General features: G+C 71.3%; 49 protein-coding genes (1 of these 49 running past the window's edge). 18 read left to right on the top strand and 31 right to left on the bottom strand.

Going from position 1 to position 57,671, the window contains the following annotated elements; all coding sequences use genetic code 11:
- Positions 1-120: 120 nt before the first annotated feature.
- Positions 121-576 (bottom strand): nitroreductase family deazaflavin-dependent oxidoreductase, encoded by a 456-nt coding sequence (locus I2501_RS29225; RefSeq protein WP_236047489.1) that lies wholly within the window; start codon positions 574-576, stop codon positions 121-123.
- Between the two features lie 11 nt (positions 577-587).
- Entirely contained in the window at positions 588-1,796 is a 1,209-nt protein-coding gene (locus I2501_RS29230; protein WP_196197298.1) for an acyl-CoA dehydrogenase family protein, read from the bottom strand.
- Between the two features lie 127 nt (positions 1,797-1,923).
- On the opposite strand from I2501_RS29230, the gene I2501_RS29235 reads away from it, so the two are divergent.
- Positions 1,924-3,168, top strand: coding sequence for a thiolase C-terminal domain-containing protein (locus tag I2501_RS29235; protein WP_196197299.1), 1,245 nt, complete (start codon positions 1,924-1,926; stop codon positions 3,166-3,168).
- A 48-nt stretch (positions 3,169-3,216) separates the two neighbouring features.
- Here the strand turns inward: I2501_RS29235 and I2501_RS29240 are convergent, their stop codons facing one another.
- The 4 genes from I2501_RS29240 to I2501_RS29255 form a co-directional block, all read right to left on the bottom strand.
- Positions 3,217-4,173 (bottom strand): beta-ketoacyl-ACP synthase III, encoded by a 957-nt coding sequence (locus tag I2501_RS29240; RefSeq protein ID WP_196197300.1) that lies wholly within the window; start codon positions 4,171-4,173, stop codon positions 3,217-3,219.
- A 106-nt stretch (positions 4,174-4,279) separates the two neighbouring features.
- Complete coding sequence (locus I2501_RS29245) at positions 4,280-5,188, bottom strand: L,D-transpeptidase family protein (protein ID WP_236047491.1); 909 nt, start codon at positions 5,186-5,188, stop codon at positions 4,280-4,282.
- Positions 5,189-5,485: 297 nt separating this feature from the next.
- Positions 5,486-5,917, bottom strand: a complete 432-nt coding sequence (locus I2501_RS29250) for a Zn-ribbon domain-containing OB-fold protein (protein ID WP_196197301.1) — start codon at positions 5,915-5,917, stop codon at positions 5,486-5,488.
- A gap of 33 nt (positions 5,918-5,950) precedes the next feature.
- Complete coding sequence (locus tag I2501_RS29255) at positions 5,951-6,406, bottom strand: DoxX family membrane protein (protein ID WP_196197478.1); 456 nt, start codon at positions 6,404-6,406, stop codon at positions 5,951-5,953.
- A 158-nt stretch (positions 6,407-6,564) separates the two neighbouring features.
- On the opposite strand from I2501_RS29255, the gene I2501_RS29260 reads away from it, so the two are divergent.
- The 3 genes from I2501_RS29260 (at position 6,565) to I2501_RS29270 (ending at position 10,256) form a co-directional block, all read left to right on the top strand.
- Positions 6,565-8,733, top strand: coding sequence for an acetate--CoA ligase family protein (locus tag I2501_RS29260; protein WP_196197302.1), 2,169 nt, complete (start codon positions 6,565-6,567; stop codon positions 8,731-8,733).
- A gap of 20 nt (positions 8,734-8,753) precedes the next feature.
- A complete protein-coding gene (locus I2501_RS29265; RefSeq protein ID WP_196197479.1) occupies positions 8,754-9,560 on the top strand; it encodes an enoyl-CoA hydratase/isomerase family protein in 807 nt (268 codons plus the stop codon).
- Between the two features lie 78 nt (positions 9,561-9,638).
- Positions 9,639-10,256: a flavin reductase family protein gene (locus tag I2501_RS29270; protein ID WP_196197303.1), complete on the top strand. Its 618-nt coding sequence runs from the start codon at positions 9,639-9,641 to the stop codon at positions 10,254-10,256.
- Between the two features lie 206 nt (positions 10,257-10,462).
- Here I2501_RS29270 and I2501_RS29275 read toward each other — a convergent pair whose 3' ends face one another.
- Genes I2501_RS29275 through I2501_RS29290 form a run of 4 tightly spaced genes read right to left on the bottom strand, consistent with a single transcriptional unit; the run spans position 10,463 to position 15,212 of the window.
- Positions 10,463-11,530 (bottom strand): Zn-dependent alcohol dehydrogenase, encoded by a 1,068-nt coding sequence (locus I2501_RS29275; RefSeq protein ID WP_196197304.1) that lies wholly within the window; start codon positions 11,528-11,530, stop codon positions 10,463-10,465.
- A 34-nt stretch (positions 11,531-11,564) separates the two neighbouring features.
- A complete protein-coding gene (locus tag I2501_RS29280; protein ID WP_196197305.1) occupies positions 11,565-13,076 on the bottom strand; it encodes an aldehyde dehydrogenase family protein in 1,512 nt (503 codons plus the stop codon).
- A gap of 37 nt (positions 13,077-13,113) precedes the next feature.
- Complete coding sequence (locus I2501_RS29285; RefSeq protein WP_196197306.1) at positions 13,114-14,283, bottom strand: acyl-CoA dehydrogenase family protein; 1,170 nt, start codon at positions 14,281-14,283, stop codon at positions 13,114-13,116.
- Positions 14,284-14,303: 20 nt separating this feature from the next.
- Entirely contained in the window at positions 14,304-15,212 is a 909-nt protein-coding gene (locus tag I2501_RS29290) for an SDR family oxidoreductase (protein ID WP_196197307.1), read from the bottom strand.
- Between the two features lie 104 nt (positions 15,213-15,316).
- Here I2501_RS29290 and I2501_RS29295 point away from each other — a divergent pair, with 104 nt between their 5' ends.
- The gene (locus I2501_RS29295; protein WP_196197308.1) at positions 15,317-16,252 is read left to right on the top strand and encodes a cyclase family protein; all 936 of its coding nucleotides are present in this window, start codon (positions 15,317-15,319) and stop codon (positions 16,250-16,252) included.
- Positions 16,253-16,612: 360 nt separating this feature from the next.
- Here the strand turns inward: I2501_RS29295 and I2501_RS29300 are convergent, their stop codons facing one another.
- The 5 genes from I2501_RS29300 to I2501_RS29320 form a co-directional block, all read right to left on the bottom strand.
- Positions 16,613-17,659: a GDSL-type esterase/lipase family protein gene (locus tag I2501_RS29300; protein WP_196197309.1), complete on the bottom strand. Its 1,047-nt coding sequence runs from the start codon at positions 17,657-17,659 to the stop codon at positions 16,613-16,615.
- An 88-nt stretch (positions 17,660-17,747) separates the two neighbouring features.
- Positions 17,748-18,224, bottom strand: a complete 477-nt coding sequence (locus tag I2501_RS29305; protein WP_328806721.1) for an ATP-binding protein — start codon at positions 18,222-18,224, stop codon at positions 17,748-17,750.
- A 268-nt stretch (positions 18,225-18,492) separates the two neighbouring features.
- Positions 18,493-19,422, bottom strand: a complete 930-nt coding sequence (locus I2501_RS29310; protein ID WP_196197310.1) for an acyl-CoA dehydrogenase — start codon at positions 19,420-19,422, stop codon at positions 18,493-18,495.
- A 2-nt stretch (positions 19,423-19,424) separates the two neighbouring features.
- On the bottom strand, positions 19,425-20,573 hold the full coding sequence (locus tag I2501_RS29315; protein ID WP_196197311.1) for an acyl-CoA dehydrogenase family protein: 1,149 nt from the start codon (positions 20,571-20,573) through the stop codon (positions 19,425-19,427).
- A 151-nt stretch (positions 20,574-20,724) separates the two neighbouring features.
- Positions 20,725-21,954 carry an amidohydrolase family protein gene (locus tag I2501_RS29320; RefSeq protein ID WP_196197312.1) on the bottom strand — a complete coding sequence of 410 codons (1,230 nt, stop codon included), beginning with the start codon at positions 21,952-21,954 and terminating at the stop codon, positions 20,725-20,727.
- A 91-nt stretch (positions 21,955-22,045) separates the two neighbouring features.
- Here I2501_RS29320 and I2501_RS29325 point away from each other — a divergent pair, with 91 nt between their 5' ends.
- The 3 genes from I2501_RS29325 (at position 22,046) to I2501_RS29335 (ending at position 25,584) form a co-directional block, all read left to right on the top strand.
- Entirely contained in the window at positions 22,046-22,747 is a 702-nt protein-coding gene (locus I2501_RS29325; protein ID WP_196197313.1) for an isochorismatase family protein, read from the top strand.
- On the top strand, positions 22,744-24,333 hold the full coding sequence (locus I2501_RS29330) for a class I adenylate-forming enzyme family protein (RefSeq protein WP_328806722.1): 1,590 nt from the start codon (positions 22,744-22,746) through the stop codon (positions 24,331-24,333). The genes I2501_RS29325 and I2501_RS29330 overlap by 4 nt, the downstream gene beginning before the upstream one ends.
- A gap of 156 nt (positions 24,334-24,489) precedes the next feature.
- Positions 24,490-25,584, top strand: coding sequence for an alpha/beta hydrolase (locus tag I2501_RS29335; protein ID WP_196197314.1), 1,095 nt, complete (start codon positions 24,490-24,492; stop codon positions 25,582-25,584).
- 78 nt (positions 25,585-25,662) lie between these two features.
- Here I2501_RS29335 and I2501_RS29340 read toward each other — a convergent pair whose 3' ends face one another.
- Both I2501_RS29340 and I2501_RS29345 read right to left on the bottom strand, forming a co-directional pair.
- Entirely contained in the window at positions 25,663-27,810 is a 2,148-nt protein-coding gene (locus I2501_RS29340; RefSeq protein ID WP_196197315.1) for a bifunctional glycosyltransferase/CDP-glycerol:glycerophosphate glycerophosphotransferase, read from the bottom strand.
- A 121-nt stretch (positions 27,811-27,931) separates the two neighbouring features.
- Positions 27,932-28,288 (bottom strand): STAS domain-containing protein, encoded by a 357-nt coding sequence (locus I2501_RS29345; protein WP_196197316.1) that lies wholly within the window; start codon positions 28,286-28,288, stop codon positions 27,932-27,934.
- A gap of 271 nt (positions 28,289-28,559) precedes the next feature.
- Here I2501_RS29345 and I2501_RS29350 point away from each other — a divergent pair, with 271 nt between their 5' ends.
- The 3 genes from I2501_RS29350 to I2501_RS29360 all read left to right on the top strand — a co-directional run bounded on the left by I2501_RS29350 (position 28,560) and on the right by I2501_RS29360 (position 30,981).
- Entirely contained in the window at positions 28,560-29,216 is a 657-nt protein-coding gene (locus I2501_RS29350) for a sigma-70 family RNA polymerase sigma factor (protein WP_196197317.1), read from the top strand.
- Complete coding sequence (locus I2501_RS29355) at positions 29,213-30,346, top strand: zf-HC2 domain-containing protein (protein ID WP_196197318.1); 1,134 nt, start codon at positions 29,213-29,215, stop codon at positions 30,344-30,346. The genes I2501_RS29350 and I2501_RS29355 overlap by 4 nt, the downstream gene beginning before the upstream one ends.
- A 161-nt stretch (positions 30,347-30,507) precedes the next feature.
- On the top strand, positions 30,508-30,981 hold the full coding sequence (locus tag I2501_RS29360) for a carboxymuconolactone decarboxylase family protein (RefSeq protein WP_196197319.1): 474 nt from the start codon (positions 30,508-30,510) through the stop codon (positions 30,979-30,981).
- Between the two features lie 53 nt (positions 30,982-31,034).
- On the opposite strand, the gene purU is transcribed toward I2501_RS29360, so the two are convergent.
- The gene (purU, locus tag I2501_RS29365) at positions 31,035-31,904 is read right to left on the bottom strand and encodes a formyltetrahydrofolate deformylase (RefSeq protein WP_328806723.1); all 870 of its coding nucleotides are present in this window, start codon (positions 31,902-31,904) and stop codon (positions 31,035-31,037) included.
- Between the two features lie 73 nt (positions 31,905-31,977).
- A complete protein-coding gene (locus I2501_RS29370) occupies positions 31,978-32,427 on the bottom strand; it encodes an SCO4402 family protein (protein ID WP_196197321.1) in 450 nt (149 codons plus the stop codon).
- Positions 32,428-32,750: 323 nt separating this feature from the next.
- On the opposite strand from I2501_RS29370, the gene I2501_RS29375 reads away from it, so the two are divergent.
- Positions 32,751-33,932: an ABC transporter substrate-binding protein gene (locus I2501_RS29375; protein ID WP_196197322.1), complete on the top strand. Its 1,182-nt coding sequence runs from the start codon at positions 32,751-32,753 to the stop codon at positions 33,930-33,932.
- 21 nt (positions 33,933-33,953) lie between these two features.
- Here I2501_RS29375 and I2501_RS29380 read toward each other — a convergent pair whose 3' ends face one another.
- Positions 33,954-35,045: a hypothetical protein gene (locus tag I2501_RS29380; protein WP_196197323.1), complete on the bottom strand. Its 1,092-nt coding sequence runs from the start codon at positions 35,043-35,045 to the stop codon at positions 33,954-33,956.
- 128 nt (positions 35,046-35,173) lie between these two features.
- Positions 35,174-36,553, bottom strand: a complete 1,380-nt coding sequence (locus tag I2501_RS29385; RefSeq protein WP_196197324.1) for a transcriptional regulator — start codon at positions 36,551-36,553, stop codon at positions 35,174-35,176.
- A 336-nt stretch (positions 36,554-36,889) separates the two neighbouring features.
- On the opposite strand from I2501_RS29385, the gene I2501_RS29390 reads away from it, so the two are divergent.
- Entirely contained in the window at positions 36,890-37,603 is a 714-nt protein-coding gene (locus I2501_RS29390; protein WP_408022799.1) for a bifunctional DNA primase/polymerase, read from the top strand.
- 405 nt (positions 37,604-38,008) lie between these two features.
- Here I2501_RS29390 and I2501_RS29395 read toward each other — a convergent pair whose 3' ends face one another.
- The gene (locus I2501_RS29395) at positions 38,009-38,695 is read right to left on the bottom strand and encodes a metal-dependent transcriptional regulator (protein WP_196197326.1); all 687 of its coding nucleotides are present in this window, start codon (positions 38,693-38,695) and stop codon (positions 38,009-38,011) included.
- Between the two features lie 199 nt (positions 38,696-38,894).
- Between I2501_RS29395 and I2501_RS29400 the strand changes: the two genes are divergently transcribed.
- Positions 38,895-39,644, top strand: coding sequence for a sugar isomerase domain-containing protein (locus I2501_RS29400; RefSeq protein ID WP_196197327.1), 750 nt, complete (start codon positions 38,895-38,897; stop codon positions 39,642-39,644).
- Between the two features lie 25 nt (positions 39,645-39,669).
- On the opposite strand, the gene I2501_RS29405 is transcribed toward I2501_RS29400, so the two are convergent.
- Positions 39,670-41,055, bottom strand: coding sequence for a PAS domain-containing protein (locus I2501_RS29405; protein ID WP_328806725.1), 1,386 nt, complete (start codon positions 41,053-41,055; stop codon positions 39,670-39,672).
- Positions 41,056-41,294: 239 nt separating this feature from the next.
- On the opposite strand from I2501_RS29405, the gene I2501_RS29410 reads away from it, so the two are divergent.
- Complete coding sequence (locus tag I2501_RS29410) at positions 41,295-42,212, top strand: DUF4231 domain-containing protein (RefSeq protein WP_196197329.1); 918 nt, start codon at positions 41,295-41,297, stop codon at positions 42,210-42,212.
- Positions 42,213-42,301: 89 nt separating this feature from the next.
- Positions 42,302-43,198, top strand: a complete 897-nt coding sequence (locus I2501_RS29415; protein WP_328806727.1) for an alpha/beta fold hydrolase — start codon at positions 42,302-42,304, stop codon at positions 43,196-43,198.
- Between the two features lie 80 nt (positions 43,199-43,278).
- Here the strand turns inward: I2501_RS29415 and fxsT are convergent, their stop codons facing one another.
- The 6 genes from fxsT to pdxH all read right to left on the bottom strand — a co-directional run bounded on the left by fxsT (position 43,279) and on the right by pdxH (position 53,177).
- Positions 43,279-47,262, bottom strand: a complete 3,984-nt coding sequence (fxsT, locus tag I2501_RS29420) for an FxSxx-COOH system tetratricopeptide repeat protein (RefSeq protein WP_196197330.1) — start codon at positions 47,260-47,262, stop codon at positions 43,279-43,281.
- Entirely contained in the window at positions 47,259-48,638 is a 1,380-nt protein-coding gene (locus tag I2501_RS29425; RefSeq protein WP_328806728.1) for a TIR-like protein FxsC, read from the bottom strand. Before I2501_RS29425 ends, fxsT begins: the two co-directional genes overlap by 4 nt.
- Positions 48,639-48,689: 51 nt before the next feature.
- On the bottom strand, positions 48,690-49,571 hold the full coding sequence (locus I2501_RS29430) for an AAC(3) family N-acetyltransferase (RefSeq protein ID WP_196197332.1): 882 nt from the start codon (positions 49,569-49,571) through the stop codon (positions 48,690-48,692).
- A complete protein-coding gene (locus I2501_RS29435) occupies positions 49,571-51,988 on the bottom strand; it encodes an FxsB family cyclophane-forming radical SAM/SPASM peptide maturase (protein ID WP_196197333.1) in 2,418 nt (805 codons plus the stop codon). The genes I2501_RS29430 and I2501_RS29435 overlap by 1 nt, the downstream gene beginning before the upstream one ends.
- Before the next feature lie 40 nt (positions 51,989-52,028).
- A complete protein-coding gene (sjiA, locus tag I2501_RS29440) occupies positions 52,029-52,223 on the bottom strand; it encodes an FXSXX-COOH family cyclophane-modified RiPP peptide SjiA (RefSeq protein ID WP_196197334.1) in 195 nt (64 codons plus the stop codon).
- A gap of 321 nt (positions 52,224-52,544) precedes the next feature.
- On the bottom strand, positions 52,545-53,177 hold the full coding sequence (pdxH, locus tag I2501_RS29445) for a pyridoxamine 5'-phosphate oxidase (protein WP_196197483.1): 633 nt from the start codon (positions 53,175-53,177) through the stop codon (positions 52,545-52,547).
- Positions 53,178-53,641: 464 nt separating this feature from the next.
- On the opposite strand from pdxH, the gene I2501_RS29450 reads away from it, so the two are divergent.
- Positions 53,642-54,742 carry a citrate synthase 2 gene (locus I2501_RS29450; RefSeq protein WP_196197335.1) on the top strand — a complete coding sequence of 367 codons (1,101 nt, stop codon included), beginning with the start codon at positions 53,642-53,644 and terminating at the stop codon, positions 54,740-54,742.
- A gap of 454 nt (positions 54,743-55,196) precedes the next feature.
- Positions 55,197-56,315 carry a phosphoserine transaminase gene (gene serC, locus I2501_RS29455; RefSeq protein ID WP_196197336.1) on the top strand — a complete coding sequence of 373 codons (1,119 nt, stop codon included), beginning with the start codon at positions 55,197-55,199 and terminating at the stop codon, positions 56,313-56,315.
- Between the two features lie 88 nt (positions 56,316-56,403).
- Here the strand turns inward: serC and I2501_RS29460 are convergent, their stop codons facing one another.
- On the bottom strand, positions 56,404-56,985 hold the full coding sequence (locus I2501_RS29460; protein WP_196197337.1) for a hypothetical protein: 582 nt from the start codon (positions 56,983-56,985) through the stop codon (positions 56,404-56,406).
- Positions 56,986-57,182: 197 nt separating this feature from the next.
- Positions 57,183-57,671: the end of a LacI family DNA-binding transcriptional regulator gene (locus I2501_RS29465; protein ID WP_196197338.1), read on the bottom strand. It continues 606 nt past the right edge of the window; only the last 489 of its 1,095 coding nucleotides appear in the window; its start codon lies off the right edge, out of view — the gene reads right to left on this strand; it ends in the stop codon at positions 57,183-57,185.

The raw sequence follows: 57,671 nt of genomic DNA on the forward strand, positions 1-57,671 counted from the left end.
GCGGGGAACTGCGCGAGTAACCACCCTGTGCGGATGGCCCTGCACGTTGAGGACCATCCGCATGCCGGTGGTTTGTCGCGCAGTTCCCCGCGCCCCTAGGTAGTGCAACGGACCCTCTGCTCAATCCCCTCTGGGTTCCAGCTGAAAAACCCGGATCTGCCGCTCCACCCGTGCTTGGTACTGCGCGTACGGCGGCCACATCCGCAGCAGCGCCGACCACGCCGCCTCCCGCTCGTCGCCCTCCAGCATGCGGGCGCGGACCGCGCTGGTGCGACCCCGGTGCTCGACAGTGGCCTCCGCGTCCGCCAGCAGGTTTCCCGTCCAGGCCGGGTGGGACGTGCGTCCGAAATTGCTGCCGACCACGAGGAACGTCCCGTCCTCGCGCGGCATGCACGCGAGTGGCGTGGTCCGCGGTTCGCCGCTCTTCCGGCCCGTCGTCGTCAGGAACAACGACGGGAGCATCCACTGACTCAGCATGAACTTGCCGCCGCTCAGCCGGTGCACCGCCTTGTCGAGGCGGGGGACGATGCTGGGGGCGATCTTCGCGAAGGTCGGTGTCGCCGAGACCTTCTGCATCAGGGTCTCCATCACCTCGGCTCGCCTCCCGCCAGGACGCCCGCCAGTTCCGCCGCCCGCGCGCGCAGCAGATGCGGTGGGCCGAAGAGCAGTTCGTCGGCTGCCGCGCGCTTGAAGTACAGGTGCGCGTCGTGTTCCCAGGTGATGGCGATGCCGCCGTGCAGCTGGATCGCCTCCGCCGCCGCGACCCGCTGCGCCGTCAGCGCGTGGGCGAGGGCGAGCAGCGCGGGGACGGGTTGGTCGGGGCCCGCCCACGCGGCGTAGAGCATCGCGCTGCGGGCGGTCTCGACCGCGACGTAGACGTCGGCCAGCCGATGCTTGACGGCCTGGAACGAGCCGATCGCGCGCCCGAACTGCTGCCTGACCTGCACGTATTCGACGGTCCTCGCCAGCGCCTGCGCCGCCGCGCCCACCGCCTCCGCAGCGACGGCGATCGCCGCCTCGCGGCCGAGCCGGGTCAGCGCGGGGCCCACGTCCACGGTCGGGTCGCCGAGTGGCTGTGCCGGCACGTCGCGGAGTTCGACGCGGCCGACGCTGCGGGTCTGGTCGATGCCCGCGCTGCGTTCGCGATGGACGCCGGGGGTGTCGGCCGGGACGACGAAGAGCACCGTCCGGCTGCGCGGGAAGCCGCCGGTGTGCGCCGCGACGACCAGCAGGTCCGCGCGGGCGCCGTCCAGCGCGTACTCGGCCTCGCCGTAGAGGGACCAGGAGCCGTCCTCGGCGGACGGCACGGGCTTGGCCTGGACGCCGCCCGCGCGTCCGCCGCCCGAGGGGACGTCCCCGGGCAGGGGCGCGGTGCGCGGGTCCGGCGCCAGGCCGAGGGCCAGCGCGGGGGTTCCGGGCAGGACCAGCGCGGCGGTCTGCGCGCCGGAGGCGAGCGCGGGCAGCAGCGCGTCGCGCTGCTCCTCCGTGCCGCAGGCGGTGATCGCTCCCGCCGCCAGCACCGAGCTGGCCAGCAGCGGCGAGGAGAGCAGCACCCGACCTGCCTCCTCGCAGGCGAGCGCCAGCTCGACCCGGCCCAGCCCGGTGCCGCCATGGCGCTCGGGCAGGGCCAGCCCGGCCAGGCCGAGTTGCTCGGCGAGGCGTTTCCACAGTTCCACGTCGTAGCCGAGGGACGACGCCGCCGCGACGCGGACCTCGTCCGGCCCGGCCTGCTTGGCGAGGGCGTCGCGCAGGGCGCGGGCTATCTCGTCCTGTTCCTGGGTGAGTGCGGGATCCATGCCGCCTCCTGGCCTCGGGGCAAGGGCTGAGCGTGCCGGAACGGATAACTGACGGATCGTCATCCTAGGAGCAGGCACCCGGGACGCACAGGGGCGCGGGCCAGAAATCTGATGTATCGTCAGATCTATGACTGCTGCTGCTCCCAGCGCTCCGCGGCCGGGTCGACTCGGCCATCCCGTCCCCGACGACGCGCCGCTCGGCGGCGGGCGACGCAGGCGGGTGGCGGTCGTCGGCGTCGCCCTGAGCGACTGCGGGCGGGTCGACGAGCTGACGCCCTATCAACTCCACGCGCAGGCGGCACGTCGGGCGTTGGCCGACTCCGGGTTGTCCAAGGACGTGATCGACGGGGTGGCCTCGGCGGGGCTCGGGATCCTCGCGCCGGTCGAGGTCTCCGAGTACCTCGGCTTGCGGCCCACCTGGACCGACTCCACCTCGGTCGGCGGCTCCACCTGGGAGGTCATGGCCGCGCACGCCGCCGACGCGATCGCGGCGGGGCACGCCAACGCGGTGCTGCTGGTCTACGGGTCCACGGCGCGCGCCGACCTCAAGGCACGGCGGCGGACGGCGGGGATCGCGCTCGGCGCGCGCGGCCCGCTGCAGTTCGAGGCGCCCTACGGGCACACGCTGATCGCCAAGTACGCGATGGCGGCCCGCCGCCACATGCACGAGTACGGCACCACGCTGGAGCAGTTGGCGGGCGTCGCCGTCCAGGCCCGCGCCAACGCGGCGGCCAACCCGGACGCGATGTACCGGGACCCGATCACCGTCGACGAGGTGCTGGCCGGGCCGATGATGGCCGACCCGTTCACCAAGCTGCACTGCTGCATCCGCTCGGACGGCGGCTGCGCGGTGCTGCTCGCCGCAGAGGACTACGTCCCGGACACGGTGCACGACCCGGTCTGGGTGCTGGGCACGGGCGAGTACCTGAGCCACAGCGCGATGTCGGAGTGGGAGGACTTCACCGTCTCCCCCACCGCGCACTCCGGCCGGCTCGCCTACGAGCGGGCCGGGGTGACGCCGGACGACATCGACCTGACCGAGCTCTACGACGCCTTCACCTACATGCCGTTGGTGGCACTCGAGGACCTCGGCTTCTGCGCCAAGGGCGAGGGCGGCGCCTTCGTCGACGCCAAGCCGGGCCGCCTGCTCCGCGACGGCGAGCTGCCCACCAACACCGACGGCGGCGGCCTCTCGGCCTGCCACCCTGGCATGCGCGGCCTCTTCCTGATCGTCGAGGCGGTCCGCCAACTCCGCCACGAGTACGCCACCACCGCCCCCGACCGCCAAGTCCCGAACCACCCACGACTCGCCCTGGTCAGCGGCACCGGCGGCTGGTTCTGCAGCTCGGGCACGCTGATCCTGGGGCGGTAGCGGCAGCAGCGCACGGGCCCACACCGCCGCCAGCACCGCGCTCCGCGCTCAGGGGCAGCGGATCACCTGGCCGGCGTAGGCCAGGCCGCCGCCGAAGCCGAAGAGGAGGACCGGGGCGCCGGAGGGGATCTCGCCGCGTTCGACGAGCTTGGAGAGGGCGAGCGGGACGGAGGCCGCCGAGGTGTTGCCGGATTCAACGACGTCGCGGGCGACGACCGCGTCCGGGGAGAGGCCGAGGCGGCTCGCGATGGCGTCGATGATGCGCAGGTTGGCCTGGTGCGGGACGAAGGCGGCGAGCTCGTCCGGGCGGACGCCCGCGCGTTCGCAGGCCTGGCGGGCGATCGGGGCGATCTGGGTGGTCGCCCAGCGGAAGACGGCCTGGCCCTGCTGGCTGATGGTCGGGTCCCAGCCGTCGATCCGGACCGCGTCGCCTCGGGTGGGGTCCGAGCCCCAGACGACCGGGCCGACGCCCGGGGCCGTTCCGGCGTCGGTGTCGGTCGCCTCAAGGACGGCCGCGCCCGCGCCGTCCGCGAAGATCACGCAGGTGCTGCGGTCGGTCCAGTCGACGGTGTCGGACATCTTCTCCGCGCCGATCACCAGCGCGCGGCGCGCGGCTCCGGCGCGGAGCGCGTGGTCGGCGGTGGCCAGGGCGTAGGAGAAGCCGGAGCAGACCGTGTTGACGTCGAACGCCGCCGGAGCGGGGATGCCGAGGCGGGCCGCGACCTGGGCGGCCGTGTTGGGGCTGCGGTCCTTGGCCGTGCAGGTGGCGACCACGACCAGGTCGACCGAGACGGCGTCGAAGCCGCTGGCGGCCAGCGCCTTGTCGGCGGCGCGGGTGGCCAGGTCGGCCACGGTCTCGTCGGGGGCGGCGATGTGGCGGGTGCGGATCCCGACGCGCGAGGTGATCCACTCGTCGTTGGTCTCCACCATGGCGGCGAGGTCGTCGTTGGTGAGCACCTTGGACGGCTGGTAGTGCCCCAGCGCGACGATGCGAGATCCGTTCATGCAACCACTCAAGCCGGTTACCGACGGGTCTCCGAAGAGGCTGCGAACAGGATCGACGTGTCGCAGCTGTAGATCCCGGACAAATTGCTTGGGATCGCTGGGCGCGCTACTGCGCCAGCGAGGCCGCGTCGCCCATCACGATGACCGGGTGCTTGCCCGGGTCCAGGTCCCGGAGCAGTATCGCCATGTCCGGCTTGGCGAGCGCGACGCAGCCGTGCGTGGGGCCGCCGTGGTCGACGTGGACCCAGATGCCGCCGCCGCGCGAGGCGCCCATCGGGCGCTCGGGGCTGAGCGGCGAGGTGCCGGGGACGTGGTTGTAGTTGATCGCGACCACGTAGTCGAACGCGTCGGCCAGCGACTCGCCCTCGAAGCCGGTGCCCGGGGACGTGAACGCCGTGGAGTGCAGGTAGGGCAGCTTGGTGCCGGGGTTCGCGTCCAGGCCGCCGGCGTCGGTCAGGCTGAAGACGCCGATCGGGCTGTGCAGGTCGCCCGCGTGGTGGTCGGTGGTCCAGCCGTCCAGGGCGTTGCGGGCGGGCCAGGTCGGGCCGGGGAGCCAGCTGCCGTCGGCGGCACGGGTGTAGAGCACCGCCGTGCCCGTGTTCTGGTTCCTGCCCTTGCCGGTGACCAGCAGGACCTGCTGCGCGTCGGCGGGGATCTGGCCGAGGAACCCCTGTCCGAGGCCCGGCAGTTGCCGCAGCTCGGACGCGGGCGCTGCGCGGTCGACGGAGCGGGAGGCGTCGCCCTGACCCGTCCGCGCGGGCACCGGCGCAGCGCTCGCTGCTGCCTGCGCGTCAGCGCTGTCCGTGTGGTGGGGGTGCATCAGACCGGCCACCGCCATCACCGCGACCGCCGCGACCGATCCCACGCCGAGGAAGCTCGTGCGCCGCAGCCGCTTGCGCCGGGCCTGGGCTCGGGCCGCCGCACGGGCCTGGGCGCGCGTGGGACGCGGAGCGTCCTCGGACGCCTGGGCGGCGGCCTGGTACGACGCGGAGCCGGTTCGTAGGTGGCTGGACATAGAGGGGATCCTCGCAGGTGATCGACGTGACGCGGACCGTGGAGCCGCCCTGCAGCCACCCTTCGGGTCGTCCGCCGGCGCCCTTGTGCCCCGGCATCACCCTCGCCACGCTACCCCCATCGAGTGATCACCCTCGGCAGCGGCATGCGGCGGTCGGCCCGTTTTTGACCCCGGATCAGCCGACCGCCCGTCCGTCCCCTCGACCGCTGACGCACCGTCCACCGGGCTGGATGGCGGACGGTGTCCGTCCGCACACACATCACCCGATGTGTCTAAGTTCACAGGTGGTACTCAGGTTCACGCCGGGCGGAAGACAGGCACCTTGGGACCCGGCTGACCGTCAGCGGCGAACGCCTCGAAGGCGACCAGAAGCGACATACCGACCTGAAGCCGCGTCGGTTCGCAGTCGACCAGCGTGGTCATCATCCGCGGACCCTCCGCCAGGTCGACCACCGCGGCGACATACGGAACCCGCTCGCGGAACGGCGGCAGGTCGTTGGCGTGGACGACGGACCAGGTGTAGAGCGTGGCCCGCCCGGAGGCGGGCTCCCAGCGGACGTCCTCGCTCCAGCAGTGCGGGCAGAACTCGCGCGGATAGTGGTGCGCCCGACCGCAGGCAGCGCAGCGGCGCAGCAGCAGTTGCCCCGGCGAGGCCGCGGCAGCGTCCCAGTACGGCTGCGTGAAGGCGTCGGGTTCCGGCAGGTCGGTGCGGTGGGGCGCGGTCGTCACGGTGTCAGCTCCCGGAGAACGATGAGTAGGGGGTCACGCGCCGAAGAGGTGCAGGACGCGGTCGAGCGACCAGCACTGCCAGCTCATCGCCAGCAGGCAGACCAGGGAGACCAGCGCCATCATCAGGTTCTGCCCCTGCTCGGCCCAGTCGTGGATCATCAGCACGAAGTAGAGGAGGTTGAGCAGCAGTCCGCAGGCCAGGGCGATCGGACTGAGCAGTCCGACGGTCAGCCCGAGGCCCAGCGCCAGCTCCGCGAAGACGACGACGTAGGCCATCGCCTTGGGCCTGGGCGCGACGATCCGGTCGAAGGACGAGCGGACGAACGGCCAACGGTGGCGCGAGGCGACGTCCTTGGCCCAGTCGATGCCGGTGGAGCGCTGCAGCCAGCCCTTCTTGTCCTTGTGCCGCCAGCTCTCCAGCCACCACAGCCCGAGGCCGATGCGGAGCACCGCGAACCACTGCCCGGCCGACAACCCGTACGTGTGCACCGTCTGCACCCGAAGTCACCCCTTGCGAGCTTCCGGCCAGGATTACTGACGCTCCGTCAGTTCTCTGGCCCCGGACTCTTCCTGCGACGCTCCCCCGACAGTAATCTGATGGTACGTCAGATTCTCTTGCCCGCCCACAGTCAGGATCGGAGGCAGCCATGCGGGACCCGGACATCGACACCGGCGCCGACACCGACGTGAGCGGCCGGCCCCTGCGCCCGCGAACGGTCGACCTGGACCGCTTCTTCCGCCCCACCTCCGTCGCCGTCATCGGCGCCTCGGACACACCGGGCCGCCCCAACACCGGGATCACCCGGCAGTTGCGCGCCTGGTCGGAGCGGGTCGGCGCACGGATGCACGCGGTCAACCCCGGCCGGGAGACGGTCGACGGACTGCCCTGCTACCCCGACCTCGCGTCCATCCCGTCCGAGCCCGGCGAGGACCCGATCGACCTGGCGGTGATCCTGCTGGCCGACCCGGCCGCGGTGGTGCCGCAGTTGGTCGAGGCCAAGGTGCGGTTCGCGGTCGCTTTCGCGTCCGGCTTCGCCGAGACCGGCGAGGAGGGCCGGGCGGCCCAGCGCCGCCTGGAACAGCTGATCGCGGACGCGCCCACGGGCCTTCGGCTGCTCGGCCCGAACACCAACCTCAACGCCTTCGAGCGGTTCCGCGACGACCTGAGCGGCCCGGCCATCGCGCTGATCACCCAGAGCGGCCACCAGGGCCGTCCCCTCTTCACCCTCCAGGAGCTCGGCATCCGACTGAGCCACTGGGCGCCGACCGGCAACGAGGCCGACCTCGAAGTCGCCGACTTCGTCCAGTGGTTCGCCGACCAGCCGGAGATCGGCGCGATCGCCGCCTACATCGAGGGCATCAAGGACGGCCGCGGCTTCCTGCTCGCCGCCGACCACGCGGCCCGGCGCGGCGTCCCGGTGGTCGCGGTCAAGGTCGGCCGCACCGACGAGGGCGCGCGGATGGCGCAGTCCCACACCGGCAAACTGACCGGCGCGGACGACGTGGTGGACGCGGCGTTCAAGCAGTACGGCGTGATCCGGGTGGACGGACTGGACGAACTCCAGGACACCGCAGCCCTGTTGGCGCGGGCCAAGCCGCCGACGGCACCGGGCGTCGTCGTCTACTCCATCTCCGGCGGCACCGGCGCGCACCTGGCGGACATGGCCTCGGCGGCCGGGCTCACCCTGCCGCAGCTCGGCCAGGCCAAGCAGGACGAACTGCACCAGTGGATCCCCGAGTACCTGAGCGTGGCCAACCCCGTCGACAACGGCGGCCACCCGGTGGGCGACTGGCGCGGCCGGAAGATCCTCGACGCGATCCTGGCCGACCCCGACGTGGGCGTGCTGATCTGCCCGATCACCGGCCCCTTCCCGCCGATGAGCGACAAGCTGGCGCAGGATTTGGTCGAGGTCGCCGAGACGACGGACAAGCTGGTCTGCGTCATCTGGGGCTCCCCGCTCGGGACCGAGGAGGCGTACCGGACCACGCTGCTGGGCTCGTCCCGGGTCGCGGTGTTCCGTACCTTCGGCAACTGCGTCAAGGCGGTTGCCGCCTACCTCAGGCACCACGAGTTCGTCAGCGACTACCACTCCCCCTTCGACGCCGCGCCGCGCGAGTCGTGCGCGGGCAAGGCGAAGGCGCAGCGGGTGCTGAAGCCGGGCGAGCAGCTCAGCGAGTTCGCCGCCAAGCAGCTGCTGCGCGCCTACGGCATCCGGGTGCCGCGCGAGCAGCTGGTCAACAGCGCGGCGGGCGCGGTGCGGGCGGCCGGGGTGGTCGGCTATCCGGTGGTGCTCAAGGGATCCGCGCCCGGGGTCGCCCACAAGACCGAGCTCGGGCTGGTCAAGGTCGGTCTCACCAGCGCCAGTCAGGTCCGCGACGCGTTCCGCGAGCTGACCGACAACGCGCGGGCGGCCGGGATACCCCGGCTGGACGGGGTGCTGGTCTGCCAGATGGTCGGCGCGGGCGTGGAGATGGTCGTCGGCATGGGCCGGGACGTCACCTTCGGCCCGACGGTGACGGTGGGCATGGGCGGCGTCTTCGTCGAGGTGCTGCGCGACACCGCCGTCCGGGTCCCACCCTTCGGCCCCGCCGACGTCCACGCGATGCTGCGTGAACTGCGCTGCTGGCCCCTGCTGGAGGGGGTGCGCGGACTGCCGCCGATGGACGTCGACGCGCTGGTGGACGTCGTGCTGCGGGTGCAGCGGATGGCGCTGGAGCTCGGCGACGACCTGGGCGAACTCGACATCAACCCGCTGGTGGTGCTGGAACGGGGCAAGGGAGCGGTGGCCTTGGACGCCTTGGCGGTGTGCCGGTGAGCGGGTTGCCGCTGAACGAGCTGCCGGTGAGCGAGCTGCTGGTGGAGTCGGCGGGCGCGGTGCGGCGGTTGACGCTGAACCGGCCCGACGCGCTGAACGCGATCACCGCGACGATGCGGGAGCGGCTGATCGCCGAGCTGGAGGCGGCGTCCGCCGATCCGGCGGTGCGGGTGGTCGTGCTGACCGGAGCCGGGCGGGCGTTCTGCTCCGGCGCGGACCTGAGCGGCGGCGCTGGCGGCGCGGGCGGCTCGACCGGTGAGCGGGTGGCCGGGGGCGTGGCGCGGATGCTGCGGCGCGGCGTGCAGCGGATGGTCGCCGCCGTGCTGGACTGCGAGAAGCCGGTGCTCTGCGCGCTCAACGGCGTGGCGGCGGGGGTGGGCGCGCAACTCGCGCTCGCCTGCGACCTGGTCGTCGCGGCGGAGAACGCGTCGCTGTTGCAGGTCTTCGCGCGGCGCGGGTTGGTACCGGACGGCGGCGCGGCGTATCTGCTGGCGCGGCTGGTCGGGCCGCAGCGGGCGAAGGAGCTGCTCTTCTTCGGGGACAAGGTGCGGGCGACGGAGGCCGAACGGCTTGGCCTGGTCAACCGGGTGGTGCCTGCGGAGGAGCTGGAGAAGACCGTGACCGAGTGGGCCGAGCGCTTGGCCGCCGGACCGACGCGGGCGTTCGCGCTGACCAAGGCGCTGGTCAACGCCTCGCTGGACGCCGACCGCGCGACGGCCTTCGCGGCGGAGGCGGTCGCGCAGGAGATCAACATGACGACGGCCGACGCCCAGGAGGGCGTGCGGGCGTTCGTCGAACGGCGGGACGCCCGGTTCGAGGGGCGTTGACCCCTCCTTTCCTGGTTCTCCTGAGGGAGCGACGCTCCGTCAGCTCTACTGGCAGTACCGGACACCCGGAGGATTCCCATGGGGCACGAAGGCATGGCGGTGGCGGCGGTCCGCTACCTGCGGGAGACCGGCGCGCCCCTGAGCGCCGGTCCGATGGCGACCCCGCTGCACGCGGTGGTCGAGGGCGAACCCGAGCTGGAGGCCGACGCCCGCGCGATGCGCGAGGCGCTCGGCCACTTCGCCACCGGCATCACCGTCATCACGGCAACGGCGGAGGACGGGTCACCGGTCGGCTTCGCCTGCCAGTCCTTCGCCTCGCTGTCGCTGGACCCGCCACTGGTCTGCTTCAACGTGGCACGCACGTCGTCGAGTTGGCCACGCATCGCGAAGGCGGGCGCGTTCTGCGTCAACGTGCTGGCGCATGACCAGCACGAGTTGTGCCGGTCCTTCGCGGTCAGCGCGTCGACGGGCGCGGACAAGTTCGCCGGCGTGGGGTGGGAGCGGTCCGCGGCGACGGGGTCGCCACGGCTGGACGGGGCGTTGGCGTGGGTCGACTGCACGGTGCATGCGGTGCACACCGGTGGCGACCATTTGATCGTGCTGGGCCGGGTGCGCGAGCTGGCGGCACCGCGGGGCGGGGAGGCCGGGCCGCTGGTGTTCTATCGCAGTGCGTTCCGGCTCCTTCAGGACGACTGACACGCTGTAGTTGCACTACTTAGGGGCGCGGGGAACTGCGCGACAATCCCCCTGGCCTTCGGCCGGGAGGTGCCCCCATCCGGCATGCGGATGGTCCTCAACGAGCAGGGCCATCCGCACAGGGTGGTTGCTCGCGCCCACGCGGCGGAGCCGCACATCAGCAGAGCCTCGCGCCCCTGGATAGTGCAACGTCCCATGTCAGCCGATCAGAACGTCAGCACCGCCCGCGCCACTCCGCCCGTGTGCGTCGCCTCTGCCGCCTCCTCGAACGACTCGACGGGGAACGTGCACGTCACCAACTCGTCGAGCAGCAGCCGGCCCGCGCCGTACAGCTGCGCGTAACGCGCGATGTCGCGCTGCGGTCGGGACGACCCGTAGCGGCAGCCCAGGATGGACTTGTCCAGGAACAGTTCCGCCGGGCGGAACTGCGCCTCGGCCTCGACGCCGGGCATGCCCAGCAGGACCGCCTGACCGTGGCGGTCGATCATGTCGATGGCCTGCCGGGTCAGCGCGGTCGGACCCACGCACTCGAAGGCGTGGTCGACGCCGTACGGGACCAGCGCGCGGACCGCCGCCACCGTGTCGTCCACCGCGCGCGCGTCGACGAAGTCCGTCGCGCCGAAGGTACGGGCGATGGACTCCTTCTCCGCCACCGCGTCGATCGCGATGATCCGTGAGGCGCCCGCGATCCGCGCGCCCTGGATGACGTTGAGGCCGATGCCGCCGCAGCCGATCACCGCGACGGTGTCGCCGATCTCCACCTTGGCGCGGTTCAGCACCGCGCCCACACCCGTGAGCACGCCGCAGCCGATCAGCGCCGCCGAGGTGAACGGGATGCCCCGGTCGATCGGCACCACCTGGACCGCCTTGACCACCGTCCGCTCCGCGAAGACGGACGTGGAGGCGAAGTTGTAGAGCGGCTGCCCGTCGCGGGTGAAGGGCTTGCCGGGCATGCCGATCGCCTTGCGGCACATGGTCGGCCGACCGCGTCCGCACTCGCGGCAGGTGCCGCAGCTGGCCAGGGTGGAGAGGGCGACGTGGTCGCCCGGCTGGACGTGGGCCACCCCCTCGCCGACGGACTCGACGGTGCCCGCGCCCTCGTGCCCGAGGACCACCGGGACGGGGAACGGGATGGTCCCGTCGATCACGGACAGGTCACTGTGGCACAGGCCCGCCGCCGCGATCCTCACCATGACCTCGCCCGGGCCCGGCTCACGCACCGTCAGGTCGTCCACCACCTGCGGGGCCTTGCCGTCGAAGATGACGCCTTTCATGGTGCCTTCCCTTCCTCCTGAACGGGTCCGCCGCTCAGGACTGCCAGACGACGGCCTGCTGCTCGCTGTAGGCGTGGAGGCCGTAGGAGCCTCCGTCGCGGCCGACCCCGCTCTGCTTGAAGCCGCCGAACGGCGTCTCCGGGTGGCGCTGCGCGGTGTTGATGCCGACGTTGCCGGTGCGCAGCCGGGCGGCCAGCGTGTAGGCGCGGGCGGCGTCGGCGGTGAAGATGTAGTCGTAGAGGCCGTACTCGGTGGAGTTGGCGATGGTGATCGCCTCCTCCTCGTCGTCGAACGGGATCACCACGACGACCGGGCCGAAGACCTCCTCGCGGGCGATGGTCATCTCCGGTGTCACGTCGGCCAGCAGGGTCGGCGCGACGAAGAAGCCGGTGCCCGGCAGGTCGGCCGCGTCGGCGGTGCGCTCCTTGCGGGTACCGCCGGTGACCAGGCGCGCGCCCTCGCCGATCGCGCCCGCGATGTAGCCCTCGACGCGGTCGCGGTGGACCGCCGAGACGACCGGGCCGACCACCGTCTTCGGGGACAGCGGGTCGCCGACCGGCAGCCGCGCGGCGAACTGCGCCAGCCCGGCCACCAGTTCGTCGTAGCGGGAGCGGTGGACCAGCGCGCGGGTGGGCGCGGTGCAGATCTGGCCGGAGTGGAAGGCCCAGGTCGAGCCGATGGCCATGACCGCCTTGCCGAGGTCGGCATCCTCCAGCAAGATGGCCGCGCCTTTGCCGCCCAGCTCCATCAGCAACCGCTTCATGGTCGCGCCGCCGTCGGTGGCGATCCGGCGGCCGACGGTGGTCGAGCCGGTGAAGCTGATCATGTCGACGTCGGGCGAGGCGACGAGCGCCGCGCCGGCGGCCGAGCCCGAGTCCGTGACCACGTTGAAGATCCCGGCGGGCGCGCCCGCGTCCAGGAAGATCTCGCCCAACTTGAGGCAGGCCAGCGGGTCCTGGGGCGCGGGCTTGGCGACGACGGTGTTGCCCATCGCCAGCGCGGGCGCGAGCTTCCCGGCCAGGTTGACGATCGGGAAGTTGTAGGAGGTGATGCAGCCGACCACGCCGACGGGACGCCGCGCGGCGGCGGCATTGGTCAGCCCGCCCGCGGCGAGCGGGGTCGCCGCTACGGGATGCGCGGGGAAGGAGTCGACGGTCGGCTCCAGCGCGCCGCGCGCGTAGCGGCGGAACCGGTCCGCGACGACCGGCAGTTGCATAGTCGAGGCGACGCGGATGGTCGCGCCGGTCTCGGCCTGGAGCAGGGGCACGAACTCCTCGGCGCGCTCCGTCACCAGGTCGGCGATCCGCTCCAGCAGGGCCGCGCGGGCGGCGGGCGAGGTGGCGGCCCAGTGCTTCTGCGCCCGCCGCGCGGCGGCGATCGCGGCGGCGACGTCCGAGGCGGACGCCTCGGGTGCGTGGCCGACCAGGGACTCGGTGCCGGGGTTGATGACCGGGTACGTCCCGTCGCCGCCCTCGCGCCAGGTGTTGTCGATGAAGAGCCGGTGCGTGTCGGGATGGTGCGCTTCCTGCTTGTGCGCAGTGGTCATGCGGAGCACGTCCTTACCGGAGTGGAGGGGAGCCGGGTCAGCCTCGGGGCAGTCCGAGGACGCGCTCGGCGATGATGTTCCGCTGGATCTGGTCGCTGCCGCCGTAGATGGTGTCGGCGCGGGAGAAGAGCAGCGTGTGCTGGGCGGACGTGAGCGGGTAGCCGTCGACTTGGTGGGCCCGGCCGCCCGCGAACGCGCCCGGCAGGCCCTGGACCTGGACGGCCAGCTCGCCGAGCCGCTGGTGCCAGTTGGCCCACACCAGCTTGGCGACCGCCGCCGTGGCCGGCTCGGCGGTACCGAGAGTCCGCAGCGCGTTGGCCCGCATCACCTGGAGGTCCGCCCACTGGCGGGTCAGCGCCTCACGCAGCACCGGATCCCTGTCGGCGCCGGTCAGCGCCGCGGCGCGGAGGACCGCGTCCAGCTCGCGGGCGTAGCCGATCTGACGGCCCAGCATGCCCGCGCCGCGCTCGAAGGAGAGCAGCGTCATGGCGATCCGCCAGCCGTCGCCGACCGCGCCGAGCACGTCGACGGCGCGAGCCTGATCGAAGAAGACCTCGCTGAACTCGCTGACACCGTTGAGCTGTCGGATCGGGCGGACCTCGATCCGCGCGCCGTTCGGACCGGGCTGGTCCATCGGGAGCAGCAGCAGGCTGAGCCCGGCGTGACGCTGCGAACCCGGCTCGGTCCGGGCCAGCACGAAGCACCAGTCCGCCCACTGCGACAGCGAGGTCCAGGTCTTCTGTCCGCTGACCAGCCAGTCCCCCGACCCGTCCTCGGCCGGGACGGCGGAGGTGCGGACACCCGCCAGGTCGGAGCCGGCGTCCGGTTCGCTGTAGCCCTGGCACCAGATCGTCCCGCCCGAGGCGATGCCCGGCAGGTAGCGCTCACGCTGCTCCGCCGTGCCGTGCGCCAGCAGCGTCGGAGCGAGCAGCTGCTCGCCCACGATGCCGAGCGGGTCCGGGGCCTGGGCCCGCGCGTACTCCTCGAACCAGACGACCTGCCGGGTCAGGCTGTCGTCGGGCCAGCCCAGGCCGATCCAGCCGCCCGCGCCCAGCTCCCGCTCCCAGGCCCGCCGCCGCTCGGCGTCCTCGGGGACCTTGGCCCCGCGCAGGTCGGAGAAGGCGCCGCCTGCGCCGAGCCGTGCTTCCAGCCACTCCCTCGCCCGTGCGCGGAACTCCTCGTCCGCGGCGTCGAATGCGAAATCCATCGCCACCCACCTGCCGTCCGTTACGCGTTGGGACGCTCGTCGGCGGCAGCGGCCTTGGCCATCGCCTCCAGCTGCGCGAGCATCGGCATCGGGTCGACGCCGACGGTGCCGGGGAGGAAGTCGGCGATCCGCTCCGGCGTCCAGCCGCCCTGCTCCGCGTACATGGCGCGGAGTTCGCGCGGCTGCGCCCAGACCGCGATCTTCGGGCCGGCCACCGTGTAGACCTGACCGGTGATTTCCTTTGCCTGTGCGGAGAGCAGGTAGACCACCAGGGCCGCCACGTCCTCCGGCTCGCCGATCTCCTTGAGCTCCATCGGGACGTTGGCCGACATCCTGGTGCGCGCCACCGGGGCCACGCAGTTGGCGGTCACGCCGTACTTGTGGAGCCCCAGCGCGGCGCTGCGGACCAGCGAGATGATGCCGCCCTTGGCCGCGCTGTAGTTGGCCTGGCTGACCGACCCCTGGTGGTTGCCGCTGGTGAAGCCGATCAGCGTGCCGCCGCCCTGCTTGCGCATCAGCGCGGACGCGGCACGGAAGACGGTGAAGGTGCCCTTGAGGTGGGTGGCGATGACCGGGTCCCACTCCTCCTCGGACATGTTGAAGAGCATCCGCTCGCGCAGGATCCCGGCCACGCAGACCACGCCGTCGAGCCGTCCGAACGCCTCGACGGCCGCTCGGACGACGCGTTCGCCGCCCGCCATGGTGGCGATGTCGTCGGCGACGGCTATCGCCTCGCCGCCCGCCGCCTCGATCTCCTTGACCACCTCGTCCGCCACCTCGCTGGTCGGCGCGGAGCCGTCGATGCCGACGCCGTAGTCGTTGACCACGACCTTCGCGCCCTCGGCGGCGCAGGCGAGCGCCACCGCACGCCCGATGCCGCGTCCGGCCCCGGTGACCGCAACCACCTTGTCGCGCAGGAACTCAGCCACGCCGTACCCCTCCTCAAGAATCTGACGGACCGTTAGATTCTAGGAGCGAGAAGAGACGAACGGGAAGAGACGATCGGCAAGACCGGAAAGAGGAGGCGAAGCGCATGCCCGCACCCAGCGACTTCGACGCGTTCCGTGACATCGCCAAGCGCATCTCCAACTGGGGACGCTGGGGCGCCGAGGACGAGATCGGCACGCTGAACCTGATCACGCCGGAGGTCGTCCGCGCGGCGGCTGCCTGCGTCCGCACCGGCAAGCGGTTCGAGCTGGCCCTGCCGCTGCAACAGCAGGGCGTGCAGAACGGGATGATCCCGGGCCGGGTCAACCCGCTGCACAGCATGGTCGCGCTCAACTTCGAGATGTTCGGCCCGGGCGCGATCGCCACCAGCGACGACGTGGCCACGCTCGGCCTGCAGGCGGGCACCCACTGGGACGGCCTGGGCCATGTCAGCCACGGCGGCCGGATCTACAACAACCGCCCCGCGGACTTCATCAACGCCCAGGAGGGCGCCACCCGTTCCGGCATCGAGAAGGCGACGCCGCTGGTCACCCGGGGCGTGCTGCTGGACGTCGCCCGGGTGCACGACGTCGGCCGGCTGCCCGGCGACCACGTGGTCACCCCCGAGGACCTGGACGCGGCGGAGGAGGCGGCCGGGACGCAGGTCCGGGCCGGGGACGTGGTGCTGATCCGTACCGGCCAGATCCAGCTCTACCTGGGCGGCGACCGCGACGCCTACGCCTTCCCCTCTCCCGGCCTCGGGCTGCGCTGCCCCGAGTGGTTCCACGACCGGGACGTGGTGGCGGTGGCCAACGACACGCTCACCTTCGAGATCTTCCCGCCCGAGATCGACGGCCTCTACCTGCCCGTCCACGCCCTGGATCTGGTGGAGATGGGCATGATGCAGGGCCAGAACTGGAACCTGGAGGAGCTGGCACGGGACTGCGCCGAGGACGGCGTCCACGAGTTCCTGCTCGCCGCGCCGCCGGAGCCGTTCACGGGCGGCGTGGGCGCGCCGGTGGCGCCGATCGCGGTGAAGTAGTCGGCTCGCCTCGGAGGTTGCCCGACAGCCCCGCAGAACCCTCGGGGGTGGCGCGGCGCCGTGCGCGGATTTCTTCACGCGGCACGGCGCCCCGCCACCTCTCCCCCGACCTGCGGCCGGGGGCGCCCCCGTCGACGCCTGGGCCCTGACCAGCGTCGACGCGATTCGCACTCGCCAAGGATGCGGGCAGCACAAAGGACCGGGCGCCCTTGACGTCCCCTCGCAACGAATCGCTGAATCCAAGCGTGATCAGGCGGACACGTCACGTCAATGGCTTGTCCGGAATTCGGATTGGTTGCGTACGGTTTGAGACTTCATCCGTTCGTTGCAGTAACCGGAGTCGGGCCTCCTGCAACACCGTCACCGGCCGGTCTCGGCCGCCGCATATCGGCGTCCCATCTCCTGCTGATGGGCGGCGTCCGGGTGCAGGCCGTCGGGCAGCACGCCGCGGGCGGCGTCCGCGGCGGAGCACAGTTCGCGGCCGTCCATCCAGGTCAGCGCGGTGTCACCGCGCTTGCGGAGCAGTTCGACGGAGCGCTGAAGCACCTCGCGCAGCTGAGCGAGCGTGAGATCGCCGAAGCGCTCCAGCATTCCGTCCGCGAGTTCGGTCTCTCGTTCGCCACCGAACACAGGTCCGACAACAGTGATCGGAACATCCGGTCGGCGGGAGCGAATTTCGGCCAACAGCCCGTGCACAGCGGGAGCGAAGGTTCGTTCGCGCAGGGCAGCCGTGTTGTAGACGTTGATACCGAGTTCCAACGTCATGAAATCTGCTGGGTGTTTTGCCAGCATTCGCCCGACCAGAGGGTCGAGCAGGCAGCCGCCACCGTAACCGAGATTGGTCAGGTTCCGGTCGAGCAACCGCGCCGCCGTGGCCGGCCAGGTCTGCGTCGGAGCGGCGGCGTAGCCGTGGGTGATGCTGCTGCCGTAGACGGTCCAGCGCGGACGCGGGTCGGGCGCGGGGTGCAGCGGCGCACCGTCGAGCGCACGCAGTCCGCGCAGGCGGACGGCGGGGGCGATGGGCAGCGCGATCTCGACGTCCTTCATCCCGGCGGGCAGCCCGCCGAAGACCGCCCCGGCGACGCCGAGCGCCGTCGACCGCACCAACTCGCCGTCCACGGACAGGTCGCACCAGGCCTCGAAGACCGGACCGCCCTGGAGTTGGACGGACTCCGCGTCCAGCAGCAGCCGGGTGGACGCGGTGCGCACCCGCAGCCGGATACCGCTCGGGCACATGGCGGGCAGCACCACCGCCGGGTGGTGCAGGTCGAGATCGGCGACGGGCAGCCGCCAGGGCAGCGTCCAGGACCGGTCAGCGGCCCACTCGACGTCGATGACGCCTTCGAGTGCGCGGGCGACCTCGGTCACGCCCCACGAAGTCGCAGCCCACGGGGTCGTAGCGTTCACCCCGTCCCCGTTCCCGCTCTACCTGTCGATCAACCGCGCCAAGGATCAACCGAGCCGCGCCGCCTGCTGGTTGCCAGAGCTCCGGTTGTCAGAGCTCCGCGGCGAGCAGCGCCTCGGTGTCGAACGCGAGACCGTCGGCCGGGCACGGGGCGTCCGGCGCCAGTTCGCACCAGACCCGTTTGCCGCTGCCGTCCGGGAACCAGCCCCAACGGGTCGTCAGGAAACTGACCAGCTCCAGCCCGCGTCCGTTGGTCGACTCGTCGGCGGCGGCGCGCGGTGCGGGCGGTACGTCGGACGCGTCGGTGACCTCGACGCGCACCGGTCGGTGCCCGGCGTCGCCGCCGACGGGGAAGACCAGCCGGAGCACCGCCGGGGAGCCGGTGTGCACCACCGCGTTGGTGACCAGTTCGGAGACGACCAGGACCAGGGTCTCCGCGATCGGGGCGTCCGGTGCGAAGCCGCAACCGGTGAGACGGCTGCGCGCCCAACGGCGGGCGCGGCCCACCTCCGCCGGGTCGGCCTGGACCGCCGTCTGGACCTGAAGCACCTGTGCCTGCACCTGCACTTGTCACACCACCCGTGCTTGCGGGATCAACCGGGCCGAGCGACCGCGCGAGCCGCCTACCGGCGCGTTTGCGTCCAAGCATGATCCCGCCCCATGCCGGGCAGCATGGTCTTCGGGCATATTCCAGTCGAGGAGCCGCCCGGAGGTGCATACTGCCCCGGCCGCTCCGCCACCCGGGACGAACAGCTTGCTGCGCACTCCCGTGAGCGTAATCGACGCGCGCCGCGACGCCCGGAAACTGGGGGGCGTCGCGGCAAAACCACCCTTCCTACAAGTGTTCAGCGGTGCCGCCGACAGGGCTGTCGGCCGGACCGTCCGCCAGACCCTCGGCCAGTCGGTCGAGGCACAAGTCGCGGTCGGCGCAGGCCTGTTCCCACGCCCAGGCCCGCTTGAGCAGCAGGTGCACCGAGGCTTCCCAGGTGAACCCCATACCGCCGTGGACCTGAAGACAGTCCCGCGCGCCGTGCACGGCGGCGTCGTCCGCGAGCAGCTTGGCTCCGCCGATCTCACCCGCGTCGCCGGAGACCGCCGCGGCGTAGACGGCGACCCGGGCCAACTCCGCGCGCGCCAGCATGTCGGCGCACAGGTGTTGTACGGCCTGGAACGCCCCGATCGGCTGTCCGAACTGCTCGCGCTGCTGCGCGTAGCGGACGGCGTCCGCGACCGTCCGGGCGGCGAGTCCCGCCTGGAGCGCGGCGGTCAGCACCGTCGCCTCGGCGGCGACGCGGCACGCGGTGGGCGGGTCGAGACGCTGTCGCGGGGCGGGGAGCGGTCCGGTGACGTGCCACAGCGGCGTCTGCGGGTCGACCGCGCGGGCCGGTTCGGCGTCCAGCGTCCCCGGTTCGAGGACGGTCACCCCGTCGTCGTTCAGGAGCAGCACGTGGTCGAGCGTCGGCAGGTGCGGGACGAGCAGCGGTCCGCGGGCCGGGACGCGGACCGCCTCGGCGCGGCCGGTCAGCCCGAGCGTGGCGGCCAACTCCGTGCCGACCAACGGCCCTGGGACGAGGGCGCGTCCGGCCTCCTCGAAGGCGAGGACCGCCTCCGGCAGCCCGAGCCCGACCCCGCCGTCCACCTCCGGCACGCGCAGCGTGAACAGCCCGACGTCGACCAGGTCGCCCCACTCCGGCGCGCCGTCCTTCAGCAGGTCGCGCAGGCCCGTCTGAAGCGCACGCTGGTCGTCGGTCAGCTGGAAGTGCATCGTCACCGTCCCTTCGGCAGGCCCAGAATGCGCTGGGCGACGATGTTGCGCTGGATCTGCGAGGTCCCGGCGGCGATGGTGTAGGAGAGGCCCTGCAACCGCTGCGCCGTCCACGGCCCGTCCACCAGCGCCTCCGCGCCGACGACGCGGGCGGCCAGGTCCTGGAGCCGCTGCCGCGCCTCGCTGAACCGCAGCTTGAACACACTCCCGCCCGCGCCCGGGACGCCGCGCGACGCCGCCTCGGACACGTTCCACTGCACCAGCCGCCACAGCGCGGTGAACTCCGCGGCGAGCGCGGCGAGCGAGCGGCGGAGTTCGACGTCGTCCCAGGCGCCGTTCTGCCGTGCGACGCGGGCGAGTTCGCGTACCTCCCGCTGGCAGGCGACGGCTTCGCTGGCGAAGGCCGTCCCGCGCTCGAAGCAGAGGGTGACCATGGTGACCCGCCAGCCGTCGTTCTCCTCCCCGACCCGGTTGGCGACCGGCACCCGCACCTCGTCCAGGAACAGCTCGGCGAACTCGGTCGTCCCGGCCAGCGTCCGCAACGGCCGGACGGTGACGCCCGGACTGTCCATCCGCATGGCCAGCCAGGTGATGCCGCGATGCTTGGGCGCGGCGGGGTCGGTGCGCACCAACAGCTCGCACCAGTCGGCGACTTCGGCGTGCGAGGTCCAGATCTTGCTGCCGGTGACGACGTAGTCGTCCCCGTCCCGGACGGCCCTGGTCCGGAGCGCGGCGAGGTCGCTGCCCGCGCCGGGTTCGCTGAACCCCTGGCACCAGATCTCGTCCCCGCGCAGGATCGGCGGCAGCAGCCGTTCGCGCTGCGCGGGGGTCCCCTCGGCGGCGATGGTCGGCCCGGCGTGCAGGAGGCCGACGAAGTTGGCCCCGACGTAGGGCGCGCCCGCGCGCTCAGTCTCTTCGAGGAAGATCAGGTGCTCGGACGGCGTCGCGCCACGGCCTCCGGCGTCCTCGGGCCAGTGGATACCGGCATAGCCTGCGTCGAAGAGTCGCCGCTGCCAGGCCGTGTCGTAGGCACGGCGGCCGGGCCAATCCGAGGGATCGGGTGGCGCGGGGAGTTCGGGGAGGGTCTTGCCGAGCCATTCGCGTAGGTGCCGACGGTAGTCGGCTTCGGCAGGGGTATCACTGAGCTGCACCTGTGCACTCTCCTTGTGCTGCAGCCACCAGGGGCGCGGGGAACTGCGCGAGAAACCACCGTGTGCGGATGGCCCTGCTCGATCGGCGCGCCAGGTGGGTGGGTGGGTTATCGCGTAGTTCCCCGCGCCCCTAGGTAGTGCAACGTCCCCGCTAGCGAAGGTTTCCGTTCGCGTCCAGGTGCTTGTCCAGGTCGAGCTGCAGCATGCGAATCGCGTTGCCGCGCAGCACCTTGTAGACGACCTCCGGCGCCAAGCCGGCCATGTGCTCCTCGGCGACAGCCTTCGTCTCCGGCCACGTCGAGTCCACGTGCGGGTAGTCCGTCTCGAAGGTCACGTTGTCCACGCCCACCGTGTCCAGCGAGGCGACCCCGTGCCGGTCACGGAAGAAGCAGGCGAAGATCTGCCGGTAGTAGTACGTCGACGGCGGCTCGGGGATCACGTCCCGGACCCCGCCCCACGCGCGGTGCTCGCGCCAGACGTCGTCCGCGCGCTCCAGCGCGTAGGGGATCCAGCCCATCTGGCCCTCGCTGTACGCGAGCTTCAGCCTCGGGAACTTCACCAGCACGCCGGAGAAGAGGAAGTCCGTCATCGACGCCATCGCATTGTTGAAGCTCAGCGTCGCCTGCACCGCCGGGGGCGCGTCCGGGGAGGCGGCCGGCATCTGCGAGGACGAGCCGATGTGCATGTTGACCACCGTGCCGGTCTCCTCGCAGGCGGCGAAGAACGGGTCCCAGTAGCCGGAGTGGATCGACGGCAGGCCCAGGTAGGTCGGGATCTCGCTGAAGGTCACCGCCCGCACGCCTCGTGCGGCGTTGCGCCGGATCTCGGCGACGGCCAACTCGACGTCCCAGAGCGGTATCAGGCACAGCGGGATCAGCCGACCGCCGCTGTCGCCGCACCACTCCTCGACCATCCAGTCGTTGTAGGCGCGCACGCAGGCCAGCGCGACCTCCTTGTCCTTCGCCTCGGCGAAGGTCTGACCGCAGAACCGCGGGAAGGTCGGGAAGCACAGGGAGGCCTCGACGTGGTTGCTCTCCATGTCCAGAAGGCGCGCCTTGGGATCCCAGCAGCCGCGACGCATCTCGTCACGGGTGATCCCGTCCAGCGTCATCTCGTCCCGCGAGAAGCCAACGGCGGCGATGTTGCGCTTGTACGGGAACTGGAGGTCCTCGTAGATCCACCAGTCGGTCGGCGGTCCGTCCGGGTCCATGCTGATCCGGTACTTGCCGCCCACGTACTCCAGTTGACCGATACCGGCACGGAGCGGCTGCGGGCCGCGGTCGCGGTACTTGGCCGGGAGCCACGTGTCGAAGAGATGCGCCGGCTCGATCACGTGGTCGTCGACGCTCACCACCATCGGAAGTTCGGCGGAGTTATCCATGCGAGGCACCCTCTCCACAACCCTTTACCTGACGGTCCGTCAGATTCAGACTAGTGACGGACAGCTGAAGCGGCAAGCGAGCGAGGACCGGATGGGTGTAGAGGGAAAGAAACGGCTGGACCGGCAACGTGACCTGCTCGACCGACTGCTCGACCCGGCGCGCACCGCCGTCATCACCTGCGAGTGTCAGCAGGGCGTGCTCGGCGAGGAGGCGGTCTTCCCCGCGCTGGCCGAGGCCGCGGCCAAGACCGGGCTGGTGGGGAACGTCCGACTGCTCTGCGAGGCCGCCCGCGCGGCCCGCGTGCCCGTCGTCCACTGCACCGCCGAGCGCCGCGCGGACGGGCTGGGCGCCAACACCAACGCCCGGCTCTTCGCCGCGGCCGCGCGCACGCCCTTCGACCCCGCCCTGCACGCCGGCATCGGCGCGGACCCGGAGCGCGACCTGGTCCTCCCCCGGCTGCACGGCCTCGGGCCGTTCCAGGACACAGGCCTCGCGTCCGCGCTGCGCAACCTCGGGGCCACGACCGTGGTCGTCACCGGCGTCTCGGTCAACGTCGCGCTGCTGGAGCTGACCCTGGGCGCGGTCGACGCCGGACTGCAGGTGGTGATCCCGACCGACGCCGTCGCCGGGACCCCGCCCGAGTACGCCGAGGCCGTGCTGGCCAACACCCTCGCCCTCGTCGCCACCCTCACCGACACCGCCACCGTGGCGGCCGTACTGGCCGCCAGAGCCGCCACAGCTGCCGGAGCCGCCGGAGCTGCCGGAGCTGCCGGACCAAGGAGAGACTCGTGACCCTCGCCGACGCCGGATCGCTGTGGGACCTGCTGGAACAACGCGTCGCGGCCACGCCGGACGCGCCGATGCTGATCCAGGCCGCCGACACCCCCGCAGGCGACGCCGACGCCGACACCGCAGGCGAGCCGGACCGGCAGCTGACGTACCGTCAGGTCCGCGACCGCGCCGAGCGGATCGCCGCGGGGCTGCGCGCCGAGTACGGGATCGAGGACGGCACGCCGGTCGCCTGGCAGTTGCCCACGCGGATCGAGACGGTGCTCGTCTCGCTCGCCCTCTCCCGGCTCGGCGCGGTGCAGACGCCGATCATCGCCATCTACCGGGGCGCGGAGGTCGGCCACATCCTCGGCGAGTCCCACGCGCGGCTCTACCTCGTCCCCGGCGTCTGGCGCGGCTTCGACTACGTGACGATGGCCGAGGAGCTGACCCGGGGCTGGCAGCGGCCACCGGCAGTCCGTGTCCTCTACGACGACGCCGACCTGCCCGACGGCGACCCGGTCACCCTGCCGCCCGCGCCGCGCGCGGACCTGGACGACGCGCACGCGCCGGTGCGGTGGGTCTACTACACCTCCGGCATCACCTCCGCGCCCAAGGGCGCCCGGCACACCGACCGGACGCTGATCGCGGGCGGCAGCGGCTTCGCGCGGGCGCTGGACATGGGCCCGGACGACGTCGGCTCGATCGCCTTCCCCTACGCCCACATCGGCGGCCCCGACTACCTGGTCGCGCTGCTGGTGCACGGCTTCCCCGCGCTGCTGCTGGAGGTCTTCGCGCTGCCCGACGTGCTGCCCGCGTACCGGCGCAACGGCGTCACCATGGCGGGCGGCAGCACCGCGTTCTACTCCGCGTTCCTGGCCGAACAGCGCAAACTGCCGCCCGGCGAGCGGCTGATACCGACGCTGCGGATCATCTCGGGCGGCGGCGCGCCGATGCCCCCCGAGCTCCACCGGGAGGTCACCGAGGAGATGGGCGTGGTCCTCGCGCACGGCTACGGCATGACCGAGGCCCCCGCCATCACCATGGGCTCCCCCCGCGACACCCCCGAGCAGCTGGCGTTCACCGAGGGCCACCCGGTGCGCGGCTGCGAGGTGAGGGTCGAGGACGGCGAGATGTGGCTGCGCGGCCCGATGGTCTGCCGCGGCTACACCGACGCCGAGCTGACGGCCCAGGCCTTCACCGCCGACGGCTGGTTCCGCACGGGTGATCTCGGTCACGTCCGCCCGGACGGGCACGTCCGGCTGACCGGTCGGCTGAAGGACATCATCATCCGCAAGGGGGAGAACATCTCCGCCAAGGAGATCGAGGACCTCCTCTACCAGGACCCGCGCGTCGGCGACGTCGCCGTGATCGGCCTGCCGGACCCGGTGCGCGGCGAACGCGTCTGCGCGGTGGTGGAGCGGAAGCAGGGCGTCGAACCGCCGTCGCTGGCAGATGTGGCGGCACGGCTGCGGGCGGCCGGGCTCATGACGCAGAAGATCCCGGAGCAGTTGGAGGTCGTCGAGGCGCTGCCGCGCAACGAGACGCTGCGGAAGGTGCTGAAGCACCAGCTGCGGGACATGTTCGCCGGGCTTCCGTGGGAGGGGTAGCCGGGCGAGCGAAACCCCCGCCGACCGACTGTTCGGGGTTCATCCGCGGGTATGAAGACGCTGTCAATCAGCTGAGTAGGCTCGAACGAGCTCGAAAGTCTGGTTCTCGCCCGGTAGTCGCACCAGGAGACGGCGGGAGTTTCCTGAAAGGTCGCGATGAGCCTCACCGGTACACCCTTCTTCGTGCTGACCGTCGTCCTCGTGGTCGTCGCCCTGGCCGCGCTGTTCGGGCTGTGGAACCGAATACCCGGCCCGGGCGCGGCCAGACTGGCGGCCAGATTCGGGCTGGCCGTCCTGAGCCAGCTCACCGCCGTGGTCATGGTGCTGGTCTACCTCAACAACAGCATGGGGCCGTTCTACGACAGCTGGAGCGACCTCTTCGGCGGCAGCACGACGGTCAGCGACACCGCGCTCTCCGGCAACAACGGCCACCACGGCGGCGACGGCGTCGCGCCCGGCGGCAAGCTGACCTTCTCCTCCTACCTCCCCGGCGTGCTGAAGACCCGCACGGTCGGCGCGTCCTCCGGCATCGAGGGCAGCCTCTACGTCTGGCTTCCGCCGCAGTACCACGACCCCGCGTACGCGAACACCGACTTCCCGGTGGTCGAACTGCTCCCCGGCACGCCGGGCACGCCGCAGGCGTGGTTCGGGACGATGAAGGTCCAGGACGAGATGAGCAAGCTGATGGCCGCGGGCACGGTCAAGCCCATGATCATGGTCTCGGCCAAGCTGAACGTCCTCGGCGGCAACACCGACCCCGGCTGCGCGGACATCCCGGGCGTGGCCCGGACCGCGACGTGGCTCTCGCGGGACGTGCCGGCGCTGATCCGGTCCAACTTCCGCGCCGCGAAGGCACCGTCGCAGTGGGCGATCATGGGCTACTCCGCGGGTGCGTACTGCGCGGTCAACCTGACGGTCCAGCACCCGGACGTCTTCGGCTCGGCGGTCAGCCTGTCGGGCTACAACACGCCCGAATCCCCCCTGGTCACGAACAACTTGGGGCTGAGCCGCGCCAACGACCCGGTGTACCAGCTGAAGCACGCGAAGAAGCAGCCGCCCGTGTCGTTCCTGATGGGCGGCAGCCTCCAGGACCAGGGCACGGTGCCTGCGGCGAAGGCGCTGCTCGCGGTCCTGCGGACGCCGGGCGACAGCCGCCTGGTCACCGTCCGCGAGGGCGGTCACACCCCCACGGTGTGGCGGGAGATGCTGCCCGATGCACTGACCTGGCTGTCGGCGCGGACGTCCGGTTGAACGGTTGGGGGCGCGGGGAACTGCTGATGTGCGGCTCCGCCGCGTAGGTAGTGCAACGTCCCTCGTGCCCAACCCCGACTACTGCACGGGGAATACCCGCCGCACGACCCGTTCCGCCGCGCCGCCGTCTTCCAGCGCGCAGAACTTCGCGCGGAACGCGCCCCGCAGCTTCTCCGTCTCCCACGTGTCCGCGCCGCCGCCCACGCGGAGCAGCTCGGCCAGCTCCTCCGGCGTCGACGCGACCGCGCCCGGGGGCTCGGCCATCAGGTCGAAGTACGTGCCGCGGACGCGCTGGTACTCGTCCCAGTCCGGGGCGAAGACGACGATCGGGCGGTCCAGGACCGCGTAGTCGAACATCGTCGAGGAGTAGTCGGTGACCAGGATGTCCGCCGCCAGGTAGAGGTCCTCGACGACGGGGTACGCCGAGACGTCGACCACCCCCACGTCGTCCGGCCGGAGGCCCGCGTCGTCGTAGAAGTAGTGGGCGCGCATCAGCAGCGTCGTGCGGGGGCCGAGACTGCGGGCGAGGGTGACGATGTCGAGGGCGGGGACGAAGGTGTCCTGCTGCTCGCGGTGGGTGGGGGTGTAGAGGACGACCCGCTGGTCGGCGGGGATGCCCAACTTCTCGCGCACCGCGGCGATCTCCGCCGCGTCCGCGTTGGCCAGGCGGTCGTTGCGCGGGTAGCCCGTCTCCAGGACCTCGTAGGGGCCCGGGTAGGCGCGGCCGAAGGCGTCCGTCGCGAAGGGGCTCGGCGAGACCAGGTAGTCCCAGCGGGCGACGTGTTCCAGCAGGCGGTCCCAGTCCATGTCGCCTGCGGCCAGCGGGCGGGACTTCAGGTCCAGGCCCAAGTACTTGAGCGGGGTGCCGTGTTGGGTCTGGACGTGCACCGAGCCGGACCGCTTGGTCATCGTGTGCGGGAAGTTGACGTTGTTGACCAGGTACTTGGCCGTCGCCATCAGCTTGAAGTAGCGCGGCGTGTTGGCCACCACGTACGGGACGCCCTCCGGCAGCCCCTTGGCCTGGGCCGCCGTCTCGACCACCCAGACGCCCTTGACCTGCGGGGCGAGCTCGCGCATCGCCTCGTAGATCGCGGCCGGGTTGCAGGCGTAACCCCGGTACCAGTAGGCCGCGAAGACGGCGAGGTTCTCGTTGAGCGGGAGCCGGCGGTAGGTCTCGTAGAGGCCGCGGCGGCCCGCGCCGCGTACCGCCCGCTTCAGGGTGTTCGGCAGGGTGCGCGGCAGCGCGCGCAGCGGGCGCAGGCGCTGGTACGCGCCCCACGCGCCGCGGTCGACCAGCCGGTACTGCACGCCGCGCAGGCCCTTGGGGTAGGCGTAGCCCGCCGGTCGCCGGCGGTGGAAGTGCGCGACGGTGCGGCGGAAGAACTCCTCGCGGAGCCGCTCCGGGACCAGGCCGGGGGTGTCCAGCACGGTGACGGCCTGCTTGACCGTGCGGTCGAAGACGGCCCGGCGCAGTTCGGCCGGGATCTCCGGGTGGCGCTCCATGAACGTGAAGATCGCCTCGTACTGCGGGAACGCGTCCGCGTGCTTGGGCGAGGCGGTGTTGGTGATCGCCCCGGCGCGCTGGCGGCGGTAGAAGTAGAGGTCCTTGTCCAGGTAGCTGAGCTTCTGCGCGCCCAGCAGCAGTGGATAGGTGACCGAGATGTCCTCGTAGTAGCCGCCGCCGAACTGGACCTCCAGCGACGCCAGGTACTCGCGGCGGATCACCTTGTTCCAGACGGACATGATCATCTGCAGCAGGCCGGGCCGGTCGGCCAGGGTGAAGACCTCCGGCAGCGGCGGCTCGACCAGCAGGCGGCGCCAAGTGTCCGGCTCGGTCGTCCCGTCCGGGAAGGTGCGGGCGAAACCGGTGATCAGCACGTCGGGGCGGATCTCCGCGAGCCGCGCGGCGACCAGGTCCACCGCGCCGTCGGCCAGCCAGTCGTCGCTGTCAACGAACCACACGTAGTCGCCGGTGGCGTACTTGAGACCGACCTCACGCGCGCCGCCGAGACCGCGGTTGACGGCCAGGTGCCGCACGGTGAGGCGGGAGTCGCGCTCGGCATAGGCGTCGAGGATCGCGCCGCTGCGGTCGGGCGAGCAGTCGTCGACGGCGATCACCTGAAGTGAGGGCAGGTCGGCGGAGAGGAGGGAGTCCAGGCAGCGCGGAAGGTAGTCGGCGACGCCGTACACGGGCAGCACGATGCTGAGGGAAACTCCGGTACTCACAGCTGGTGGCGCTCCTGGTCCTGCGGCGGCGGTGCATGCGGGGCAACCCGATGCTAGTTCACCGCGCCTTCACGTCGGACCGACCGATGAAACCCCTGCTCAGAAGCGGCTCAGAAGGCGGTCAGAACGGTCGCTCGTCGGAGACCGTGAACAGCCGCCGTACGCCGAGCGCCGCGAAGACCCGGTGCACCTGCGACGGCACCGCACCGGAGGCGGGGTCCACCCGCGGCATGACCAACCGCAGTTCGCCGCCGCAGGATCGCATCAGCCGCCGGGCGGCGATCAGCACCCCGACGCCCGTCGAGTCGCAGAAGCGGACGTCCGTGAGATCGACCACCAGCTTTCTGGACCCGTTCGCCACGGCCTCGCGCACCGCCTCGCGGACCCGGCCGCCCGAGCCGAGGTCGAGATCGCCGGAGACGCTCAGCAGCACCCAGTCGTCCTGTTCGTACCGTTCCACGGTCACGTTCGTCGTCATCACGGTGCCCACGACTCTCCGACTCTTCAGCTGTCCGACCGTCCGGGTTCCCCCCGCTACCAGGACATCACTGATGGTGATGGTGCTTCAGGGTAGCCCTCGGTCCCTCGCTCTGACACTGCGTGCCACCATGCGCGCACACTTGATTCTTCAAACATTCGGACGACCGGCACATCGCGGCGCTAGATTCGACCTGAGGAGTTCTCTGAGGAATTCCCCGAGGAGTCACCTGAGCAGTCGCTGAACTGGTACCGACGGAGCGGTGGTGCTGATGACGAGTCCGGCGCCGATCCGTTGGGACCGGCAGATCCAGCGACGGCTCGCGCGCGGCGAGGAGTCCGCCCTCGGCGAGCTCTACGACCAGTTCGCGCCGCTCGTGCACGGACTCGCCAACCGCGTGCTGGGCGACCAGGCCGCCGCTGAGCAGATCACCAGGGACGTCTTCGCCCACGTCTGGGAGCACCCGGAGAGCTTCGACCCGGCCCAGGGCTCGATGCGTTCCTGGATCGGGACGCTGACCCACCGCCGCGCGGTGGAGCGCCTCCGCCGCGAGCACGCGGCCGCCGCCGGGGAGCAGGACGGCGGCGTGGACGGCCCGTTGGAGCCGCCCAGCGTCGAGGAGGAGATCCTGGCCGCGGCCACGGCCGCCCGCGTGCAGTACGTGGTCGGCTCGCTGCCGCAGGCGCTGCGGGAGACGCTGCTGCTCACGTACTTCGGCGGGCGCACCTACGGCGAGGCGGCGACCGAGCTGGGCGTCACGCCCGCCACCGCCAAGCACCGGATGCGGCTGGGCCTGCAACTGCTGGCCACCGCGCTGTCGACCAGCCCGACGGAGCCGACCGGGGCAACCGCGCCCAGTGATGCCGCCGGGTCCGCCGACTACGCGGAGCCTGCCGGGTCCACCGAGCCGACGGAGCCCGCCCGATGAGCGGCCACGAGGCACTGCGCAGCCTCCTCGGCGCCTGGGCCCTCGACGCCTGCCGGCCGGACGAGGCGGCACGCCTCGAAGCGCACCTCGCCGACTGCCCGTCCTGCGCCGAGGAGGCGCACCGGCTGCGGGACGCCGCCGGCTGGCTCTCCTCCGACGAGCCGCTCGACCCGGATCCGGGCCTGCGCCGCCAGGTCATGGCCGGCTGTCTGGAGATACGCGACGCGGACTTCCGCGTCCCCTCCTACGCCGACCCGTACGTCGCCGAGACGGCCCGCCTGGACGCGCTGCTGCGCGACCTGGGCGAGCTGGACTGGCTGGAGCAGGCCCAACTGACGTGGCACGGCGGCTCCGAGCAGCGCCGCCCGGCCGAGGTGCTGTCCCATCTCGCCGCGGTGGACGGCGTCCTGGCCGACGCGCTTGGCCTGCCGGATCCGCTGGACCGGGTGACCGAGCCGAAGCCCGCCGAAGCGGCGGACGGGCCGGGCGGCCACGTCGACGTGCTGGTCGCACGGACGACGGCGCTGCGCGAGGCGCAGTCGCGGCGACCGCCGGAGTCGGTCCGCGCGATGTGGCGTGCGCAGACGCGGGCGGTGGTCGAGACGGCGGCGCTGGCGGCCGAGGCCGACCCGGTGGTGGCGGAGGACGGCGTCGACTACGGCGCGTTCGAGCTGCGGGTGGCGGACTCGTTCCTGGACCGCGCCTTCGAGTGCTGGATCCACGCCGACGACATCGCGGAGGCGGTCAGCTATCCGTACCACCCGCCGCGCGGCGCGCACATGCGGCAACTCATCGGCCTGGCAGTGCGGTTGCTGCCGCTGGCGATGTCCGCGCTGCGCGCCTCCGGCGAGGCGACATCGCCGGACCCGGTGCCGGGCGAGCAGTCGCGCGTGGTGAAGCTGATCGTCGAGGGCCGCGGCGAGGGCGAGTGGCTGATCCCGATCGACGCCCCGGGCTGGGTTCCCCCGACGGACGTCGAACCCACCGCGACGCTGGCGATCGACGGCGTGGAGTTCTGCTTCCTCTGCGCGGCACGCCGGGACCCGCACCGCGTCCCGGTCGGCATCAAGGGCGATGCGCCAGCGGCCCGCGACCTGCTCGCGGCAGCCCGGCTGCTCTCCCGGCCCTGACGGCGACAGCCCGGCCCCGACTGCGACAGCCCGGCCCTGACTGTGGCCTGAATCACCACTGTTCGGCCGGTCGCCCGTCACACTCCTCCGGGCTGCGGTGTCATCCCTGCAGAAGCGCCTTACGGCGGAGCAGCAGGCGACAGAGCAGCTAGGAGATCGACATGGACGCCCGACTCAACCTCTTCGGCACCACCGTCGCGCCCAAGTTCAGCAAGTACATCAACGCGGCCGGGAAGGTCGTCACCGACTCGACCCTGCCCGCCGCCACGCAGGAGCTGGTGAAGATCCGGGCCAGCCAGATCAACGGCTGCGGCATGTGCCTGGACATGCACACCAAGGACGCGGCAGCGGCGGGCGAGACGGCCCAGCGCCTCAACCTGGTCGCGGCCTGGCGCGAGGCCACCGTCTTCACCGAGGCCGAGAAGGCCGCGTTGGAGCTGACCGAGGCGGGCACCCGCCTCGCCGACGCGCCCGGCGGCGTCCCGGACGACGTGTGGGCGAAGGCCGCCAAGCACTACGACGACGAGCAACTGGCCGCACTGGTCAGCCTGATCGCGCTGATCAACGTCTACAACCGGCTCAACGTGATCGTCCGGCAGCCGGCCGGAAGCTACCAGCCGGGTCAGTGGAGCTGACCGTGCGCAGTCCCTGACGGAAGCCGGCGGAAGCTCGCGGAACGTAGCGGAAACTAGCGGAAGACGACCGTGCGCGAGCCGTTGAGCAGGACGCGGTGCTCCGCGTGCCACTTCACGGCGCGGGCCAGCGCCTGGCACTCGACGTCACGTCCCAGGGCGACCAGCTTCTGGGGCGTGACCTCGTGCGAGACGCGGACGACCTCCTGCTCGATGATCGGGCCCTCGTCGAGCGCCGCGGTCACGTAGTGAGCGGTCGCGCCGATCAGCTTCACGCCGCGGGCGTGCGCCTGGTGGTAGGGCTTGGCGCCCTTGAAGCTCGGCAGGAACGAGTGGTGGATGTTGATCGCGCGTCCGGTCAGCGCCTTGCACAGGTCGTCGGAGAGCACCTGCATGTAGCGGGCCAGCACGACCAGGTCCACGCGCTCCTCGTCGACGACGCGCAGCAGCGCCGCCTCCGCCTCGGCCTTGGTGTCCGGGGTGACCGGGATGTGGTGGAACGGCACGCCGTAGGAGGCGGCCAGGTCCTCGAAGTCGCGGTGGTTGGAGACGACGGCGGCGATCTCCACCGGCAGCGCGCCCGAACTGGCGCGGAACAGCAGGTCGTTCAGGCAGTGCCCGAACTTGCTGACCAGCAGCAGCACCCGCATCCTGGCCTCGGCCTCGTGGATCTGCCACTCCATGTGGAAGGCGTCACCCGTCGCCGCGAAGCTGGCGCGCAGCTTCTCCAGGTTCACCGGCGGCTCGGCGGAGAAGTGCACCCGCATGAAGAACAGCCCGCTGTCCGCGTCGCCGAACTGCTGACTGTCCACGATGTTGCAGCCCGTGAGGAACAGGTAGCTGGACACCGCGTGCACGATGCCCTGCTTGTCGGGGCAGGACAGGGTCAGGATGTACTGCTCGGCGTTCTGCTCGGCCTCGGCCACCGGACTGCTTCTCCTTACGCGACGAACCTGGGCCCCAGGGTCCCACATCACGCCGGTGGAGCCGCGTGGCGTCTCACCCTCCGGAGCGGGTCAGGGCGGCGAGCTGGGCGAGGGAGCGGGGCAGCGTGTCCGGGTCCTCCTCGTCGGCGAGGGCGAGCCGGACGTGCGCCTCGCGGCAGGCGCGGACCGCCTCGGGCCAGGCGTGGTGCTCCAGGTAGGCGGAGACGGGCGCGTCGGAACCGATCTGGTGCATGATCCGGAGCACCCGCAGCACCGCCGTGTCGACGAGCGCGGCCTCGGTGGAGTCGCGGAAGATCGTGCCGACGTACTTCTCTGCGGACCAGCGGTCCAGCCAGGTGTCCTCGACCAGGCGGTAGACGGCGTCGGTGACGTCTCCGTAGCCCTCCCGGCCGACCGCCCAGCAGTCCTGTTGGAAACGCAGATCGCCGAGCATGTGCAGCGCTGAGCGGACTCGGGCCCGCCAACGCCACCAGGGAATGTCAGTGAGCGGCATGCCGCCCATCCTCCTGGAGCGGGTGCCGGTTCGAGAAGCCCTCACCGGAGCTTCGTCGGAAGCCTCGACCGAAGTGTGACCCGAAGCGTTATCCGAAGCCTTACCCGGAGCCTGTGCGCCTTGCATGGTGCACGATCCTACGTTCTACGCGCGCAATCACTCCTTGTTCACATCGCAGTCACCTTGCGTTGGTGTCGATGCCGTCCCGGCGTCCGATATGCCATCAAGGGTGACGTTCGACCGAAAAGCCTTTTGCGCAGCCGTTGGGGAGAGGGCAGCACATCATGATCACAAAGGGTTCCGCCCTAGTTCGACTAGGGACCGCTGTCTCCATGGCGGCGGTGCTGGGCGCCGGTCTGACGGGCTGCGGGGGGAACGCAAGCGCCGACGACGTCGTCACCGTGATGACCTGGGCTCCGATGGAGGGCCAGGCCGGCGCGGAACCCGGCGTACCCGCGATGGCCCAGGCCATCGCCGACTCCGTCAACGCGAACGGCGGGATCCAGGGCCACCAGCTGCGCGTGCTCGCCTGCGACGAACACAACACCGCGCAGGGCGCGCTCGCGTGCGCGGACCAGGCGGCGGCCGACCACGTCGCGGCGGTGATCGGCTCGTCGAGCCAGTTCGCGGCACAGTTCATGCCCACCCTGGAGAACGCGGGCATCAGCTACATCGGCGGATCGGGCGCGTCCACGGCCGAGTTCACCTCGCCGTACTCGTACCCGGTCAACGGCGGGTACCAGACCCTGCTGGTCGGCAACGGCGAGCAGTTGGCGGCGGCGGGCTGCCGCCGGGTCGCGATCGTGCGCCCGAACACGGCGGTCGGCGACACCATGTTCGACTACCTCAACGACGGTCTCTCCTCGGCCCACCTGACCGCGGTCGACGTTCCCGTCAACCCCGGACAGACCAGCTACGGCAACGAGGTCGAGACGGCGATCGGCTCCGACCAGGACGGCGACTGCGTCACCAGCGCGCTGGACGCGGCCTCCACCCAGACCTTCTACGCCAACTGGCTCCAGGCGAACCCCGCGCACGCCCGCCTCTCGGCGCTGATCGGCAGCTTCCAGCAGTCCCTCGTCGACAACCTCGGCGGCGCCACCGGCCCCCTCGAGGGCGCGCTGGCGACGGGCTGGTACCCGCCCGACGGCAGCCCCGTCTGGAAGCAGCTGCACGCGGTGATCCAGAAGTACGCCTTCACCGACAACAGCATCAACTCCGCCGACCCGGCTATCGAGACGACCTGGATCTCCTACGAGGTCTTCGACAAGGTCGCCGCGACGATCAACGGCCCGATCACGACCCAGAGCGTCCACGCCGCGTTCGACGCCACCGGCCCGGTCTCGACGGACGGCGCGACGCCGCCGCTCTCGTGGCAGAGCACCAACCTCATCGCCCTCCAGTCCGCGCCGCGCACGGTCAACACGGACGTGTCCTTCCAGCAGGTGGTCAACGGCGAGCTCACCGAGGCCCACTCCGGCCTGGTCAACGTCGCGACCCAACTGACGCGCTAGACAGCCGTACCGAAGTCCAGGTCAGAGCTGGCTCGTGCTGCGGGTCGGCAGACCCTGCGCGGAGGCGATCGGGTTCCAGAGGCTCGCCGCGCGGTCCTTCGCGTGGCTGGCGTTGACGCTCGCCGTGTCGCCCAGGTTCTTCTCGCCGCCCGGGTGCGGGTGGTGCTTCTTCTGGCAGTTCTCGACGGACTGCGCCGCCCACGCGGCATAGTGCGAGTCGGCCTCCTTGGAGGCCTCCCACCCGGTGCGCAGCGCGTCGACCAACTGCTGTCCCTGCGGCAGCTGGGACGCGTTCAGCGCGCCCAGCTGCTGCACCAGCTGGCCACGTGCCTGCGCGGCCTGGCTCAGGGTCTGCTGGGCGGCGGGCAGCGCCTGGCAGCCCTCGATGTCGCTGACCGCGCCGATCACCGCGGAGCGGTCGTTCGCCGCCGAGGACAGCAACCCGCTGAGCGCCTGCGCCTGGGACGCCGCGGTGCTCCCGCCGATCGACGCCGGGTTCGCCGACTTGGTCGTGCCCGTCCCGGCCGTCTGCGCGGACGCCGAGGGCGAGCCGCTGCTCAGCATCGCGCCCAGGCCGATACCGGCCACCGCGCACGCCGCGACCACGCCGATGGCGACGTTGCGGAGCGACGGCCCGCTGCGCCGCGGCCCGTCGTCGTAGCCGTCGTACCCGGCGTGGTTGCCATAGCCGGCTTGGTTGTCGTAACCGGCCTGGTTGTCGTAGCCGCTGTGGCCGTTGTGGTTCTCGTAGCCGTTCTGGCTGTCGTAGCCGCCGTTGTAGCCGCCGTTGTACGTGTCGTGCTCGGCACCGCCGCCGTGACCGCCGTACCCACCTTGGCCGTTGGCCTCGTAACCGCCCCGACCGCCGTAGCCGCCACCGGTGTTGTAGTCGTTGGCGTAGTCGTTGCGGTACTCGCCGGAACCGCCCGAACCGCCGTAGCCGCCGCCGTACCCGCCGCCCTGGGACGGTGGCAGGAACTGCGTGGCCGCGGCTCCGTTCTCCGCCGGAGGCCCCTGCTGGAACGGCGTCTGGTGCTCGGCGTAGTGCGCCTCTTCCGGACGGAAGAGGTCGTCCGGAGTGAGCTCGCCGGGGTTGGGTCGACGATGGTTCACGCGTTTCCTCACCTTTGACCGAGCTCGCCCAGTCGCGCTCGGGCTCCGCTCACAACGCGCACCACGCTACCCGTTACCCCCGACGGGTGACCATCCTGGGTTGTTCCGGTTGTGCACCGATGGGGGATTCAGGCGGCGACCTCCGCCAACGCCCGTGCCTGGAACTCCTGCACCGCACGCTGGTTGCGGAACGGCTCCAGCTTGCGCCGGAAGTCGTCCAGGTACTCCGCACCACGCGCCGACCGCAGCCCGGACATCAACTCGACCGCCCGCGCGCCCGTCTCGCACGCCGCGTCGACCTCGCGCAGCTGCAACTGCGCGGTGGCGAGCAGGACCAGGTCCACGGCGCGGCGACGGACCCGCGTCTCGGGGTGACCGCGCAGCGCCTCCTGGGCCTGGCGGGCGCTCTGCCGCGGCTGTTCGAGGTCGCGGTGGCAGTGGGCGAGCTCGTCGGCGAGGTACGCGCCGTCGAAGTGGCCGATCCAGCCCGGGTCCTCCTCCGGCCGGCTGTGCTCCAGGGCCTGCATCGCCCGTCCGGCGGCCATGTCACAGGACCGGCTGTCGCCGAGCAGCGCGTGACCGCGTGCCTCGGCCGCGTGGAACATGGCCATCGCCGTGGGCGTGGCGGAGCCCCGCGCACCCTCCTGCGCGGCGCGGGCGAGCTGGGTGATCTCCCGCGGGTTGCCCAGGGCGGCGGCCAGGTGGCTCATCGACGAGGCGAGCACGTAGCCGCCGTACGCGCGGTCGCCCGCTGCCTGGGCCAGGCGCAGCGCCTGGATGTAGTAGCGCTGGGCCAGCCCCGCCTGGCCGGTGTCGATGGCCATGTATCCGGCCAGCTCGGTCAACCGCGCGACGGCGGCGAAGAGCTGACGCCCCGTCTCCTCCCGGTAGGAACCCGCGAGCAGGCCGGAGACCACGGAGTTGAGGTAGTGCACCACGACCGGCCGCACATGGCCGCTGCCGAAGCGGTGGTCGAGGTCGACCAGCATCTGCGTGGTCGCCCGGACCGCCTCGACGTCGGCCGGACCGACGCGTGGGCCACCGGCGCGCGCGACGGCCACGTCCGGCGCGGTGATCAGCCAGTCGCGGCTGGGCTCGACCAGCGCGGACGCGGCCACGGACGCGCCGGCCAGGAAGTCCCGCCGCCCGACGTCGCTGCGCCACAGTTCGCAGACCTGCTCGACCGCCCCGACCAGGTTCGGCGCGAAGTGCAGGCCGATGCTGGAGGAGAGGCTCTTGCCGTCGGCCATCCCGATGTCCTCGACCGTGACCGGCCGACCGAGTTTGCGGCCGATCGCCTCGGCGATCACCGCCGGGGCCTGTCCGCGCGGTTGTTGACCGCGCAGCCAGCGGGCCACGGACGTCTTGTCGTAGCGCAGGTCGAGGGCGTGCTCGGCACCGCAGAGGTTCACCCGGCGGGCCAGGCCGGCGTTCGAGCAGCCCGCCTCCTGGATCAGGGCCTGGAGCCGTTCGTTGGGCTGTCGTGCGACGAGCGGTCTGGCGGCCATGGAAGTCACTGCCTCCCCTATGAGGTCGGACCCTTTCGGACCGTGGGAATTGGGGACCTTTGAGGTCGGAGGTCGCAGGACAGGAGCATTCCCCCGATCCTGTCGGGTGATGCGTCACGGAGTGCCAACAGCGGGTAACCGCTACGGAATGGCTGGGAACGACTGGTAATGGTCGGGAACATCCGTCAGCGTAGCGAAGCCTGACGGCCCCCCATACCCGCTTGCCGGGCCCAAGGGGCGTGCGCCCCCTCGCGTGCAACCGCGCGCCCCGCGTGTCGCTTCCCGGATGGCCGAGTTTTCCCGATCAGGCCGTAACCCCTGCTGCTGGGGCGAGTTGTGCAGCACGTGGAAGACACCCTGGGAGCCACTCGACAGGACGGGCACACGGAAACCGGCAGGGGTTCCGCACGTGACTCGCTGTTGACGGCAGCAGTCGCGTACGCGGAGGAACGGCACTGGGAGGTCTCCCCCGGTGCCTGGCTGATCGAGGACGACGGCCCACCGCGCTGCTCCTGCGGTGACCTCGACTGCCCGATGCCCGGGGCGCACCCGGCCACCCGTGACTGGACCCGCCGTTCGAGCTCGGGCCCCGGCGTCGTCCGGCGCTGGTGGACGGAGAACCCCGCCGCGTCGATCCTGCTGCCGACGGGTCGCTCGTTCGACGCGATCGACGTCCCCGAGGTCGCGGGCTGCCTGGCGCTGGCCCGGATGGAGCGGATGGGCCTGCAGCTCGGCCCGGTACTGGCGATGCCGGGCGGTCCCGGGCGGGGCCGTCGGCTGGTCTTCCTGGTGCTGCCCGGCGCGCTCTCCAAGCTGCCGGACATGCTGCGCCGCCTCGGCTGGGGCGCGGGCAGGCTCGACCTGGTCGGCCACGGCGAGGGCGGCTGGGTCGTGGCCCCGCCCACCCGGATCGGCGGCTTCGGGTACGCGCAGTGGGCGCGCGAACCCACGAACCTGAACCGCTGGCTGCCGGAGGCGGCCGAGGTCATCAACCCCATTGCTTACGCCTGCGGCCGAGAGGCGCCGCTGCCCGCACACGTGGGGCAGTAGCACAAGCCCGGCAATCCCCTGTGCCCCCGAGTCCCGCGGTGACGCTTCCCGCGGTCGACCGGGGGCACAGTCACGTTCTCACCCGCTCTGGCACGCCCTGGCCCGTTCTGGGGTAACTGGGGTTCTACCCACGCAGGAGAGTGGAAAAGCCCCACGATCAGGTGAACGGGCTCAAGGATTGGCGGGAGTTGCCGAGGGGATCTATCTGGACGTAAGGGTCAGGACGAGGGCGCGAGCGCGTTCCACGTAGAGGAAGGGAGTCACCGCTTCGTCAGAAGGTGCCTGGAGGGGAAGCCGGGCCCGGCGGGGGAAGCGGAGAGGGGAACGGGAGGGATCGGGGGATCACGAGGGGCCTCGGCGCTCGGGGAAAGTAGCCGAGGCCCTTCGTCGTTCAGTCCGAACAGTTCAGGCGCGGGCCACGAAGACGTGGGCCGCGATGTCCTTCCGCAGCTCAGCCGCCTCGCCGCCGCTGCCGACGAGGACGCCGCCCGTGGACTCCGTGATGTTGACGACCGCGCCCGGCTGCACTCCCGCCCGCCGCAGCGTGTACATCAGCTGCGCGTCCGTCTGGATCGGCTCGCCGATGCGGCGGACGACGACCGCGCGGCCGTCCGCGCCCGGCATCAGCTCGTCGAGGGTGACCAGCGTCTCGCCCTCGTCCGCGGGGGTCTCGCCCAGCTCCTCCAGGCCCGGGATCGGGTTGCCGTACGGGGACTCCGTCGGGTGGCGCAGCAGTTCGAGGACGCGGCGCTCCACGGCCTCGCTCATCACGTGCTCCCACCGGCACGCCTCCGCGTGCACCTGCTCCCACTCCAGGCCGACGACGTCGACCAGCAGGCACTCCGCGATGCGGTGCTTCCGCATCACGCGGGTGGCGAGCTTGCGACCCTCGGAGGTGAGTTCCAGGTGGCGGTCGTCGGCGACGGTCACGAGGCCGTCTCGCTCCATCCGGGCGACGGTCTGGCTGACCGTGGGCCCGCTCTGCTCCAGGCGCTCCGCGATACGGGCGCGCATGGGGACGACGCCCTCCTCCTCCAGCTCGAAGATGGTCCGCAAGTACATCTCTGTGGTGTCGATCAGGTGGCCTGACATCGGACTGCGGGCTCCGTTCCTCGGATGTGCTCCGGTCGCGCTCCGGGTGCCCCTCAATTCTTACGCATCCCGCCGACAATCCAGGACGCGGCGACGGCGGGCAGTGTTGACAGGGCCCGACCCGGCCCGTCACCGTGCGAGTCACCACAAGAACGTCACCACCCGCACCCACTCACCTACGCAGGGGAGCCAGCAGCTGATGAGCGATCTCGCCGGGCAGTACCTCGACGCCGCCATCGCCCACCTCCAGCGCATCAAGGACGAGGAGACGTCGGGCGTCGAGGCCGCCGCCGACGCCCTCGTGCGGACCGTCAAGGAGGGCGGCCGGATCTTCACCTTCGGCGCCGGGCACTCGTCCCTCCCGGCCCAGGACGTCGTCTACCGCGCCGGCGGGCTGGTCCTGATGAACCTGCTCACCGTGCCCGGGGTGATCGGCGTCGACGTGATGCCCGCCCATCTGGGCAGCGCGCTGGAGCGGGTGCCCGGCCTGGCCACCACGACCCTGGACGCGGGACCGGCCCGCGCCGGCGACCTGCTCTTCGTGATCTCGCTCTCCGGCCGCCAGGTGATGCCCGTGGAACTGGCCCGTCACGCACGCGAGCGCGGGCTGACCGTGATCGGCGTCACCTCGCTCGCCTACCCGTCGGCGGTCACCTCGCAGCATCCCGACGGCCTCTACCTCAAGGACGTCTGCGACATCGTGCTGGACAGCAAGATCGCGGTCGGCGACGGCGAGTTGACCGTCGACGGCGCGGTGACGACCTTCGGCCCCGTGTCGACGCTGGCGACGGTCGCGCTGATGCAGTCCGTCGTCGCCGTCGCCGTGGGCAAGTTGGCTGCCGAGGGGATCACCCCGCCGCTCTTCCGCTCCGGCAACGTCGACGGCGGCACCGACTGGAACGCCAAGTTGATGGCTGAGCACCGCGACCGCATCTTCTACGCGTTCTGAGCTGTTTTGCAGGTTCTGAAGGGAACTACCCGTTGTGACTGGGTTCTCCTGACAGGTCGACCGCCGCGGCCACCCGCGCCGCCACGTCCTCGGCGAAGTCGCAGTCGGCGCGGTCGAACCGGGGCCGTCCCGGGCCGCGGAGGAAGGTGAGCACGCCGTGGCTGCGGCCCCGGCTGCGCAGCGGCGTGCAGAGCCCGTGCAGCGTCCCCTCCGGCCACCGGCGCAGCTCCGCCCACCCGCCGAGGCCCAGTCCCGCCGGCGCTCCTGCCGACGGCGGGGCGGACAGCTGGGCGGAGAGCGTGGCGAAGGCGGGCGCGCCGCTGTCGGAGACGGCGACCGTGCCGCAGCGCTCCAGCGCGCGCAGCGCGGGATGGACCTCGCCGTAGCGGGCGGGCAGGCCGGTCGGGGTCAACCCGTCCCCGAGCGCCAGCCCGCCCAGCGGGGAGGCCGCGACGCGGACCAGCGCGTCGCCGCGCAGCACGTCAAGCAGTGCGTGGTCGGCGAACCCGGCCAGCACGAAGTCGAGATAGCCCGCCGCCGCGTCCAGGCCGTCCGCGCACTCCGCCGCCGCCAGCCCCGCGCGGCGGAGCTGGTTGGTCCGGAAGCGCAGCACCGAGGCCTCCTGTTCGGCCTGCTCGTGCAGCGTGACGTCCTCGAACAGCCAGACCACCCCGAGCGGCACCGGCTCCTCGCCCAGCGGCGAGCCCAGCCGCACGAACTCGCTGCGCAGGCACCGGCGTCGAGCGGGATCACTGCGCAGGGTGACCCACAGCTTGACCCCGCTGACGGACTTGCCGGTGGAGAGCGTCCGCTGCAACGCGGCCTCCAGCTCCGGGACGCCCTCCTGCAGCACCTCGCCGAGCGGGCGCCCGAGCAGGGCCGACCGCTCGCAGTCGAGCCAACGTGCCGCCGCGTCACCGACGGTGGCGGGACGCAGGTCCGCGTCGACCAGCACGGCGCCGGTCTGCGCCTCGTCGAGCAGCGAGTGCGCCAGCGCGAGCGACCGCTCCCACTCGGTCTGCGCGCAGGCCTCGGAGAAGGCGAAGTAGTGGCACAGGGTGCGTCCGGTGCTCGTCCGGACCGAACTCACCTGGGCGCGGACGAGAGTTCGGCGGCCGTCCCTGGTCAGCAGCGGGAACTCGTGCAGCACCCGGACGCCGTCCGGCGCGCCCTGCAGGCCGGCGCGCACCTCCTCGGCGTCGGCCGGGCGCACCGCCCAGCCCTCCAGCCCGCGTCTGCCCACGGCCTCGGCCGCGCTCCAGCCGAGCAGCCGGGCGGCCTCACGGTTCCAGTGCGTCACCACGCCGTCGGCGTCCAGCGCGGCGAGGCCGACCTCCATGCCCTCCAGCAACGCGCCGAGCAGCTGCTGGTCGGTACGTCCATGGGTACGTTCGTCATCATCAGTGTGCACGGTGGGCGCACCTCCCCCTGCAGACGTGTCCATTCAACTCGCCTGCTCCGCCTCGTACACCCGGTTCCGCAAAAGTGTTGACGGACCGGCGTCTTCCGGTCGTTGATGGTGTGCGTACGTGTGCTGGGCAAGTGCGCTGGGCAAGGTGACACGTATTCAGCACGTTCAGTCAGCACGATCAGTCAGCACGATCAGTCAGCACTGTCCGAGCGTCTGGGCGAAGGGGAGGGGGAGTCGCCATGGTCCAGATCTCTGCACCGGGATTCCGGGAGAAGCAGCTGATACCGGAGCCCTACTGGACCGCCGACCGCGTCTCGGTGACCGAGCAGCGGAAGGCGACGCACTGGTACGGCGGGCAGATCATCGCGCTCCTGGCGGCCTCGTTACTGGGCATCCCGGACTGGCACGTGGGCTCGCTCGACCTCTCCCCCGTGCTGTCCATCGCGGCGTTCCTGGTCGCCGGGTACTACTGGGACCGGCTGCGGGCGGAGACGCCGCAGTCGTTGTGGTTCGAGAGCCGGGCCGCCGCCGAGGCGATCAAGGGCCTGGTGTGGCGCTACGTCGTCCGGGCCCGGCCGTTCGACGGCCCGGCCCAGAGCGAGGAGGCCGACGAGCAGTTCCTGGACCGGCTGAGCGAGGTCTTCGAGACCTACCGCAGCGTGGGCGTGATTCCCAAGAACACCGAGCCTGCGATCACCGACGAGATGCGCCGTCTTCGCGCCGGGTCGCTGGTCGCCCGCCGCGAGCTCTACCTGCAGGAGCGGCTGCGGGCCCAACGGGTCTGGTACCTGGGCAAGGCGGACGCCTTCGACAACAAAAGCACCTTCTGGTCGCTGATGACCCTGGTGGCGATCGTCTTCGGCCTCACCGCGGCCGGGCTGCAGACGGCCGGCGCCGTGCACACCCACGTCCTCGGCACCCTGGCCACGGCGGGCGCGGCGATCACCGCCTGGACGCAGCTCAAGCAGTTCCGGCCGCTGGCCGCCGCGTACCGGCTGGTGGCGAAGGAGTTGGAGCAGGTGGAGATCCAGCTGGAAAGGCTGAATCCCGCCGAACCCGACGCCGAGGAGTTGTGGTCGCGGCTGAGCCGCGAGTCCGAGTCCATGCTCGCCAAGGAACAGGCGGTCTGGCGGGCCCGCAGCGACCGGAGGATCTGACCCGCCGAGCCCTTCCGCAGCACCACACGGCACCCGGCCCGGCACCGCCACCGCACCGACACCGCACGGAAACCGCGTAGAGGAGCGACGTGAGGGACATCGAGGTCAGGGCGCCGGACGGCCGCACGCTCACCGCGGCGATCTGGGGCAGATCCTCCGCGGACCCGGTGTTCCTGATGCACGGCATGCCCGGCAGCAGACTCGGACAGCTCCCGCTGGAACGGCAGTTGGACCGGCTCAACGTCCAGGTGGTCACCTACGACCGCCCCGGCTACGGCCGGTCCGACCGCCTGCCCGGTCGCCACGTCCGCGACGCCGCCCTCGACGTCGCCGCGATCGCCGACCGCCTCGGCCTCGACTCCTTCGGCATCGTGGGCCGTTCCGGCGGCGGCCCGCACGCGCTCGCCTGCGCGGCGCTCCTCCCGGACCGGGTGACCCGCACCGCCGTCATGGTCTGCCTCGCCCCGCGCGACGCCGAGGACCTGGACTGGTACCAGGGCATGACGGACTCCAACATCTCCGCCTTCCGCGCCGCCGAGGACGGCCCGCACCGCCTCCGCCCGCTCCTGGCCGCCCGCATCGACGGCATCCGCGAACAGCCCCGCAAACTGCTCCAGGCACTGCGCCACGAGCTGCCGTCCGCGGACCTCAACGCGATCCGCGACGCCGGTCTGCGCAGCACCCTCGCCCGCAACTACGCGGAGGCGGTCCGCACGGGGGACGACGGCTGGAACGACGACGTGCTGGCCTTCGTCCGGCCGTGGGGCTTCGACCCGGCCCGGATCGAGGGCCATGTCGATCTGTGGCACGGCGAGGACGACGTCTTCTCCCCGGTCCAGCACACCCGGTGGCTGGCCGCCCACATCCCCGGCGCCCACTCGATGGTCGAGCCGGGCGCGTCCCACTTCGCCGCCTGGCAGCTGCTGCCGGACATCCTGTGCCGGGTCGCGCTCAACACCGCACCGGCACCGTCCGACACCGCGTGACGACGAGGTCGGCAAGCGTCGAACTGACGGAACATCATGGCAGGTCCGGGCGCCGGTGAACGGCGCCCGGACCCTTCCGGTCAGGCCGGCACGAGCTCCAGGTCGCGGCCCATCCGGCGCCAGGCGCGCGCGTCGTGGACGGTCTGGTGGTTCTCGCCGAGCACCGCGATCAGCCGGTCGATCACTCGACGACGCAGGTCCTGCGCCTCGGCCTCACGGCCCAGGCCGCGCAGGGTGATCGCCAGGTTGCTCTGGCAGACCAGCGGGTCGGGGTGGTTGCCGCCGTACCTGGCGGTCATGCCCTGCAGCGCGGCCACCTCCAGCTCCTCGGACTTCTCGAGCTCGCCCATGTCGCCGTAGGTGTTGGCCAGGTTGAGCATCGCGCAGTGGGTGTAGGGGTGGTCCGCGCCCACCGTGTGCCGCAGCGCCTCCAGTGTGTGTTCGCCGAGCACCACCGCCTCACGCAGCTCCTCCGGCTGGCCGACGTCGCGCTGGTAGATCGTCAGGTTGTTGCCGCAGATCAGCGTGAACGGGTGGGTGTCGCCGAGGCGTTCGCGGTAGGTGTCGAACACCTCCCTGGCCGTGTCACGGGCCCGCTCCTTGTCACCTGCGGCCGAGTACTCCGCCGCGAGGTTGAGCGCGCAGGACAGCACGTCCGGCACCTTCGGGTCGTAGCGCTCCAGGTAGCGGTTGTAGGTCTCGATCGTCAGCCGCCGGGCCTCGTTCTGCTCTCCGGCCCGGCGCAGCGAGACCGCAAGGCTCGTGGCGTAGCGCAGCGACGCCAGGTCGGGCACCGGGACCGAGTACTCGTCGCGGAACTCGCTCAGCAGGCTGATCGAGCGCCCGTAGTTGCCGAGGGCACGCTCGTCGTCGGCCAGGTTGGCCTTCGAGCCCAGCGTGTACGGATGGGTGACGCCCAGCACCGCGGTGCGGAGGTTGTAGACCTCCTCGTCGAGTATCCGGGCCGCCTCGTAGTTCCCGGTGAACCGGTGGTCGACCGCCAGGTTGTTGGCGATGTTGAGGGTGCGCGGGTCCTCCTCGCCGAGCTCCTCCTTCATCCGCAGGTAGGTCTCCTGGTCGCGCTGGAGCGCCTCGGTGAAGCGGCCGACGACGCGCAGGTCGGCGGCGAGGTTGCCGGCGGTCTGCAGGGTCAGCGGATGGTCGGGGCGCAGCACCCGGGTCTGCCGCATCAGCGTGTCCTGGTCCAGTTCCAGGCACTCCTGGGCCAGTCCCTTGCTGCGCAGCACGCTGGCGAGCTGGAAGCGCAGCTGCAGCGTCTGCCGGTCGTCCTCGCCCAGCTTCTCGGTCCACGCGGTGTTCAGGCGACGGCCGAGGTCCTCGGCCCGGTCCAGGTCACCGCGCTTCCACAGGTAGCGGACCCGGTCGATCAGCAGTTGCCGGGTGTCGGCCTCGTCGCAGTTCTCGGCGTTGGACGGGCCGAGGTGGGGCCAGATCAACTCGAACCGCGGCCAGTTCTCCGGGTCGTCGGTGTCACCGATGTCGGGGCGGGCGCCGACGAGGATGCGGTGGACCTCGTGGACCAGGTCCTCGTGCTCCTCCGGCGTCAGGCCGGACCGGATGACCGCCTGCACCATGCGGTGGACCTGGAAGGTCTTGCTGCTGTTGTCGACCTTGGCCAGGGCGTACCGTCCGATGGCGCGGATGACGCGGCCCATCATGTTCTTGTCGCGCAGCTCCTCGTCGAACTCCACCAGCGCGTTCATCATCTGGTCGCTGTAGAAGATGCTGGTCGCGATGGAGTCCGGGGCGAGGAACGCGCACAGCTGGAGCAGCCGGACCGCCGCAGGCATCTGCTGGCTGAGCCGCTCGATGGAGACCTGCCAGGCCTTGCCGAAACTGTCGGGGTAGTCGTCCGGAGTGGTACCGCCGAGCGCTCGATCCGGCTGGCTCTTCAACTGCTCCACGTACTCGCCCACCGGAACGCCGGTGGTCTCCAGCCAGGCGGCGGCGATCTCGACCGCCAGCGGCAGGTCGCCGACGGCCTCGGCGACGAGTCCGGCCTCCTGCTGGCTGAGCGCCGGGGCCCGGCGGCAGAGGTGCTCGACCGACTCTTCTCGGCGGAAGACGTCGACCTCCAACGCCTCGGCATGGCTGGTCCATGCCTGGTTCCGCGAGGTGACCAGGACGTCCCCTGAACCGCCGGGCAGGAACCGCACGATCTGCGCGGGGTCGTCGGCGTTGTCGAAGATCAGCAGCCAGCGCTTGGCCTTGGGGTGCATCCCGAGGCGCAGCGTCTCCTTGACCAACTCGGCGTTCTCGTTGGCGTTCTCGCCCATCCGCAGGTCCAGGCGGCGGCCGAGCTCGGAGAGCGAGGTGGCCACCTGCTCGGGCTCCTCCGACTCGATCCACCAGACCAGGTCGTAGTCGGCCATGAAGCGGTACGCGTACTCCAGCGCCACCTGCGTCTTGCCGACACCGCCGAGACCGTAGAGGGTCTGCGGGGTCGGCAGCACCACTGTGGAGCGGCGATCCCGCTGCTGGCCCCGGAGTTGGTCGCGCAACCGGTCCAGCACGGCGGCGCGGCCGGTGAAGGAGGGGTTGCGCAGGCGCAGGTTCCAGATCGCCGGGCGGCGTCCCGGGAAGCGCGGACCCTCTCCCGGGATCGAGTCCATCAGCACGGTCTCGGGCAGGCCGACGGCCCGCAGCAGCACCGCCCGTGCGGCGTCCTCCTCCAGGCGCACCAACTCCACGGAGTTGCCGCCGTAGGTGCCGCCGGTCCGGGTGTCACCGACCCGCACCGTGATCAGCTCCGGCTGGTCCATGGTCCGCTCGCCGCCCAGCAGGTCACGGGCCTGACGCGACTGTACGGACTTGGCGTAGGCCGGACTCCACACCGCCAGCGTGCGGGTGACCGCGTCCCGGACTCGGTCGGAGTCGCCGCGCGGCAGCGAGCCGAGTTCGCGCGGGACGACCCGCAGCCCGGCCCTGGTCAGCACCCACTCGATCCACTCGGCCCACATCCGGTCCTCGGACGCGTAGGAGACGATGATGTCCTCGCGTGCGGTGGGACGTGGGCGGGTGAACAGGTCGACGTAGTGCAGCCGGACGTCCTCGTCCATGGGCGGCAGCCCGGTCACCCGGTCCTTGGTAACGGAGGCGACCAGCCGCTCGACCGCCGACAGCATGGAGGTCGGCGATCCGGGCTTGTCGCCGAAGGGCGCCAGGATCTCCTCGTAGGCGTAGTACGGCAGATACGGGATCTCCACCGAGTCCCAGTGGCGCTCCCGCCCGCTCTCGGACAGCCCCTGCGGCAGGCCGCTGAAACGTTTGCGTGCAAGCGCCCGCCCGGCGTCGGCCTTGCCCTTCTCGCCGTCGTCGATGCGCATCGGGACCGGCAGGATCCGGATGCCGCGGTTGTAGTGCCGCTCGGTGATCTTCCGAGCGATCTCGGAGGCGCCCTCGATGCTCTGGTTGCTGAGGGTGAAGCAGACGACGAGGTCGTCGGGGAGCTCGACGGTGCAGATCTCCTGGATGTCGGAGAGACCGGTGCGGCTGTCGAGCAGGACGTAGTCGTACTGGCGGCTCATGTCGGTACGCAGCGCCTTGAAGAACTCCGCGCCGTGCCGCCGGGCGTAGAACTCGTCCCAGTTGATGTTGGCCACCATCGCGCCGTAGTCGCTGTGCGCCTGACCGGCAGGAAGGAAGTCGAGGCAGCCCTCGCCCGGGAACCCGCTCCAGTTGAGCGACAGCACATGCGGCAGCACCCGCGTCCACTGCCGCATCTCCGCCGGGTCGAACTCCTCGCTCGTCAGCGGCGCGTCGCAGTAGTCGTAGATCAGGTCGATGACGCCGGTGGAGGCGTCCAGGGCGGCCTGCTCCAGGAAGGGCGCGAAGAATCGGTACAGCCCCGGCGCTTCCAGGTCCCAGTCGACGGCGAGGACCCGGTAGCCGTTGGCCGCCAGGATCCAGGCCGTGTTGGCCAGGGCCATGGTGCGTCCGGTACCGCCCTTGTAGGAGTAGAAGGTGATGATCCGTCCGTCGCGCTCCTCACGTGGCGGCAGCACCGGCTCGGCCCTGTCGCCCTCGGGCTGAGTCACGCTCATGGATTCCCTCCCCCAGAACCGGTTGCCGGCCCCTCGTCGGACGCGCTGGATTCATGGTCGGACGCGTCGGGCGGAGGCCCATGGCGGCCACCGTTACCCCGCTTGACGTGCTCGCTCCGCAGATTCGGTCGTGTCGGCGGCGAGCCGCTCGGCTCCGACGGAACACCCGGGAAGGGGTCCGGCCTGTCGAGCTCCTCGAAGGCGTGCATGGCGCTCAGCGCGACATGGGGCAGCATCGACTCGAATTCGTCCAGGCTGGTCACCACGTCGACACCGCGCAACCGGGCCCGTTGGAGACGTTGGGCGCGCAGGTTCACCAGCGTCCGCTCGGACAGGGTGCGCAGCTCCTCGTGGCGGGCGGCGTTCTCCGGGTCGTGCGGGTCCCACGGCTCCATCAGGCCGACCCAGGTCGGATTGCGCGCGTCGAGCTGCCGCAGCGTCTCCAGGTGGGCGGCGTCCAGCAGGGTCCAGCGATCCAGAAGCAGCAGTCCCGGAGCGGTGGGCCGCTCACCCGCGAGCAGCCGCGCTGCCTCTTCGCCGAAGGGCTCGATGCTGGCGTGGAACTCCCACTCGCGCGCCACCGACGCCGCCCGTCGGGCGATCGACTCGTCGCTGTCGCCGACAAAAGGCCGCCACTCATGGGCGTCCGCACCGTAGTTGGCGCCGGAGCGGCCCTCCGGAAGATGGTGGGCGTCGCAGGCGGCGACGGTGATCCGCAGGGTTCGCCTGCGGCCGGGTGCCGGAAAGACCGAGTCGTAGTCCTGGAAGTCCCGGCGTGCGCCGGTCCGCACCCGCATCTGCTCGGACACGTCGACAATGCGCTGTGCCAGGCGGTAGACGGCGAGTTGGTAGTCGGACTGGAACTTGGTGACCTTGAGGAGCGGCTGCATCCCCTCGGTCCGGTAGCCGTCGCCGAAGGCCTGGTGGTCGAACTGCAGGGCCTTGGCCACCGGCGGCAGCCGCTCCTCCTGCACGCGGACCCACTGCACCGGCACAATCGCCGACGGCAGTCCGCCGCCCGGCACCTCCGACAGCACCTCACGAGAGGCGAAGGAGGCCCACTCCTGCCCGCACGCCTGGCTCTTGAAGTAGTGCACGGAGTAGAGCGGCACGAAGACCCGGCAGTGCGCGAGCGCCTCGCTGATCCGCTCGGACCAGCCCTCGCCCACGTTCAGGCCCGAATCCATGAAGCCGGGAGGTTCGTTCGCGTCCCATCCGGACAGATCCGTGACGGCCTCGCACAGATCCCGGAACAGTCTGGCTTCCCAGAGGTTCGACACGCTGCGGGGCCGTCCGGCCCCGCGAGGTGAATGCGCGTAACTCAGAAAGAAGATGGGCCGAGGTATGTCCTCGTCCCAGCCCTTCTCCTCGGCCACGCTCGCACCCCCGAACGATGTTGCCCATGCAGTAGGACGATGGAACCGCGCTTATTGATGCTCCGTCAACACCGTGACTGCACCAGGCCTGTTCAGATTGCCGACAACCTTGTCCGCGAGGTCGACCGCGTCCCGGACCGGCACCAGGGTGGCGACGGCTCCGCCGATCGCCACCTGGCGCAGCTCCAGCTGCGGCCGACCGTTGTCGTCACGGAGTTCCAGGACCCGGCGGGCGAGCTCGGGGAAGTGCAGGTCGTCCAACTGCACCGCCTCGAAGGACCGCCAGTACGCAGCGCTCTCCCCCTGGCACTTGGCCCGGTAGGTCTGCACCGGCGCACCCGCGAAGTAGTCGATGAGATGCAAAGGCATGAGCATCTCCATGCCGAGGCCGAGGAGGAGTGCGTGAGCCCCTCTGTCGTACAACCGGCCGAGAGGCGACCGCGGGCCTAGATGCTCCTCGAAGGGATGAGGCTTGACGATCCTCTCCGCGAGCGGCCCGACGGCGGCGAAGGAGGTCTGCGGATGCGCGCTCCGGCGCGCCCCCGGCAGCAGGCGGATCGCCTCGGAGAGCCAGCCCATCGTGGGCGAGCACGGGGTCTTCTCCGGGTCGAACGCCGGCATCCTGGCGTGGTACTCGGCCAGTTCGGCAGGGCTCAGCCCCGATGTCTGCTCCAGATAGAGGCGGGAGGTCTGCGAGTTCTCCGGGGTGGCGGTGTAGGCGACGAGCGTGCCTTTCTGCCCGGTCGCCTCACGCAGTGCACGTGCCACGACCCCGGACCGACGCAGTGGGTCGGCTTCCTCCCCCTCGACCGGGCCCAGCCGACGCAGCGAGGCCTGGACAAGGAGAGTGCCGCCGGGTTCCGGGTTCCAGCCGAGCGCCGGCAGCAGACCCGCGAGCTCGCGCTCGGTGACCGGGGCGTTCGGCATCGACATCAGCTCTCCTCACGGACCCAGGGCTCCACGGTCGCCCGCATGCCCGCGACGAAGCGCCGGCCGCGGTCGGTCAGAGCACCAGAGTCCGTCATGACCCCGATGGCGCGGTAGGTGTGGTCGAGCCAACGTGTGTACTCGGCGCGGTCCTCTCGCGCATGTGTGGCCCTCCAGCGGGAGCGCCAGAACTCCACGACGGCGATGTGCGCGTACGTTCCCTGGAAGAGCCCCTCGAACGGTCGCGGATCGGGCCGCCACGGGGCGTCGAAAGTGCGGGTGTCGGACCGGTCGAACAGGTCCTCCATGTCGAAGACCGCACCCAGCTTGACGTGCTGGAACTCGTGGATCAGCAGCAGCGCCATGAACTCGGCCGAGCCCGGGCGCGCGATGCCGACCGTACCGAAGAGATCCCGCGCGGCACCGCTGACGTAGCTGCCGTCGGCCGACGGTCGCAGCGGCACCACGGTGCTCAGACCTGCGCGCAGGCCCGGCGCGTAGCCGGGCAAGGTCGCGTCGATGACCCGCCAGGCCGCTGCCAGCTCGGCCTGCCAGGCATCCGCCTCAGCGTCCGACATGGGCGCGGCAGGATCCCAGTGGTGGGCGCGGCGCTGCGGGTCCGTGTCGTCGAGCAGCAACCGCCAAACCCCTGCCCTCGGTTCGGGTGCGCCCGCATCGCCGGAGAGCGGACGGACCGGCCGCCAGCGCGGCTCGCGCTGCGGCGCCCGCAGCTCGACCTCGATGCGCTCCTGTGCCGTCTCCACGACGAACCGGTCATGCTCCGTCAGGACGAGGGCGGAACCGCCCTCGACACCGGTCAGCACACCGTGGCCCGGCACGCGCAGCTCGCCGCCGGGGCGCACCGGCAGCGTCAGCTTCCCGTCCGCCTTCGCGAACAGCGCTGCGGCGACGGCGAGTTCAGCCACGCCGCCGAAGCGCTCAGCAAGCGGCCCCGGCTGCGCGAGGCACTCCAACGCCCAGGAGCGCGTGAACGGGTGGGCCACCGCGCGGTCCAACGCCTCCGGCGCGCTCTCGTCCAGGAGGGCGATCAGCTCCCACGCGTCGCCGTACGGCAGGTCGGCCTCAGCATCGGCATCGGGGGCCGGAGCGGCGGACCAGGCCTCGGCGACCCGGTCCAGCAGGGCGCGGTTGACCTCCACCTGGGCGACGCGCAGCGCGTCGACAGCCCCGGCACCGCCGTAGCCGGAGGCCAGCTCGTCGAAGTGCGGGTCCGACAACAGGCCGGTGGACATGGGGTGGTGCTCCTTGCGGGCGCGTTCCGCATCGCGGACGGCGGTGATCAGGGCGAGAAGGTCGGGACAGAAGACGCTGGGGTTGTCGAAGCCGCCGTCGACCGCGTGGAAGCCGCCGTCCGCACTGCGGTACCGGTGTGCGTACAGGCCGCCCCCGCAGGACTCCACGACCGGACAGGCTCTGCACTGCGCGCTCAGTCCGTCCAGCCCCTGCTGACGGTCGATCATGCCCGGGTGCCGGGCGGCGGTGTCGAAGTCGTGCCGGAACACGTCGAAGCCGGTCGCCGCGGCGCCGTCGTAGGCCGTCTTCAGCGAGTCGGCCTGCTCCAGGGTGCCGTCGGTCTCGACGACGACCAGATCGGCGGGCGCGAGCCCGAGCGACTCGGTCAGGCTGCTCTGTCCGCGCAGCGTGCGGTGCAGCGAGTCGAACATCCGGACCGGCACGGGCCGCCCCTGCGCGTTCCAACGCTCGTAGACACGCCCCAGCCATTCGGCATACGGCGTCGTCCCGGGGCCGTCGGGCCGCAGCGGCGGCTCGTCCCAAGTGGCGTGCGGCAGCAGGAAGTCGATGCGTGGTGGGTCGAGAGCGACGAGGGCGTCGTAGACGGCGACGGGGTCGTTGCGCACGTCGACGGTGCAGAGGAGGCCGGCGTAGAGGTGGCGCCAGCGGGGCAGGCGGAGCAGGTCGATCGCCCTGACCACCTGGTGGTAGCTGCTGTGGCCGTTCGCATAACGGCGGTGCAGATCGTTCGCGGCGCGGTCCCCGTCCAGGGAGACGCCGACTTTCACGTGGAACTCGTCGAAGATCCTCAGATGACGCTCGCCCAGCGTGACCGCATTGGTGTGGATCCGTAAATCCAGCTCGCACACCCCGCGCAAGGCGTCGTTGAGCACCTGCGCGGCGCGCCGCAACCGGATCGGCCCAGCCAACAGAGGCTCGCCACCGTGGAGTACCACATGCACCCGCTCCAACCGGTGAACACGCGCGTGCTCAGCGATCCTGGCCGCCGTCTGCACGAGGACGTCGTCGAGCGGCACCTTGGGTCGGCCGCGCCAACTCGTGTCGGCGTGCTCATAGACGTAGCAGTGATCACAGGACAGATCGCATCGACTGTTGAGTTTGATGACGAACTGCCTGAACGGCGTGGCTACGGAAGGATTGAGGTCCATGCTGGTTCTTGGCCTACGGACAGAAAGCCTCTGCGCCTCGTCAGATCGAGGAGTTGAAGGCTGCCACGTCCAGCCGGGAGACGCCGTTGTCGGGCAGCACCCGGCTCAGCATCATGCTGTGCGCGGCACCACCCCGCTTGGCGAGCCGGACCGGAACCGGTCGGATGGACTGTGCATCGTCGGCGGACGAAACCGCCTCCGTGGCCCGGGACTTGTTGTCGCGAGATGCGGTCATCGAGGACCCCTTGTGTTTGGAAGGGCAAAAGGCCGGGCAGGGGTTGCCGAGAGCCTTCTCCTCGCGTTGTTCGATGGTCTGCATCGCCAAGCGCCAGGATCTCCACGTGCACACCATCCACCCGCGCGGAAACTTACCCCTCCACGGAAGATTCACGTAGCCGGGTAGACGGTTTCCGGACTGCCATGTCCACAAAAAGCCACAGGTCATCGACCTTTTGGCCAGTCCGATCATGGCGAAAATGCGATCCTGAGAATCACTCTTGCGTGGAGATTGTCTACGCCGTTCTGCGTAGCCGGTCTCCATCACCTGTCTACAGCGTCACGGACAGAGCCGCTCCACCCGCCAGCCGGTCGGGGCGGTCGGGTCGGCGTCGTAGACGAGGCGGTCGTGGAGGCGGTTCTCGCGGCCCTGCCAGAACTCGACCGACTGCGGCGCGACCCGGAAGCCGCCCCAGAACGGCGGGGCCGGGACGCCCTCGCCCTCCGGGTAGCGCGCCGCCAGGTCCGCGTAGCGCTGCTCCAGTTCCTCGCGGGAGGCGACCGGCCGGGACTGCTCGCTGGCCCACGCGCCGAGCTGCGACCCGTGCGGTCGACTGCGGAAGTACGCCGCCGTCTCGTCGCGTCCGACCTTCACCGCCGTTCCGGTGACGATGACCTGACGGGCGATCGGATGCCACGGGAAGAGCAGCGCGATGTGCGGATTGACCGTCAGGTCCCGCCCCTTGCGCGACTCGTAGTTGGTGTAGAAGACGAATCCGCGCTCGTCGAAGCCCTTCAGCAGCACCGTGCGCATGCTGGGCCGACCGGCCTCGTCGGCGGTGGAGACCACCATCGCGTTCGGTTCGTCGAGTCCGGCATGCTGCGCGTCCACGAACCACCGGGTGAACTGCTGGATCGGGTCGGCGGCGAGCTCCGCCTCCAGCAGGCCGGTGGCACGGTACTGCCGACGCATGTCGGCGGGGTCCGCCGAGGGGCGCGGGTCGGCGTGGTGAGGCGCGAGAGGGGCTTGGTCCGATGCGTGCACGCCGACATCATCCCAGCACCGGCTGAACGGACCGGGAAGCTCATCCGACCAGAACGCGCAGGATCTGCACCCGGTGTCCGCAGAGTGTGGACAGAGTCTGGACTCTGTCCACATCGAGAGCGAGTATCTTTGCCGGGCCCGACCCCCACCCTCTCGGACGACTGTTCGCAACGGCGCGTGCATTTGTACCGAATCAGAGGTGAATACCACGTGTGTGCAGGGCATCACCGTCGTGGGATCTGGCGCAATGCACCCAGTGCCTGCCACTCTGGCACTGCGTGCCACGCGCGCACCGCACCTCTTACCGCGCAACCGCGCGGTCACAACCCAAGAGACGACTTGGCCACACCCCAAAGTCATCCGCCGATCCGACCGATCAGAGGAGCCGCCTGATGTCCGACTTCGTACCCGGGCTCGAAGGAGTCATTGCGTTCGAGACGGAGATCGCCGAACCCGACAAGGAGGGCGGCTCGCTCCGCTACCGCGGGGTCGACATCGAGGAGCTCGTCGGTCACGTCTCCTTCGGCAACACCTGGGGCCTGCTGGTCGACGGCAAGTTCAACCCGGGCCTGCCGCCGGCGGAGCCGTTCCCGATCCCGGTCCACTCCGGCGACATCCGGGTGGACGTCCAGTCCGCGCTGGCAATGCTGGCCCCCGTCTGGGGTCTGCGCCCGCTGCTCGACATCAGCGCCGAGCAGGCCCGTGACGACCTCGCCCGCGCCGCGGTGATGGCCCTCTCCTACGTGGCCCAGTCGGCCCGCGGCCAGGGTCTGCCGATGGTCCCGCAGAGCGAGATCGACAAGGCCGAGACCATCGTCGAGCGCTTCATGATCCGCTGGCGCGGCGAGCCCGACCCCAAGCACGTCAAGGCGGTCGACGCGTACTGGACCTCCGCGGCCGAGCACGGCATGAACGCCTCGACGTTCACCGCCCGCGTCATCGCCTCCACCGGCGCGGACGTCGCCGCGGCGCTCTCCGGTGCCGTCGGCGCGATGTCCGGCCCGCTGCACGGCGGTGCGCCGTCCCGCGTCCTCGGCATGATCGAGGAGATCGAGCGGACCGGCGACGCGGTCGCCTACGTCAAGAACGCCCTCGACAAGGGCGAGCGCCTGATGGGCTTCGGCCACCGCGTCTACCGCGCCGAGGACCCCCGTGCGCGCGTCCTGCGCCGCACGGCGCAGGAGCTGGACGCTCCCCGCTTCGAGGTCGCCGCGGCCCTGGAGAAGGCGGCCCTGGAGGAGCTCCACGCCCGCCGCCCCGACCGCGTGCTGGCCACCAACGTCGAGTTCTGGGCGGCCATCGTCCTGGACTTCGCCGAGGTCCCCGCGCACATGTTCACCTCGATGTTCACCTGCGCCCGCACCGCGGGCTGGTCGGCGCACATCCTTGAGCAGAAGCGCACGGGCCGCCTGGTGCGCCCGTCCGCGCGCTACATCGGCCCGGGCACGCGCAGCGTGACCGAGGTCGAGGGCTTCGGCGACATCGCGCACTGAGCAACTGTGCTGCCGTAGGCAGTTGCACTACCGCAGGGGGCGCGAGGGTCCGCTGATACGCGGCTCCGCCGCAGAGGCGCGACAAGCTGGATCCGCGCTCCCGCAGGTAGTTGCACTACCGCAGGGGCGCGGGGCTCTGCCGATCTGCGGCTCCGCCGCGTGGGCGCGACAAGCCGAGCCCGCGCTCCCGCAGGCAGTTGCACCACCAGGGGCGCGGGGAACTGCGCGACAAGCCACCCAGTGTGGTGAGTCACCGTGCGAACAGGGCCATCCGCACACGGTGGTTGTTCGCGCAGTTCCCCGCGCCCCTGGTCGTGCAACCGACCGCCCTGCGCGCAGAGCAATCCCCGCGCCCCTGAAGTGCACCCTCCCGCCCCGGAAAACTGCAGCTCCAGGCGGTCTCATCAGGCGGACCTGGCGTCTCAGCCGAGCGCGTAGCGGCTAGGCTGCGCACGTGGCTGATATCCAGATCCCCGCTGACATCAGGCCCGCTGACGGCCGTTTCGGCGCAGGTCCGTCCAAGGTCCGGCCGGAGGCGCTCCGCGCGCTCGCTGAGACCGGTACCTCCCTGCTCGGCACCTCCCACCGCCAGGCCCCGGTGAAGAACCAGGTCAAGCGCGTGCGTGAGGGCATCAGCAGCCTCTTCTCGCTGCCCGACGGCTACCAGGTCGTCCTCGGCAACGGCGGGTCCACCGCGTTCTGGGACATCGCCGCCTTCGGTCTCGTCGAGAACAAGTCCCAGCACCTGAACTTCGGCGAGTTCTCCTCCAAGTTCGCGGCAAGCGTCAAGGCCGCGCCGTGGCTGGCCGAGCCGACCGTGATCAAGTCCGAGCCTGGCACGCACCCGCTGCCGCAGGCCGAGGCCGGGGTCGACGTCTACGCGCTGACCCACAACGAGACCTCCACCGGCGTGGCCATGCCGATCCGCCGGGTCGAGGGCGCCGACGAGGGCGCGCTCGTGCTGGTGGACGCCACCTCCGGCGCCGGCGGTCTGCCCGTCGACATCGCCGAGACGGACGTCTACTACTTCGCCCCGCAGAAGTGCTTCGCCTCCGACGGCGGGCTCTGGGTCGGCGTCTTCTCCCCCGCCGCGCTGGAGCGCGCCGCCCGCATCGCCGCGAGCGACCGCTACGTGCCGCCGTTCTTCGACCTGCCGACCGCGATCGACAACTCGTCGAAGGACCAGACCTACAACACCCCGTCCGTCTCCACGCTCTTCCTCTTCGCGGAGCAGCTGGAGTGGATGAACGGCAACGGCGGTCTCGACTGGACGACGGCCCGCACCGCGGACTCGTCCTCGCGCCTCTACACCTGGGCCGAGAAGTCGCCCGTCGCCACGCCGTTCGTCGCCAACCCGGCGGAGCGTTCGCAGGTCATCGGGACGATCGACTTCGACGACTCGGTCGACGCCGCGGCGATCGCCAAGGTGCTGCGCGCCAACGGCATCGTCGACACCGAGCCCTACCGCAAGCTCGGCCGCAACCAGCTCCGCGTCGCGATGTTCCCGGCGATCGACCCGGCCGACGTCGAGGCGCTGACCACCTGCATCGACTACGTCATCGAGCGCCTGTAGTCGCCGAAGCTCAGAGATCAACGAGGGGCCCGGGGAGCCGAACAGCTCCCCGGGCCCCTTCTCGTCGCGCCGCTGACGACGGATCAGATCAGGGGATCGGCACCGGCACGGGCAGCGGCGGCAGGCTCAGGCCGAGGGCCGCCACGACCGCGGTGACCACCGCGAGCAGGTCCGCGACCACCGCGGTGATCGCGGCGAGCACCTTGGTCGGGTCGGGGAGCGCGGCGACGATCGCCTGGACGTCGGTGGTGAGCTTGGTCAGGGCGTCGCTCACCGCGTCCTGCGGCTTCATGGCGTGCACGGGCACGGCGTGCACCTTGCCGAGCTTGGCCCCCGGCTTGACCGCCGCGGTCACCGGAGCCGCCGGGAGGGACGCCTTGAGCGCGGTGACGGCGTCGGTGACCTGCTTCACCAGTGCCGTCAGTGACGCCGCGCTGGGGGCCGGAGTCGCGGAGGCCGCCGTGGAGAGCTTCGCGACGGCGGACTGGACCGCGCCGAGGTTGCCGAGCGTGCCGAGCTCGGCGGTGGGGTTGGCGGCAGCGGCGACATGGCGCGCCGTGCCGCCCTGGGGTTGAGGAGCCGCCTCCGCGGTCGAGATGAGGCCTCCGCCGGCCACGGTGGCGGCGAGGGCGATACCGGCGATCACGGAGTGGGTGCGACTGACACGCATGAGCTGAGTTCCCTTACTACTGGGAGTGACTGAGACTCAGTCACCGTCACTCCGGGGAACACGCTCCGCAACTCGGGGACCACGAAGGGTCACCTGGTCGCTCAGTGAACCATGGCGCCGATCACCACGGCGACGAGGAGCAGCACCAGCGCGCCGCTGACGATTCGGGTTCGGGTCTTGGGGTCCACGTGACCAGCCTATCCTTCGGTTTCCGCACGCCCGGTGGGGTGTGCGGTCGATCCCCGGACCACGAGCGCGGTGGGCAGCGGCTCGGGTTCGGGCTCGGTCTTCGACGCGGTTTCGCGACTTTCCGACGGACCGTCGGATCGTTCACCCATCAGGGCGGTGAGCAGCCGGACGCCTGCCGCGCCCAGACGCTCGCCCGGCAGGTCCACGGTCGTCAGCGCGGGCGCGAAGAGCGGCGCGGCGACGATGTTGTCGATGCCGACGACCGACAGGTCGTCAGGAATGCGCAGTCCGAGCTCGGCAGCGACGTGGTAGACGCCCGCCGCGACCACGTCGTCGTCGCACACCACGGCACGCACCCGCTCCCCCGACCCCCGCCCCGGCCCGGGCCCCGACCCCGGCGAGGCCAGCAGCACCCGTGCGGCCTCCCTGGCGGCGTCCAGGCCGCCGTTGACGGAGACTCCGACCTCGACCACCTCGGCTCCCGACGCCGCGCGCTC

It is taken from the genome of Streptacidiphilus fuscans (assembly GCF_015690355.1).
GTDB classification, from domain to species: Bacteria; Actinomycetota; Actinomycetes; order Streptomycetales; family Streptomycetaceae; genus Streptacidiphilus; species Streptacidiphilus fuscans.

Coding starts and splice junctions, on each gene's coding strand:
- I2501_RS29450 (WP_196197335.1), top strand. CDS start 53,642: ATGTCCGACTTCGTACCCGGGCTCGAAGGAGTCATTGCGTTCGAGACG.
- sjiA (WP_196197334.1), bottom strand. CDS start 52,223: ATGACCGCATCTCGCGACAACAAGTCCCGGGCCACGGAGGCGGTTTCG.
- I2501_RS29320 (WP_196197312.1), bottom strand. CDS start 21,954: ATGGATAACTCCGCCGAACTTCCGATGGTGGTGAGCGTCGACGACCAC.
- I2501_RS29375 (WP_196197322.1), top strand. CDS start 32,751: ATGGCGGCGGTGCTGGGCGCCGGTCTGACGGGCTGCGGGGGGAACGCA.
- I2501_RS29350 (WP_196197317.1), top strand. CDS start 28,560: ATGACGAGTCCGGCGCCGATCCGTTGGGACCGGCAGATCCAGCGACGG.
- I2501_RS29385 (WP_196197324.1), bottom strand. CDS start 36,553: ATGGCCGCCAGACCGCTCGTCGCACGACAGCCCAACGAACGGCTCCAG.
- fxsT (WP_196197330.1), bottom strand. CDS start 47,262: ATGAGCGTGACTCAGCCCGAGGGCGACAGGGCCGAGCCGGTGCTGCCG.
- I2501_RS29345 (WP_196197316.1), bottom strand. CDS start 28,288: ATGACGACGAACGTGACCGTGGAACGGTACGAACAGGACGACTGGGTG.
- I2501_RS29435 (WP_196197333.1), bottom strand. CDS start 51,988: ATGGACCTCAATCCTTCCGTAGCCACGCCGTTCAGGCAGTTCGTCATC.
- I2501_RS29280 (WP_196197305.1), bottom strand. CDS start 13,076: ATGACCACTGCGCACAAGCAGGAAGCGCACCATCCCGACACGCACCGG.
- I2501_RS29325 (WP_196197313.1), top strand. CDS start 22,046: ATGGGTGTAGAGGGAAAGAAACGGCTGGACCGGCAACGTGACCTGCTC.
- I2501_RS29360 (WP_196197319.1), top strand. CDS start 30,508: ATGGACGCCCGACTCAACCTCTTCGGCACCACCGTCGCGCCCAAGTTC.
- I2501_RS29335 (WP_196197314.1), top strand. CDS start 24,490: ATGAGCCTCACCGGTACACCCTTCTTCGTGCTGACCGTCGTCCTCGTG.
- I2501_RS29275 (WP_196197304.1), bottom strand. CDS start 11,530: ATGAAAGGCGTCATCTTCGACGGCAAGGCCCCGCAGGTGGTGGACGAC.
- pdxH (WP_196197483.1), bottom strand. CDS start 53,177: ATGCGTCGGCAGTACCGTGCCACCGGCCTGCTGGAGGCGGAGCTCGCC.
- I2501_RS29310 (WP_196197310.1), bottom strand. CDS start 19,422: ATGCACTTCCAGCTGACCGACGACCAGCGTGCGCTTCAGACGGGCCTG.
- I2501_RS29260 (WP_196197302.1), top strand. CDS start 6,565: ATGCGGGACCCGGACATCGACACCGGCGCCGACACCGACGTGAGCGGC.
- I2501_RS29460 (WP_196197337.1), bottom strand. CDS start 56,985: ATGCGTGTCAGTCGCACCCACTCCGTGATCGCCGGTATCGCCCTCGCC.
- I2501_RS29225 (WP_236047489.1), bottom strand. CDS start 576: ATGCAGAAGGTCTCGGCGACACCGACCTTCGCGAAGATCGCCCCCAGC.
- I2501_RS29400 (WP_196197327.1), top strand. CDS start 38,895: ATGAGCGATCTCGCCGGGCAGTACCTCGACGCCGCCATCGCCCACCTC.
- I2501_RS29395 (WP_196197326.1), bottom strand. CDS start 38,695: ATGTCAGGCCACCTGATCGACACCACAGAGATGTACTTGCGGACCATC.
- I2501_RS29240 (WP_196197300.1), bottom strand. CDS start 4,173: ATGAACGGATCTCGCATCGTCGCGCTGGGGCACTACCAGCCGTCCAAG.
- I2501_RS29235 (WP_196197299.1), top strand. CDS start 1,924: ATGACTGCTGCTGCTCCCAGCGCTCCGCGGCCGGGTCGACTCGGCCAT.
- I2501_RS29230 (WP_196197298.1), bottom strand. CDS start 1,796: ATGGATCCCGCACTCACCCAGGAACAGGACGAGATAGCCCGCGCCCTG.
- I2501_RS29355 (WP_196197318.1), top strand. CDS start 29,213: ATGAGCGGCCACGAGGCACTGCGCAGCCTCCTCGGCGCCTGGGCCCTC.
- I2501_RS29410 (WP_196197329.1), top strand. CDS start 41,295: ATGGTCCAGATCTCTGCACCGGGATTCCGGGAGAAGCAGCTGATACCG.
- I2501_RS29430 (WP_196197332.1), bottom strand. CDS start 49,571: ATGTCGATGCCGAACGCCCCGGTCACCGAGCGCGAGCTCGCGGGTCTG.
- I2501_RS29285 (WP_196197306.1), bottom strand. CDS start 14,283: ATGGATTTCGCATTCGACGCCGCGGACGAGGAGTTCCGCGCACGGGCG.
- I2501_RS29295 (WP_196197308.1), top strand. CDS start 15,317: ATGCCCGCACCCAGCGACTTCGACGCGTTCCGTGACATCGCCAAGCGC.
- I2501_RS29370 (WP_196197321.1), bottom strand. CDS start 32,427: ATGGGCGGCATGCCGCTCACTGACATTCCCTGGTGGCGTTGGCGGGCC.
- I2501_RS29245 (WP_236047491.1), bottom strand. CDS start 5,188: ATGTCCAGCCACCTACGAACCGGCTCCGCGTCGTACCAGGCCGCCGCC.
- I2501_RS29270 (WP_196197303.1), top strand. CDS start 9,639: ATGGGGCACGAAGGCATGGCGGTGGCGGCGGTCCGCTACCTGCGGGAG.